37 protein-coding genes and 1 tRNA gene (1 of these 38 running past the window's edge) are annotated in these 57,671 nt (G+C 70.3%); 20 read left to right on the top strand and 18 right to left on the bottom strand.

What is annotated here, in order from left to right; translation table 11 throughout:
- The 5 genes from N4P33_RS02200 to N4P33_RS02220 form a co-directional block, all read left to right on the top strand.
- Positions 1 to 668: EboA domain-containing protein (locus N4P33_RS02200; RefSeq protein WP_260824420.1), on the top strand; the 668-nt coding region annotated here is incomplete at its 5' end.
- Entirely contained in the window at positions 668 to 1,516 is an 849-nt protein-coding gene (locus N4P33_RS02205) for a TatD family hydrolase (RefSeq protein WP_260824421.1), read from the top strand. The genes N4P33_RS02200 and N4P33_RS02205, both read left to right, overlap by 1 nt.
- Before the next feature lie 3 nt (positions 1,517 to 1,519).
- A complete protein-coding gene (gene eboE, locus N4P33_RS02210) occupies positions 1,520 to 2,689 on the top strand; it encodes a metabolite traffic protein EboE (protein ID WP_260824422.1) in 1,170 nt (389 codons plus the stop codon).
- The gene (locus N4P33_RS02215; protein ID WP_260824423.1) at positions 2,686 to 4,131 is read left to right on the top strand and encodes a nucleotide pyrophosphatase/phosphodiesterase family protein; all 1,446 of its coding nucleotides are present in this window, start codon (positions 2,686 to 2,688) and stop codon (positions 4,129 to 4,131) included. Before eboE ends, N4P33_RS02215 begins: the two co-directional genes overlap by 4 nt.
- Before the next feature lie 164 nt (positions 4,132 to 4,295).
- Positions 4,296 to 5,408, top strand: a complete 1,113-nt coding sequence (locus N4P33_RS02220; protein WP_399028241.1) for a sugar phosphate isomerase/epimerase family protein — start codon at positions 4,296 to 4,298, stop codon at positions 5,406 to 5,408.
- Between the two features lie 49 nt (positions 5,409 to 5,457).
- Here the strand turns inward: N4P33_RS02220 and N4P33_RS02225 are convergent, their stop codons facing one another.
- Positions 5,458 to 6,789 carry a DUF2254 domain-containing protein gene (locus tag N4P33_RS02225; RefSeq protein WP_260824425.1) on the bottom strand — a complete coding sequence of 444 codons (1,332 nt, stop codon included), beginning with the start codon at positions 6,787 to 6,789 and terminating at the stop codon, positions 5,458 to 5,460.
- A gap of 142 nt (positions 6,790 to 6,931) precedes the next feature.
- Here N4P33_RS02225 and N4P33_RS02230 point away from each other — a divergent pair.
- Positions 6,932 to 7,016: transfer RNA gene (locus N4P33_RS02230), tRNA-Leu, on the top strand.
- 181 nt (positions 7,017 to 7,197) lie between these two features.
- Positions 7,198 to 9,909 carry a SpoIIE family protein phosphatase gene (locus N4P33_RS02235; RefSeq protein ID WP_260824426.1) on the top strand — a complete coding sequence of 904 codons (2,712 nt, stop codon included), beginning with the start codon at positions 7,198 to 7,200 and terminating at the stop codon, positions 9,907 to 9,909.
- A gap of 15 nt (positions 9,910 to 9,924) precedes the next feature.
- Here the strand turns inward: N4P33_RS02235 and N4P33_RS02240 are convergent, their stop codons facing one another.
- Positions 9,925 to 10,806: an ABC transporter substrate-binding protein gene (locus tag N4P33_RS02240; RefSeq protein WP_260824427.1), complete on the bottom strand. Its 882-nt coding sequence runs from the start codon at positions 10,804 to 10,806 to the stop codon at positions 9,925 to 9,927.
- 193 nt (positions 10,807 to 10,999) lie between these two features.
- Between N4P33_RS02240 and N4P33_RS02245 the strand changes: the two genes are divergently transcribed.
- Both N4P33_RS02245 and fusA read left to right on the top strand, forming a co-directional pair.
- The gene (locus N4P33_RS02245; RefSeq protein WP_260824428.1) at positions 11,000 to 11,131 is read left to right on the top strand and encodes a hypothetical protein; all 132 of its coding nucleotides are present in this window, start codon (positions 11,000 to 11,002) and stop codon (positions 11,129 to 11,131) included.
- Positions 11,132 to 11,262: 131 nt separating this feature from the next.
- Complete coding sequence (gene fusA / locus N4P33_RS02250; RefSeq protein WP_260824429.1) at positions 11,263 to 13,323, top strand: elongation factor G; 2,061 nt, start codon at positions 11,263 to 11,265, stop codon at positions 13,321 to 13,323.
- A gap of 90 nt (positions 13,324 to 13,413) precedes the next feature.
- On the opposite strand, the gene N4P33_RS02255 is transcribed toward fusA, so the two are convergent.
- Positions 13,414 to 13,884 (bottom strand): hypothetical protein, encoded by a 471-nt coding sequence (locus tag N4P33_RS02255; protein ID WP_260824430.1) that lies wholly within the window; start codon positions 13,882 to 13,884, stop codon positions 13,414 to 13,416.
- A 342-nt stretch (positions 13,885 to 14,226) separates the two neighbouring features.
- Between N4P33_RS02255 and N4P33_RS02260 the strand changes: the two genes are divergently transcribed.
- On the top strand, positions 14,227 to 15,063 hold the full coding sequence (locus N4P33_RS02260) for an alpha/beta fold hydrolase (protein WP_260824431.1): 837 nt from the start codon (positions 14,227 to 14,229) through the stop codon (positions 15,061 to 15,063).
- A 140-nt stretch (positions 15,064 to 15,203) separates the two neighbouring features.
- Here the strand turns inward: N4P33_RS02260 and N4P33_RS02265 are convergent, their stop codons facing one another.
- From N4P33_RS02265 to N4P33_RS02290, 6 genes are all read right to left on the bottom strand, one after another.
- Positions 15,204 to 18,185 (bottom strand): DUF5682 family protein, encoded by a 2,982-nt coding sequence (locus tag N4P33_RS02265; protein ID WP_260824432.1) that lies wholly within the window; start codon positions 18,183 to 18,185, stop codon positions 15,204 to 15,206.
- A complete protein-coding gene (locus N4P33_RS02270) occupies positions 18,182 to 19,306 on the bottom strand; it encodes an AAA family ATPase (RefSeq protein ID WP_260824433.1) in 1,125 nt (374 codons plus the stop codon). The genes N4P33_RS02265 and N4P33_RS02270 overlap by 4 nt, the downstream gene beginning before the upstream one ends.
- Positions 19,307 to 19,370: 64 nt before the next feature.
- A complete protein-coding gene (locus N4P33_RS02275) occupies positions 19,371 to 20,795 on the bottom strand; it encodes a VWA domain-containing protein (RefSeq protein WP_260824434.1) in 1,425 nt (474 codons plus the stop codon).
- On the bottom strand, positions 20,792 to 22,210 hold the full coding sequence (locus N4P33_RS02280; RefSeq protein ID WP_260824435.1) for a hypothetical protein: 1,419 nt from the start codon (positions 22,208 to 22,210) through the stop codon (positions 20,792 to 20,794). Before N4P33_RS02280 ends, N4P33_RS02275 begins: the two co-directional genes overlap by 4 nt.
- Entirely contained in the window at positions 22,210 to 22,728 is a 519-nt protein-coding gene (locus tag N4P33_RS02285) for a hypothetical protein (RefSeq protein WP_260824436.1), read from the bottom strand. Before N4P33_RS02285 ends, N4P33_RS02280 begins: the two co-directional genes overlap by 1 nt.
- Before the next feature lie 107 nt (positions 22,729 to 22,835).
- Positions 22,836 to 23,246 (bottom strand): TetR/AcrR family transcriptional regulator C-terminal domain-containing protein, encoded by a 411-nt coding sequence (locus N4P33_RS02290; RefSeq protein ID WP_260824437.1) that lies wholly within the window; start codon positions 23,244 to 23,246, stop codon positions 22,836 to 22,838.
- Positions 23,247 to 23,336: 90 nt separating this feature from the next.
- Here N4P33_RS02290 and N4P33_RS02295 point away from each other — a divergent pair, with 90 nt between their 5' ends.
- Positions 23,337 to 25,001: an SAM-dependent methyltransferase gene (locus N4P33_RS02295; protein ID WP_260824438.1), complete on the top strand. Its 1,665-nt coding sequence runs from the start codon at positions 23,337 to 23,339 to the stop codon at positions 24,999 to 25,001.
- A gap of 18 nt (positions 25,002 to 25,019) precedes the next feature.
- Here the strand turns inward: N4P33_RS02295 and N4P33_RS02300 are convergent, their stop codons facing one another.
- The 5 genes from N4P33_RS02300 to N4P33_RS02320 are packed head-to-tail and all read right to left on the bottom strand — an operon-like array spanning position 25,020 to position 33,035.
- A complete protein-coding gene (locus N4P33_RS02300) occupies positions 25,020 to 27,155 on the bottom strand; it encodes a UvrD-helicase domain-containing protein (protein ID WP_260824439.1) in 2,136 nt (711 codons plus the stop codon).
- 40 nt (positions 27,156 to 27,195) lie between these two features.
- On the bottom strand, positions 27,196 to 28,407 hold the full coding sequence (locus N4P33_RS02305; RefSeq protein WP_260824440.1) for an McrC family protein: 1,212 nt from the start codon (positions 28,405 to 28,407) through the stop codon (positions 27,196 to 27,198).
- Positions 28,404 to 30,239, bottom strand: a complete 1,836-nt coding sequence (locus N4P33_RS02310) for a DUF4357 domain-containing protein (RefSeq protein ID WP_260824441.1) — start codon at positions 30,237 to 30,239, stop codon at positions 28,404 to 28,406. Before N4P33_RS02310 ends, N4P33_RS02305 begins: the two co-directional genes overlap by 4 nt.
- Before the next feature lie 46 nt (positions 30,240 to 30,285).
- Positions 30,286 to 30,696, bottom strand: coding sequence for a hypothetical protein (locus N4P33_RS02315; protein ID WP_260824442.1), 411 nt, complete (start codon positions 30,694 to 30,696; stop codon positions 30,286 to 30,288).
- The gene (locus N4P33_RS02320) at positions 30,693 to 33,035 is read right to left on the bottom strand and encodes an AAA family ATPase (RefSeq protein ID WP_260824443.1); all 2,343 of its coding nucleotides are present in this window, start codon (positions 33,033 to 33,035) and stop codon (positions 30,693 to 30,695) included. The genes N4P33_RS02315 and N4P33_RS02320 overlap by 4 nt, the downstream gene beginning before the upstream one ends.
- Positions 33,036 to 33,424: 389 nt before the next feature.
- Here N4P33_RS02320 and N4P33_RS02325 point away from each other — a divergent pair, with 389 nt between their 5' ends.
- The 7 genes from N4P33_RS02325 (at position 33,425) to N4P33_RS02355 (ending at position 48,192) form a co-directional block, all read left to right on the top strand.
- Complete coding sequence (locus tag N4P33_RS02325; RefSeq protein ID WP_260824466.1) at positions 33,425 to 35,497, top strand: PrsW family intramembrane metalloprotease; 2,073 nt, start codon at positions 33,425 to 33,427, stop codon at positions 35,495 to 35,497.
- Between the two features lie 5 nt (positions 35,498 to 35,502).
- Complete coding sequence (locus N4P33_RS02330; protein WP_260824444.1) at positions 35,503 to 36,105, top strand: hypothetical protein; 603 nt, start codon at positions 35,503 to 35,505, stop codon at positions 36,103 to 36,105.
- Positions 36,106 to 36,949: 844 nt separating this feature from the next.
- Positions 36,950 to 37,585, top strand: a complete 636-nt coding sequence (locus N4P33_RS02335; protein ID WP_260824445.1) for a HEAT repeat domain-containing protein — start codon at positions 36,950 to 36,952, stop codon at positions 37,583 to 37,585.
- A gap of 350 nt (positions 37,586 to 37,935) precedes the next feature.
- Positions 37,936 to 40,152, top strand: coding sequence for a hypothetical protein (locus N4P33_RS02340; protein WP_260824446.1), 2,217 nt, complete (start codon positions 37,936 to 37,938; stop codon positions 40,150 to 40,152).
- 71 nt (positions 40,153 to 40,223) lie between these two features.
- Positions 40,224 to 46,325: a hypothetical protein gene (locus tag N4P33_RS02345; protein WP_260824447.1), complete on the top strand. Its 6,102-nt coding sequence runs from the start codon at positions 40,224 to 40,226 to the stop codon at positions 46,323 to 46,325.
- A gap of 143 nt (positions 46,326 to 46,468) precedes the next feature.
- Positions 46,469 to 47,650 carry an XRE family transcriptional regulator gene (locus tag N4P33_RS02350; RefSeq protein WP_260824448.1) on the top strand — a complete coding sequence of 394 codons (1,182 nt, stop codon included), beginning with the start codon at positions 46,469 to 46,471 and terminating at the stop codon, positions 47,648 to 47,650.
- Positions 47,647 to 48,192: a hypothetical protein gene (locus tag N4P33_RS02355; RefSeq protein ID WP_260824449.1), complete on the top strand. Its 546-nt coding sequence runs from the start codon at positions 47,647 to 47,649 to the stop codon at positions 48,190 to 48,192. The genes N4P33_RS02350 and N4P33_RS02355 overlap by 4 nt, the downstream gene beginning before the upstream one ends.
- A 208-nt stretch (positions 48,193 to 48,400) precedes the next feature.
- Here N4P33_RS02355 and N4P33_RS02360 read toward each other — a convergent pair whose 3' ends face one another.
- Entirely contained in the window at positions 48,401 to 48,835 is a 435-nt protein-coding gene (locus N4P33_RS02360; protein ID WP_260824450.1) for an ATP-binding protein, read from the bottom strand.
- 167 nt (positions 48,836 to 49,002) lie between these two features.
- Between N4P33_RS02360 and N4P33_RS02365 the strand changes: the two genes are divergently transcribed.
- The gene (locus N4P33_RS02365) at positions 49,003 to 49,866 is read left to right on the top strand and encodes a helix-turn-helix transcriptional regulator (protein WP_260824451.1); all 864 of its coding nucleotides are present in this window, start codon (positions 49,003 to 49,005) and stop codon (positions 49,864 to 49,866) included.
- Complete coding sequence (locus N4P33_RS02370) at positions 49,863 to 50,048, top strand: DUF397 domain-containing protein (protein WP_260824452.1); 186 nt, start codon at positions 49,863 to 49,865, stop codon at positions 50,046 to 50,048. Before N4P33_RS02365 ends, N4P33_RS02370 begins: the two co-directional genes overlap by 4 nt.
- Positions 50,049 to 50,102: 54 nt before the next feature.
- Here N4P33_RS02370 and N4P33_RS02375 read toward each other — a convergent pair whose 3' ends face one another.
- The 3 genes in view from N4P33_RS02375 to N4P33_RS02385 are tightly spaced (at most 32 nt apart) and all read right to left on the bottom strand, a layout consistent with a single transcriptional unit that may run on beyond the window.
- Complete coding sequence (locus tag N4P33_RS02375; RefSeq protein WP_260824453.1) at positions 50,103 to 51,248, bottom strand: EcsC family protein; 1,146 nt, start codon at positions 51,246 to 51,248, stop codon at positions 50,103 to 50,105.
- Positions 51,249 to 51,280: 32 nt separating this feature from the next.
- Positions 51,281 to 55,225 (bottom strand): Eco57I restriction-modification methylase domain-containing protein, encoded by a 3,945-nt coding sequence (locus N4P33_RS02380; protein WP_260824454.1) that lies wholly within the window; start codon positions 55,223 to 55,225, stop codon positions 51,281 to 51,283.
- On the bottom strand, positions 55,225 to 57,671 hold the 3' portion of the coding sequence (locus N4P33_RS02385; protein WP_260824455.1) for a DEAD/DEAH box helicase. It continues 514 nt past the right edge of the window; only the last 2,447 of its 2,961 coding nucleotides appear in the window; its start codon lies off the right edge, out of view; it ends in the stop codon at positions 55,225 to 55,227. Before N4P33_RS02385 ends, N4P33_RS02380 begins: the two co-directional genes overlap by 1 nt.

Raw genomic sequence — 57,671 nt, forward strand, 5'->3', positions numbered from 1 at the left:
CGCAGCCCCACCCCGCCCACACCCCGCCCGCCGTACTGCGCCGCGATCTCGCCTCCCGGCTCGGCGGAGCCGCCCGGGCCTGGCTCGACCAGGCGCTCGACGAGGCCGCCGCACACCCCGGCAGCCACGGGCCCATCTCGGTGTGGGAGCTGCGTCTCGCGGAGGCCGGACGCCGCTGCGGCTCCGCGCACGCCGACGCCGCACGCGTCCTCATCCTGCGCGCGGCCCGCCCCGGCACCGACGCGCTGACCCGGGTCTACTCCCAGGGCACCGCCGACGAACGCCGCGCCGTCCTGCACGCCCTGCCGCATCTCGTCCCCGGCCCCGACGCCCTCCCGCTCGTCGAGGACGCCCTGCGCACCAACGACACCCGGCTCGTCGCCGCCGCCCTCGGCCCCTACGCCGCCCGGCATCTCGACGCGCACACCTGGCGGCACGCGGTCCTGAAGTGCCTGTTCACCGGCGTCCCCGTGCACCAGGTGGCGGACCTGGCCCGGCGCGCCCGCGGCGACGCCGAACTCGCCCGCATGCTCGGCGACTACGCCGAGGAGCGCACCGCCGCCGGCCGCCCCGTCCCGGACGATCTGCACCGCGTGCTGACCCTGACCGAGTCCGCGCCCGCCGCCCCGTCCCAGGAGGCGGACACCCCCCACGGCAAGGAGTCCTGATGCGCATCTTCGACCCCCACATCCACATGACGTCGCGCACCACCGACGACTACGAGGCCATGTACGCCGCGGGCGTCCGCGCCGTCGTCGAACCCTCCTTCTGGCTCGGCCAGCCCCGCACCTCTCCGGCCTCCTTCCTCGACTACTTCGACTCCCTCCTCGGCTGGGAACCCTTCCGCGCCGCCCAGTACGGCATCGCCCACCACTGCACCCTCGCCCTCAACCCCAAGGAGGCCAACGACCCCCGCTGCACCCCCGTCCTCGACCACCTGCCCCGGTATCTCGTCAAGGACAACGTCGTCGCCGTCGGCGAGATCGGCTACGACTCCATGACCCCCGCCGAGGACACCGCCCTCGCCGCCCAGCTCCAGCTCGCCGCCGACCACGGCCTGCCCGCCCTCGTGCACACCCCGCACCGCGACAAGCTCGCCGGACTGCGCCGCACCCTCGACGTCGTGCGCGAATCCGCGCTGCCCCTGGACCGGGTGCTCGTCGACCACCTCAACGAGACCACCGTCAAGGAGGCCAAGGACAGCGGCTGCTGGCTCGGCTTCTCCGTCTATCCGGACACCAAGATGGACGAGAAGCGGATGGTGGCCATCCTGCGCGCCTACGGACCCGAACAGGTCCTGGTGAACTCCGCCGCCGACTGGGGAAAGAGCGACCCCCTCAGGACCCGCAAGGTCGCCGACCTGATGCTCGCCGAGGGCTTCACCGAGGACGACGTGGACCGCGTCCTGTGGCGCAACCCGGTCGCGTTCTACGGGCTCAGCGGCCGGCTGAACCTCGACGTCACCGGCACCGGGGCCACCCACGAGGGCAACTCCATCCTGCGCGGCGGGGAGTGAGCCATGCGCTTCCGGCACCCCGACGGCTCCACCGTCCACCTCGCCTACTGCACCAACGTCCACCCCGCCGAGACCCTCGACGGCGTCCTCGCCCAGCTCCGCGACCACTGCGAGCCCGTCCGCCGCCGCCTCGGCCGCGACCGCCTCGGCATCGGCCTGTGGCTCGCCCGCGACGCCGCCCACGCCCTGGTCACCGACCCCTCCGCGCTGCGCGGCCTGCGCACGGAACTCGACCGGCGCGGCCTGGAGGTCGTCACCCTCAACGGCTTCCCCTACGAGGGCTTCGGCGCCGAGGAGGTCAAGTACCGCGTCTACAAACCTGACTGGGCCGACCCCGAGCGCCTCGAGCACACCACCTCCCTGGCCCGGGTCCTCGCGGGGCTGCTGCCCGACGACGTCACCGAGGGCAGCATCTCCACCCTGCCGCTGGCCTGGCGCACCGCCTACGACGACGCCCGCGCCGACAAGGCCCGCACGGCCCTGCTCACCCTCGCCGAACGCCTCGACGCCCTGGAGGAGCTCACCGGCCGCTCCATCCGCATCGCCCTGGAGCCCGAACCGGGCTGCGTCGTCGAGACGACCCACGACGCCATCGCGCCGCTGACCGCCATCGGCCACCCCCGCGTCGGCATCTGCGTCGACACCTGTCACCTCGCCACCTCCTTCGAAGACCCGCACACCGCACTGAACGCCCTCACCGAGGCCCGCGTCCCCGTCGTCAAGTCCCAGCTCTCCGCCGCCCTGCACGCGGAGCACCCCCACGACCCGGAGGTCCGCTCCGCCCTCGCCGCCTTCGCCGAGCCCCGCTTCCTGCACCAGACCCGCATCCGAACCGCCGCCGGCCTCCGCGGCACCGACGACCTCGACGAGGCCCTCACCGGCGACGCCCTGCCGGACGCGGCACCCTGGCGCGCCCACTTCCACGTCCCGCTGCACGCGGCCCCCGCCGCGCCCCTCACCTCCACGCTCCCCGTCCTGAAGGACACGCTCACCCGGCTCGTCGGCGGCCCGCACCCGCTCACCCGCCACCTGGAGGTCGAGACCTACACCTGGCAGGCACTCCCGCCCGAGCTGCGGCCCCGCGCCCGCGCCCAGCTCACGGACGGCATCGCCGCCGAGCTCACCCTCGCCCGCGACCTGCTGACCGACCTCGGCCTGAAGGAACTGCCATGAGCACCCCGGCGAACGCCACCGGCGCCCCCGACCGCACCAGCGGCCCCACCCCTCTTCTCGTCCTCGACGTCGTGGGCCTCACCCCCCGTCTCCTCGACCACATGCCCCACCTCAAGGCGCTCGGCCAGTCCGGCTCCCGGGCCCCGCTCGGCACCGTCCTGCCCGCCGTCACCTGCGCCGCCCAGTCCACCTTCCTCACCGGCACGATGCCCTCCGAGCACGGCATCGTCGGCAACGGCTGGTACTTCCGCGAACTCGGCGACGTACTGCTGTGGCGGCAGCACAACGGCCTCGTCGCCGGCGACAAACTCTGGGACGCCGCCCGCCGCGCCCACCCCGGCTACACCGTCGCCAACATCTGCTGGTGGTACGCGATGGGCGCCGACACCGACATCACCGTCACCCCCCGCCCCGTCTACTACGCCGACGGCCGCAAGGAACCCGACTGCTACACCCGTCCTCCCGCACTGCACGACGAACTCACCGAGAAACTCGGCACCTTCCCCCTCTTCCACTTCTGGGGCCCCGGCGCCGACCTGGTCTCCAGCCAGTGGATCATTGACGCAACCCGGTACATCAACCGCACCCGCACCCCCGACCTGACGCTCTGCTACCTCCCTCACCTCGACTACGACCTGCAGCGCTACGGCCCCGACGACCCCCGTTCCCTGCGGGCGGCCACCGACCTGGACACCGCCCTCGCTCCGCTCCTCGACGACGCCCGCGCCGAGGGCCGTACCGTCGTCGCGCTGTCCGAGTACGGCATCACCCGCGTCGACCGGCCCGTGGACATCAACCGCGCCCTGCGCCGCGCGGGCCTGCTGGAGGTCCACACGCAGGACGGCATGGAGTACCTCGACCCGATGGCCTCCCGCGCCTTCGCCGTCGCCGACCACCAGCTCGCCCACGTCTACGTGCGCCGCCCCGAGGACCTCGACGCCACCCGCGCCGCGCTCGAGGACCTGCCCGGTATCGAGCAACTCCTCGACGACGAGGGCAAGAAGACCCACCACCTCGACCATCCGCGCGCCGGCGAACTCGTCGCCGTCGCCGAACCCGACGCCTGGTTCACGTACTACTACTGGCTCGACGACGCCCGCGCGCCCGACTTCGCGCAGCTCGTCGAGATCCACCGCAAACCCGGCTACGACCCGGTCGAACTGTTCATGGATCCCCTCGACCCGTACGTCAAGGTCAAGGCGGCCACCGCGCTGGCGCGCAAGAAACTCGGCATGCGCTACCGCATGGCGGTCGTGCCCCTGGATCCCTCACCTATTCGCGGCAGCCATGGCCGCCTCCCCGCGAGCGACGACGACGGTCCGCTCCTCATCTGCTCCACCCCCCGCGCTGTCGGAGACCGCGTAGCGGCCACCGATGTCAAGTCACTGCTGCTCGAACTGGCCGGACTCGCCGACGTACCACCCGCGAGATCCGACTACTGAGAGTGAAACACACGGCACTGACAACGGCCCGCCTCCGATGCCACCGGCGGCGGCCACGACGAAGAAGGCAGGCACCCGTGACCCAGTTCTCCCACCCCTGGCAGGGCGACACCCCCGCATCCGAGGCCGCCGGCCCCGACGAGGCGCTCAGACGGCGCCTCGGCATCGGCCGTCGCCGCTTCCTGTCCACCTGCACCGCCGCCGCGACCGCGGCGATCGCCGCCCCCGTCCTGGGCGCCTCACCGGCCCTCGCCGCCCCGGCACAGAAGGACAGCCGAGGCCACGACCACGGCGGTGACGTCCTCGTCCCGGCGCACAAGCGCGGCATCATCCTCTACACCGTCCGCGACGCCACCGGCCGCGACCCGCTCGCCAGCGACCTGCCCTCCGGCTTCCGCGAGGTGTTCAGGGAGCTGTCCCGCTACGGCTACCGGCAGGTCGAGTTCGCCGGCTACGGCCAGCACGCCAACGCGCCCGGCGGCGCCAGCCTGGAGTCGGTGCAGGGCGCCCGGCTGCTGCGCTGCTGGCTCGAGGACTACGGCCTGCGCGCCCAGGGCAACCACGGCTTCATCCCGCCGTCCTGGCCGCTGACCAAGACGGACCTCGACACCTTCAAGAAGCACCTGGAGATCGCCAACATCCTCGGCATGGCCCACATGGGCACCGGCGGCGACCCCACCGGCAGCTCCTACCGGGCCGACTGGGACGTCGCCGCCGACAAGTGGAACACCCTCGGCGAGATCGCCCGGCGCGAGGGCATCAAGCTGTACACCCACAACCACGACGCCGCCTACGGCTTCCTGCTGGACGGCGGCCCGCTGGACGACCAGGGCCGGCCCACCCGCAGCTCCGGCATCCGCAAGCTGGAGTACTTCCTGAAGGTCACCGACCCGAAGGCCGTGTGGCTGGAGATGGACATCTTCTGGGCGCACGTGGCCCAGTACAAGTTCCACACCTACACCGCCCACGACGGCACGCAGCGGGAGAACGTGTTCGACCCGGCCGCGCTCGTCGCCCGCCACAACAAGCGCTACCCGCTGTTCCACGCCAAGGACGGCACCGTCAACACGTCCAACGGCATGGGCTACGACATGGTTCCGTTCGGCACCGGTGACATCGACTACCGGACCTTCTTCACCCGCATCGGGCACCGCACGTACCACAACCCGATGGTGGAGCAGGACAACGCACCCAGCTCCACCGACGCGGGCCAGTCGCTGCGCTTCGCGAAGATCGGCTACGACAACATGGCGGGCCTGCGCAAGCGGCGCCGCTGACCACATGAGGGAACGGGCGGTCCGTCCCCCTCTCGGGGAGGGACCGCCCTCAGCCGATCCCCTGCCGGTCCGGCCGCAGTGCGAAATCGCGGTCCGCCGCCGTCGGGGCAACCCGCTCCACCGCCTGCTTGAGCAGCTCACGGTGGCGCAGCAGCGGCTCCTGACGCTCCGGCGGGGCGAGCAGCAGCAGGTCGGCGAGGCCGGCCATCAGCCGCCGGGTGACCTGCGGCGCGCCCGCGCCGCAGACCCGTACCTCCGCGAAGCCCAGATCCACCAGCTCGCTCCAGCCCGGCACCGGCTGCACCAGCCGTACCGCACCGCCGCGGTCGCGGTGCACGACCGTGTCCAGCGGCCGCCGGGACAGCGCGGCCAGCAGCTGCACGACCCGGTCCAGCGCCTGCACCGCCGTCGTCGGGTCGTTGATCGCGGCGGACAGGGCCCGCAGCGCGATGTCCGACAACTGCCGCAGCCCGAACGCCAGATCCTGGTGGAAGGTGCGCTCCACCCCCACCGCCACGGTGTAGCGCAGCGCCCGGCGCGGCGGCGCCTGCCCGCCGTGCACCGCCAGCACGGGCGTGCCGGGCACCACGAAGTCCCCGATCCGCGGAATCAGCCGCAGCACCACGCCGTGCGCCCGCGCCACCCGCACCAGCCGAGCGATGTGCACGTCCCGCAGCACACCCGCCCGCCCCTCGTGTGCCACCCACGCCGTCACCGGCCCGAGCACGGGCGGCTCCTCATCGCTCCTCGGCACCGGCGTGAGCGCGGCGACCCGGAAGGACTCCGCCGCGATCCGGGCGATGACATGGCTGACCCGCATCATCCGCAGCGTCGTGTTCACGTACATCACGAACAGCAGCAGACTCAGCGCGACCATGGCCAGAGTGAGGACCGACTGCACCAGCGGGACGGAGGTGACCGTACGCGGGTCGGTGGAGCTGTCGTAGGTGGTCAGCACGAGCAGCGTCAGCACGAACGTCGCGAGGAACACGGCGAACGTCGCCTTGGTGATCCGGCTGCGCACGAAGATCCGCACCACGCGCGGCGTGAACTGCCCGCTCGCCATCTGCACGGCGACCAGCGAGATGCTGAACACCACACCGATGAACGTCATCATCGCCGAGCTCACGGCGCTCACCACGGCCTTCGCGTCCTCCGCGAAGCGCTGGAGTTCACTCAGGGTCTCGAGGTCGCCGTCGTCCCGCAGCGCCTGGACGAGTGCCGCGTCGAGTTCCTGGGCCCCCAGCCACACCACGGCGACCAGCACCATGGCGGCGGTGGGCGCGAACCAGAACGTGTCCCGCAGATGCTCCCTGAACGGCGACAACGCCCGCGGCCGCCGGCTCGGCAACGGGCCCTGGGTAATCGTCCAGTCACTCATGGTGCGACCCTAGGGGCATCCGGCGCTCCGGTCCCGGACCACCGCCGGAGGGAAGGAAACGCAGGTGAAAGGCACTGCGAAACCTTGGTATGGTTGTCCATGTCGCCGCGGGGCAGGGCCCTGGCGCGGCGGCAGACACCTGGTCCGGGTGGCGGAATGGCAGACGCGCTAGCTTGAGGTGCTAGTGCCCTTTATCGGGCGTGGGGGTTCAAGTCCCCCCTCGGACACTCTTCACCGGTCGAGTCATGTACTCGGCCGGTTTTCGTTGTTCCGGGGCTGCCTGGTTCCCAGACCGCTTGATTCCAGGGCCGTTCGTCGCCGCACCGGCCAGCCCGCCCCGGACCCGCCCAGCCCCGCCATGGCCCGCCCAGAACCGCGCCCACCGGACCGGTCACCGATACTGAGAAAATGGGCAAACTCGGGCGAAGTGCTCATCCCTCGACCGGTCGGCGTGTGCTGTCGCTGCGAAAACCGCGCAGCGTCGCCGGTCAGTTCTTCCTGCTGCAACTGGTCGTCGTCCTTCTCCTCATCGCCACGGGCGTGCTGGTGCTCGTGTTCCAGGACCGCAGCCGCGCGATCGACGAAGCCGGTGAGCGGTCCCTGGTGGCGGCCGAGTCCTTCGCGAACGCCCCGGGCACCGCGGAGGCGATGAAGAGCGACGACCCGACGGCCGTACTCCAGCCACAGGCCGAGGCGGTGCGCAAGAAGACCGGCGTCGACTACGTCGTGGCGCTGAGCCCCTACGGCTTCCGCTGGACCCACCCGGACCCGGACCAGATCGGCAAGCACGTCTCCACCTCCTACGGCCAGGCGCTCGAAGGCGAGCCCCAGCAGACCACGTTCGACAGCAGTCTCGGCAAGGCGGTCGACTCGACGGTGGCCGTCTTCGACGAACAGGGGACCGCCGTCGGCCTCGTCACCGTCGGCGTCACCGTCGACAAGGTGACCAATGTGGTGCAGCACCAGCTGCCGGTGATCTTCGCCGCCGGCGGCGTCGCGCTGCTCTTGGCGGCGGGCGGATCGGCGCTGGTCAGCGGGCGCCTGCGCCGCCAGACCCGGGGCCTGGGGCCGGTGGAGATGACCCGCATGTACGAGCACCACGACGCGGTGCTGCACGCGGTCCGCGAAGGCGTGATCATCCTGGACGGTGACGGACGGCTCCTGCTGGTCAACGACGAGGCGCGCCGGCTGCTGACCCTGCCGCCGGACCCCGAGGGCAGGCCCGTCACCGACCTCGGACTGAGCCCGGCCCTGGCCGGACTGCTCGGATCGGGCCAGGCGGCCACGGACCAGGTCTTCCTCGCCGGGGACATCCTGCTCGCGGTCAACGTCCGGCCGGTGGGCGCCAAGGGCGGCAGCGTGGCCACCCTGCGCGACACCACGGAGCTGCGCGCCCTCGCGGGCCGGGCGGACGTGGCGGGCGGCCGTCTGCAGCTGCTCTACGAGGCCAGTACGCGGATCGGCACCACCCTCGACATCAAGCGCACCGCCGAGGAGCTGACCGAGGTGGCGGTCCCGCGCTTCGCCGACTTCGCCACCGTCGAGCTGGTGGAGTCCGTGCTGCGCGGCGGTGAACCGACGGAGGCGAGCACGGCCATGCGCCGCGTCGCCGCCGGCGGCATCCGGGACGACGCCCCGCTCCACGCCGTCGGGACCCTGGTGCGCTATGTGCCCGGCAACCCCGTGGTCACCGGTATGACCACCGGCCGGCCGGTCCTGGTGGAGCGCCTCGCCGAGGACAGGGGATGGCAGGCCCAGGACCCGGAGCGGACCCGGAAGGTCGTCGAGTACGGCATCCACTCCATGATCTCCGTGCCGCTCAGGGCCCGGGGCCAGCTGCTGGGGGTCGTGGAGTTCTGGCGTTCGCAGCAGGACCCCTTCGAGCAGGACGATCTGTCACCCGCCGAGGAACTCGCCGCCCGGGCGGCCGTGTGCATCGACAACGCGCGCCGCTACACCCGCGAGCACAGCACGGCCGTCACTCTCCAGCGCAGCCTGCTGCCCAGCACCCTGCCCGAGCTGTCCGCCCTCGAGGTCGGGCACCGGTACCTGCCCGCTCAGGCGGGGGTGGGCGGCGACTGGTACGACGTCATCCCGCTGCCGGGGGCGCGGGTGGCCCTGGTGGTCGGCGACGTCGTCGGGCACGGTCTGCACGCCGCCGCGACGATGGGCCGCCTGAGGACCGCGGTGCACAACTTCGCCGCCCTGGACCTGCCTCCCGACGAGCTTCTCGCGCACCTGGACGACCTGATCACCCGGATCGACCAGGACGCGGCGGCCGAGGGCAACACCGAGTCCGTCACCGGTGCCACCTGCCTGTACGCGATCTACGATCCGGTCTCCGGGCGGTGTGTCCTCGCCCGCGCCGGTCATCCCGGGCCGGCGCTGGTCTCACCCGACGGTTCCGTGGCCTTCCCCGACATCCCCGTTGCCCCGCCGCTCGGCGTGGGAGGGGGCCTGCCGGTCGAGACGGCCGAACTCCGCCTGGCCGCCGACAGCCGGCTGGTCCTCTACACCGACGGCCTGGTCGAGGCCCGGGGCCGTGACATCGACGTCGGGCTCGGCATGCTGAAGCAGGCGCTGACCGATACGCACGGCGCCACCCTGGACGACACCTGCCAGGCGGTGCTCGACGCGATGCTGTGCACCGGGCAAAGCGACGACATCGCCCTGCTCGTCGCACGCACCCGGCTGCTCGACCCGGACCAGGTCGCGGAGTGGGAGGTGCCCGACGACCCCGCCGCCGTCCCCCGGGTCCGCGCCGAGGCCACCCTCAGGCTGGAGTCCTGGGGGCTCGGCGAGGCCGCCTTCACCACCGAGCTGATCCTCAGCGAACTGGTGACGAACGCCATCCGGTACGGAAAGAGCCCCATCACGCTGCGGCTGGTGCGCGACCGCGACAGCCTGATCTGCGAGGTCGGAGACGGCACCAGCACCTCCCCGCACCTGCGCCGCGCGACCGTCACCGACGAGGGGGGCCGCGGTCTGTTCCTCGTTGCGCAGCTGTCCCGCCGCTGGGGGACCCGGTACACCGACCGAGGGAAGATCATCTGGGCCGAGCAGGCGCTCGACGCCGGAGCCGCCGGGGACCTGAGCGGTCTGCTGATGGCGGACCTGTGATGCGGCGCGGAGCCTTCAGGAGCCGTCGTCGACCGTGAGGTACGGGATCTTGGCCGGGTCCCGGCCGAAGGCGGCCCCGAGATACACGGCAGACAGCTTGGCGAGCGTCCCGTCGTCGATCAGCTGCCTGATGATCCGGTCCAGCTCGTCCTGCTCGGCCGACCCTTTCGGGTACAGGGCGCCGTATCCCTGATCGGTCCGGTACTGGCCCACGAGGCTCACTCGGCTCTCCTGCTTCTGGGGATACGCCAGCAGAATCGTCGTGTCGTGGATGACCGCGTCGATCCGCCGCTCCTCCAGCGCCGTGATCAGCTCCGGGTCGTTGGCGAAGGCGGTGACGGGCCTGGTCGGCCTGATGCGGTCCTCGACGAACTCCTCGCCCGTGGTGCCCTCGGCCACGCCGATGCGGACGTCACGGATGTTGTCCTGGTTGATGTTCTCGCCGTCCCTGATCAGCAGCCCGAGGGTCGAGGAGAGATACGGCGGGGAGAAATCGGCGACCTTGCTCCGTTCCGGGGTGATCGTGATCTGTGCCAGGGCCAGGTCGAAGTCCTTCGCCCGGCCGGACACGACCTCCGGGAAGGGGGCGTTCTGCACCTTCACCCGGTCGAGCCCCGACCGGTAGGCGATGTTGGCGGCCATGCAGTACTCGTAGCCGCTCTTGACGGAGTCCGGCGTGTCGCCGTTCCACCAGCCGGGCGCGGGCAGGGTCGTCCTGACCGTGAGCGCGCCCGCCGTCTCGGGTGTCAGGCGGAACTCCCCGTACTGTCCCGAGACCGGGCAGTCGCCGTACCGGACGTCCGGCGCCTCCGACCCGCCCTGGTCGCACGCCGACGCCGCCACGATCAGCGCCCCGCTGACAGTCAGAGAGACGATCGCTGCCGCGGCGCGCATCATGGCACCTCCGGTAGGGGCATAGTGCTTGAGTCACCATAAATCACCCTGGACCATACGGGCGCCGGAGTCACCTGGGAGGGCCCCGAGTGCGGGGTCGCGCGTACGGACGCAGCGGTCCGTAATTCCGTGGCCCCGGCGGCTCGCCTCTCCCTACACTCACCACACCACCGTGACCAGTGAGGGGAGCCAGGCCATGCGCGCTCGCGCGACCGTCGCCGCTCCCCGGTCCCGTTCCCGGTCCTTCCGGTCCGAGGTGATCCTGGTGTCCCCGTCCGTCCGGTGCCCGCTGCGCGGCCGGTACCGGATGCCCGAGACGCACGGCTGACCTTCACTCGCCCACACACCGACACCCGGCCGCTGTCAGGCCGCCGGGACCGTGTGCGCCTGCCCGCGTCCGGGGAATCGCGCTGCCCTGTTCCCGATCACCGATGGATCACCGAAAGGCCACCACGGGCCATGCGCACCCACACCACCACCGACGCCCTCGCCACCGTCCGCAACCTCGGCATCCTCGCCCACGTGGACGCCGGCAAGACCACCGTCACCGAGCGGATCCTGTACGCGACCGGCAGCACCCACAAGCGAGGCGAGGTCCACGACGGCACCACCGTCACCGACTTCGACACGCAGGAGCGCGACCGCGGCATCACGATCTTCGCCGCGGCCGTCAGCTGTGCCTGGGACGGTCACCGCGTCAACCTCATCGACACCCCCGGACACGTCGACTTCGCCGACGAGGTGGAGCGCTCGCTGCGCGTGCTCGACGGCGCGGTCGCGGTCTTCGACGCGGTCGCCGGTGTGGAGCCGCAGAGCGAGTCGGTGTGGCGGCAGGCGGACCGGCACGGTGTGCCGCGGATCGCGTTCGTCAACAAGATGGACCGCGCCGGGGCCGACCTGGACGCGGCCGTCGCCTCGATCCGGGAACGGCTGCATCCGGCGCCGCTGCCGGTCCAGCTGCCGATCGGCGCCGAGGACGGCTTCACCGGCGTCGTCGACCTGCTGCACCTGCGGGCCCTGACCTGGGACGACGACGGCACCGCCGCACCCCCGGCCCCCGTGCCAGAGGAGCTGCGCGAGGAGGCGGCGCGGCGGCGCAGGCTGCTGGAGGAGGCCGTCGCCGAACTGCATCCGGGCGCGCTGGAGGAGTTCTGCGACACGGGCTCCCTCGGCGCCGCCACCCTCGTCGCCGCCCTGCGGGACCTCACCCGCAGCGGTGACGCCGTGGTGGTGCTGTGCGGCTCCGCCTACCGCAACCGCGGCATCGAACCGCTGCTGGACGCCGTCCTCGCCTATCTGCCGTCGCCCCTCGACGTACCGCCCGTGCGCGGCACCGACGACGACGGCGACGAGCAGGCACGGTCCGCCGATCCGGCGGCACCGCTCGCCGCGCTCGCGTTCAAGGTGAACGCCACCCCCACCGGGCGGCTCACCTATCTGCGCCTGTACTCGGGCACCATCGAGAAGGGAGACACCGTGTGGGACGCCACCGCGCGCCGCACCGAGCGCATCGGCCGCGTGCTGCGCGTCCAGGCCGACCGGCACGCGCAGGTGGACCGGGCCGTCGCCGGGGACATCGTCGCCGTGGTCGGCCTGAAGTCCGCCCGCGCCGGTTCGACGCTGTGCGCACCGGACGCCCCGCTGCTCCTGGAACCCCCGGGGGTCGCCGAGCCGGTCGTCTCGGTGGCGGTGGAGGCGTTGCGGAGCACCGACACCGGCCGGCTCGCGTCGGCGCTGGCGCGGCTCGCCGAGGAGGACCCCTCGCTGGTCGTGCGCACCGACCGGGAGACCGGCCAGACGGTGCTGTCCGGCATGGGTGAACTGCACCTCGAGGTCGCGGTGGAGAAGATCCGCCGTGATCACGGGCTGGGCGTCAATGTGGGCCGTCCCCGGGTCAGTTACCGGGAGACCGTCGGCCGGGGCGTGTCCGGCTTCGTGTACCGGCACGTCAAACAGGACGGCGGGGCGGGCCAGTTCGCCCATGTCGTCCTGGACGTCGAGCCGCTCGACGAGCCCGGCAGCGGGTTCGCCTTCGGCTCCACCGTGGTCGGCGGGCGCGTCCCGCAGGAGTACGTCCGGGCGGTCGAGGCCGGCTGCCGGGACGCGCTGGCCGAGGGCCCGTTGGGCGGTCACCCGGTGACCGGTGTGCGGGTCACGCTCACCGACGGGGCGACCCATGTGAAGGACTCCTCGGACACCGCCTTCCGCACCGCCGGCCGGTTCGGACTGCGCGAGGCCCTGCGGACCTGCGCGATGGTCCTCCTCGAACCGGTCGTCGAGGTCACGGTCACCGTGCCCGAGGACGCGGTCGGCGGGGTGCTCGGCGATCTCGCCGCGCGCCGCGGCCGGGTGACCGGCTCGGCCGCCCGGGCGGGCGCGACGGTCGTCACCGCGACCGTGCCGCTGGCCGAACTGTTCGGCTACGCGACCCGCCTGCGCAGCCGTACCCAGGGCCGCGGCACCTTCACCACCCGCCCCACGGGCTACGCCCCGGCACCGGCCGCGGCACCCGCCCGGTAGCGGCGACGAACGGCGGCCCCTCCCGCATCCATGCAAGGCGGGAGGGGCCACGCCGGGCCACAGAGGGGCCGGCGGGTCAGCGCGGTGCGGTCACCACCACGACGTGCACTTCGTCTGCCCGGCGTTCTTCAGGTAGCCGCAGGCGCGGAAGCGGTAGTTCTTGTCATTGCTCGTCGTCTTCGCGGCGCTGGTCTTCGAGGTTCCCGGACCGCGGTCGACAGCGAACGGCCCGCACTGGAGCCACTTCGATCCGCCGTTCGTCGTCCAGTCCATCCAAACCAGGTCACCGTTGACGGTGGTACCGCTGATCTTGGCCCAGCCCCGCTGCAGTCCGCGGATGTTCCCGTGCTGAAGTGTGACGGTCCGGCCCGCCCCCATGTCGATGGACCGGACGACCGTTCCCGACGCGTCGTCGGATATGTCGATGAATCCGTTTGCGCCGTTCTGGCACTGGGCTGCCGTTGCGTGAGCGGAGCCGGCCGGTACGGCGACCGCCAGTCCGAGCCCGAGTGAGAGCGCTGCGACGGTAGACGCGAGACTGCTCCGCAGGCATTTCTCCATTGATGTTCCCCCTTCGTGGTCCTGCCTTGGCCCTCACATCGTGCGCGGTCGGCCGGCCTCCGGCACGCGTTCGCCCTTCGCATTCGATGAGGTTCGAATGCTTTATGGCCGCTCGCGTGTGCGTGCACCGGACCTCGGGGAGGCGACACCACCGTGGACCGCGCCGTGTTCGTGCCCGCAGTAGGTGACCTGCTCGCCGACCTGCACGCCGCGTAGCCCTTGCGGGCGGCGGAGGGCACGCGAGCGTTAGGTTTGGGGGCGCCGTCACGGTGAGGAGGGCGTGGGGACATCTGCCGACCGTATTCATTGCCTGCCCGGCGGGGGTGCTGGAACGCTCCCCGCATGCCCACCTTCACCGCACCCGACGGCACGACCCTCGCCTACCACGTGGCGGGAGACGGACCGCCGCTCGTCTGCCTCCCTGGTGGCCCGATGCAGGACTCGGCCTACCTGAGCGACCTCGGGGGACTGAGCGCTCACCGGACCCTGATCCGTCTGGACCTCAGGGGCACCGGCCGGTCGCAGGTTCCCGAGGACCCGGCGACGTACCGGTGCGACCGGCAAGTGGCGGACGTGGAGGCGCTGAGGAGGGAACTGGGTCTGGACCGTCTCCCGGTCCTGGCCCATTCCGCCGGTGCGAACCTGGCCGCCCTGTACACCACCCGCCACCCGGAACGCGTCTCCGCTCTGACCCTGATCACGCCCAGCGTGTTCGCCGTCGGTATCGAGGTGACGGCCGAGGACCGGCTGGAGACGGCACGCCTGCGCCGGGACGAACCCTGGTTCCCCTCCGCGTACGCCGCCCTGACGGCGATCACCCAGGGCCAAGGGGATGCGCGGGACTGGGAGGCGGTGGCGCCGTTCTGGTACGGGCGTTGGAACGACACGGCCCGCGCTCACCGGTCCGCGGAGGCGCGGCAACGCAACAACGAGGCGGCGGCCGTGTTCGCGAGCGAGGGCTGCTTCACGCCGGCGGAGACTCGGGCGGCGTTCGCCGCCTTCTCCGCACCGGTCCTCGTCCTCGCCGGTGAGTACGACGTGTCGGGACCGTCGCGTGCGATGAGGGAGTACGCGGGTCTCTTCCCGAACGCGAGGTCGGTGGTGCAGGCGGGTGCCGGGCACTTTCCGTGGCTGGACGATGCGGAGCGGTTTGCGGCTGCGGTGACAGCGTTGGGCTGACGTGCCGGGTGTACCGGGGGTGACAGGCTTCTTGGCCTTCTGCGGTCTCTCGGCCTTCTGCGGTTGCTTGGCCCTCTGCGGTTGTTCGGCCCTCTGCGGCGCGGCCGGTTCCCCAGTGGTGCGGGAACCGGCCGTTGCCGTCATGTGCCGGTGAGGAGGGTGTCCAGGGCTCTCGCCGTGCTGGGGTGGCGGGTGGTGAGGGGGGTGGTGGACGAGGCGGAGGCGGTGGCGGCCGGTGCCGTCCAGTCGCCGTCGCAGCCCAGGAGTTCCGCCACCGCGTCGCATGTGGCGGGGTGCGCGTGCAGCAGCGCCGCGCCCGGCGCGGGCGGGGTGTCCGGCTCCGCCCAGCCCTCGGTGCAGCCGAGGAGCTCGGCCACCGCGTCGCACGTCGCCGGGTGGGCGGTGAGGAGTGCGGTGGGCCTGGGGCTCGGCTTCGCCGTGTCACGGGGTGTGCGTCGTGGCTGGTGCTGGGCTCGCCATGGCGGCACCCAGGTGTCCAGCGCCTCGAGGCGGGCCGGGAAGATGCGGCCGGCCTCGCGGATCAGGAGCGGAGCGAGGTCCGCGGCGCTGGAGCGCAGGGTGGTGATGAGGAGGGGGAGCCAGGGGAGGAGAACCGGGTCGGGCAGGCGGGCGAAGGCCTTCGAGACGGCCTCGACGACCACGTCCGCCAGCCCCGGCACCGGCTCCAGCGCGTGGACGAAGCCGCTGAGGTAGCGCGGGTAGGCGGGGACGACGAGCGGGTTGTCGAGGAGCTCGTCGCACCGCGCCCGCAGTTCGGCGCGGGACAGGGTGCCGAGCTGTACCTGTGCCGCCCACAGCAGGGCCGTCTTCGGCGGGTCGTCGGGGTGGGACTGGGCGACCGCGAGTTCCAGTTGCGCCCGGTCGCAGCCCAGGGACAGCGCGAGGCTCTCCATGCTGAACAGGAAGCCCAGCATCGCCGCGACCTGCCCGACCGTCGCCTCCTCGTTCCGGAAGGCGGTGGGCAACAGGGTGCAGTAGTGGGCGTAACCGGTCCTGGTGAAGGACTCGATCCACGGGGGCAGCTCCGGCTCGGTCGTCCGGTAGTACGCCAGCAGCGCCCGCACCCGGCGCAGCACCTCCGGCGCGCCGTCCACGCTGCGTTCGGCGGCGAGTACCTTCAGCGCGTGCGTGCCGAGTTCGTCGGCCAGGCGCCTGCTGCCCAGATAGAGGGTCGCGTCCTCGACCGCGGCCAGCACGGTCGCCGTCGTGGCCCGCGGGGCGTACGCCTCGCGGCGCAGCCGCTGTTCCAGGACCTGCTCGAGACTGACGCCCTCGTAGCCGAGTTCGATCAGGGCACGCTGGTGGGTGCCCAGCGCCAGGTCCCACGACTCCTGGATCGACCGCTCGCCGAGCCGCCGTTCGCCCATGATGGGCCGGGCGGCACCGTGCGGCATGAGGCGCCGCAGCATCCACAGCACGTCGGAGCACGCCTGGAGTTCGGGCCGGGAGGCCATGTCCAGCAGGGCTCGCTGCACGCCCCGCTGCTGGAGTTTCAGCTCCAGCGGGGCGAGCCGGTCGTACACGTCACGGGCGAGCGGCGGCAGAGCCTCGTAACCCACCTGACCGATCCGGTCGCCGCCCATCATGATCTCGACGAGGCGGCGCACGTCCCGCCGACCGGGCACCCTGTCCTTCTCGATGCAGGTGACCGCCGCGTCCTGGAAGTCGTACGGCGTCGGCTTGGCCCGGTCCCGCATGCCGGCGAGCAGGATCGACGTCTCGAAGACGGCGATGGCGTCGGCGGTGGAGGCGAGGTAGCCGTTGCGCCGGGCCGCGCGCACGATGTCCACCGACCAGCCGAGCAGTTCGGCCTCGTCGAGACCGTCGAGGACCGGTGGTCTGCGCAGGAAGCTGGTCAGCCGGTCATCGGTGGTGGTGGCCGGAGCCCCTGCGGGGACCGATGCCTGCCGGCCCCGGGACCCCTTCGCCTTCGTCGCGGCTTTCTTCTTCCCTCCCGCCTGGCCCGCCAGCCGGTACGGCTGCACCCGCGTGCGCTTCAGGCTCTTCGCCCACTCGGTCGCGGCGATCGACACCGAACCGGCGGCCAGCCCGAACTGCGCCTCGATCGCCGCGTGGCTGGACGGGATCAGCCCGTACTGCCAGGTGGTGCCGGTGCGCGGAGAGATCGTGAACGTGTCGGCCCCGTGCACGCCGAACTCCTCGACACGGCTGGCCGCGTGGAACGCCCCGCACACGTACAGGCAGTCCTCCGGGTCGGTGCCGGTCGCCGTCAGATGCTCGCGCATCCGGGTCCACATGTACCGCTCGCGGTCCTCGTCCACGCGCACCCGGGCGGGATCGCCGGGGGCGAGCCGGCGGAACAGGCTGCCGACGAGGAACATCACCTGGCGGTACGTGTCGTGGTCGCTGCCGCTCTCGCCGAGCGGCACCTCGACGTACTGGTGCCACCACTCCGACCAGTGCCGCACCTTGCCGTGGCGCAGCAGATGCTCCTCCAGCTCGGCGAAGCGCGGGCGCAGATCGCCGATCTCCACGCCGACCGCCTCGCCGTGCAGCGCGGCCTCCGCCTCCACTTCCGCCGGGGCCGCCTCGGAAGCGGGTTCCGGGTGGGGCTCATGGCGCGGGTCCCACTGGAAGACGTGGTCCGAGGACCGGTCGACCAGCACCAGTTCCACGCCCGGCGTGTCCAGCGCGTACGCGATGGCCTGGTACTCGGCGGACGCCTCCGTGATCGGCGCGACGACCGACAGCGGCGCCCACTCTGCGGGGAAGCCGTCGACGTCACCGGCGAACGCCTGCACCGCCACCGGCAGCCGGCAGTTGCGCAGCTCGGTCAGCAGCGGCGCCATGTCCTCGCACAGCTCCAGATAGACGACCTTGGGCTGCTTCTCGCGCAGCCGGCGGGCCATGGCGAGTGCGGAGGCGGGGGAGTGGTGACAGACGGGGAAGATCTCCAGCGGCTCGTTCACCGCGCGGTCGACGTCGTCGACCATGCCGAGCAGGATGCTCTCCAGCGCGTCCGGCCCGCCCGCGAACCTGGCGGCGGCCTCCTGGAGTTGTCCCCGCAGCGCGCCGAATGTGCTGCTCTCGGCGGGTGCTTTCTGCACGGGTGACCCTTCGGGCTTCTGGAGTGCGCTCATGACAGGGTGGCGATCGCGTCGCGGCCGCCCTCCAGGAACTCCGGCCAGGAACCGCCCTCTTCCTTGCTGCGCGGCTCGACGACCCCGTGCAGGTACTTGTTGAGGATGGCCAGGTCCTCGGGTTCGCGCCGGGCGAGGGAACCCACGAGGGAGGAGGCCAGGGTGCGGGCGGTGAGGGCGCGCTCGCCGAAGAAGTTGCTGTGCAGCACCGCGTCCTCGAGCACGCCGATCTGCTCGGCCGTCGACAGCGCCGACTCCAGCTTCTCGTCGTCGCTGCTCGCCGCCGCGGCCGAGGCACGCAGATCGGCGAAGCTCTGCAGCAGCACGTCCAGCAGGGTCGGCGGCACGTCCAGGTCGATGGCGTGCCGGCGCAGCAGCTCCTCCATGCGGAAGCGGACGATCTCCGCCTCGCTCTTCCTGTTCGTCACCACCGGTATGCGCACGAAGTTGAAACGGCGCTTCAGCGCGGAGGACAGATCGTTGACGCCCCGGTCGCGGCTGTTGGCCGTGGCGATGATGGAGAAGCCGGGCTTGGCGAAGACGATGTTGTCGTCCCCGCCGCCGCTCTCCAGCTCGGGTACGGAAATGTACTTCTCCGACAGAATGGAGATCAGCGCGTCCTGCACGTCACTCGTGGAGCGGGTCAGCTCCTCGAAGCGGCCGATGGCGCCGGTCTCCATCGCGGTCATGATCGGCGACGGGATCATCGACTCCCGGGACTGGCCCTTGGCGATGACCATGGACACGTTCCACGAGTACTTGATGTGGTCCTCGGTGGTGCCGGCGGTGCCCTGCACCACCAGCGTGGAGTTGCGGCAGATCGCGGCGGACAGCAGCTCGGCCAGCCAGCTCTTGCCGGTGCCGGGGTCGCCGATGAGCAGCAGACCGCGGTCGGAGGCGAGGGTGACGATGGAGCGCTCGACGAAACTGCGGTCGCCGAACCACTTCTGCGAGATCTCACGATCCAGGCCGTCGGAGCGCTCGGAGCCGAGGATGAACAGGCGGACCATCTTCGGCGACAGACGCCACGAGAACGGCTTGGGGTTGTCGTCGATCGACTCCAGCCAGTCGAGCTCCTCGGCGTACTTGATCTCGGCGGGAGCGCGCAGCAGGTCGGACATGAAGAGTTGGCCTTTCGGTGAAGGGGATCACGAACAGGGGCAATGCCTGGCGCGTGTTCGGTGATCAGGTCAGAAACGTCTTGAGCTCGTGCACGAGCTTCTTGATGTGGCCGGATATCACCGGCGTACCGAGGTCCTTGAACTTCTCCCGGAACCACGGATTGACGCTGCCGCGTCCGGAGCTGGTCACCGAGCCCACCGGGATGAACTTCGCCCCCGAGCGATGAATGGCGGCCATGCTCTCGAACAGCTCGTGGGTCCGCCATTCGTAGAAGTCGGAGATCCACACCACGACCGTGTTACGCGGCTCGGCGATCTTCGGCTGGGCGAGCGCCATGGCGACAGTGCCGTCGGTGCCGCCGCCGAGCTTGGTGCGCAGCAGCGTCTCGAACGGGTCGTGCGCCCAGGGCGTGAGGTCCAACGCCTGTGTGTCGTACGCGATGAGGTGGACGTCCACCTTCGGGAGCCCGGCGAATATGGACGCCAGGATGGTGCAGTTGACCATCGAGTCGACCATGGAGCCCGACTGGTCCACGACCACGATCAGCCGCTGCGGGGTCGTCTTGCGGCTGGTGTGCCGGTAGTAGAGGCGGTCGACGTAGAGCCGCTCCTCCTCCGGGTCCCAGTTGGTGAGGTTCTTCCAGATCGTGCGGTCGAGGTCGAGGTTGCGGAAGACCCGTTTGGGCGGCACGGACCGGTCGAGCTCACCGACCGACGCCTTCTCCACCTGGGTGCGCAGCACTTCGGTGACCTCGTCGACGTAACGGCGGATCAGCGCCTTGGCGTTGGCCAGGGCGACGCCGGAGAGGTTGTTCTTGTCGCGCAGCAGCTGCTCGATCAGGGACATGCTCGGGGTCAGCCGGGACGCCAGCTGCGGGTCGGCCAGCACCTCGCGCAGATGCATCCGCTTGACCAGCCCGGCCTCGATGGAACCGAGCTCCGGGCCGATCTCGGGGATGAGCCGGCTGAGGTCGGGGGTGGGCGCGCCGACGCCGGTACCGGTCGGACTGACACCGCCCCCGGCCCCCACCTGTGGGGTACCGCCACGCCCATTGCGCAGCTCACCGGGCCGGCAGCCCAGCGCCCGCTCCAGCCAGCCCGCATCAGACTGCCAGCGGGCCAGCTGCTCGGCAGTCACGGTGCCGGGGCTGGAGGCGAAGACATTGAGCAGCACCTTCGACGCGAGCGCCGCACGCCGCACCTCTGCGGCTCGGTCACGCGCGCCGTCCTCCTCCGGCTCGGGCACCATCAGCCGGTCGAACTCGGCGGCCAGTTCCGGATGCCGCTGGACGACGGAGTCGACGGACGCCCCCGAGTCGAGCAGCGCGGCCGGCAGACCGATGTCCTCGACGACGGCGAGACTCGCCGACTCCAGGCTCGCCTGCTCCTCGGGGTCGAAGAGCCGCGCCAGCAGCCGCCAGTAGAGCACCTGCCGCCGGTTGTCGTACGGGTCGGCCTCCGGGACCTCCCCCTGGATGGGCTCGCTCATTTCCGCAGCAGCCTTCCCGCACGCTCCCGCAGCACGGTGACGGCATCGGTGGCCGCCTTCTCGGCCCGGACGCCGGCCTTGTCGCTCGTACCACCGGCCCACGCCCCGGCGTGCACGGCCACGGCCTTCTTCCGCACCGTCCGCTCCACAGCCAGCGGCTGGACCAGAAACTCCCCGGCGTCCCACCGCAACAGCCCGATGCACGCACCGGAGGAGGCGACGGCCTCGGACGTGAGCGGCCCGGCCGCCGGAACCCGGTCGCTGTCGACGGCAAGACGCTGCCCGGCGACCTGGAAGGCCACGAAGCCGTCGTCCTCGCCCTTCTCCACCGCGTAACCCTCCAGCAGCACGGGCACGGCGATCCGGGTGGGGTGCCGGTCCAGAGGCGTCGTGGGACAGGCGGAAGCGGTGGGGAGCGCGACCCGGGCGGTGGTGAAGACCTCGGCGGGCTCGCCCATCCGGGCCCGGGCGTCGTCCCATATCAAGTCGCCCTCGGCGGTGAGGGCCATGGAATCCACTTCCATGGCACGCTCCTCGCTGACGGCGGTCAGCAGCGACAGGTGCGGCCGGAGCAGCTGCCACAGCCCCGCGCCTACGACGGTGTCCGGCTTCGGCGCGGACGCCGAGGCCCGCACCAGCCGCGGCGCACCACCGTCCGCGGGCTCGAACACCGCGTGCACCTGCGCCTGTACGGCCGTGGCGTGCTCCTGCACATCGACGCCGAGCGGCAGCAGACGACCGCTCACCTCGGCGACCGCAGGAGCGGACACAGCGCCGGGCAGCGTCAGCAGCACCGCCCGCGACCACAGATCGGCCCAGCGGCGCACCGGAATCCGCTCCAGGGTGGCGCCAGGGCAGGAGGCGGCGAGTTCGGCGGCGAACCCGTCGAGCAGGGTCGCGAGGCGACGGAGCGCCGGATCGGGCAGCATCGCGGACACGACGGGCGCAGCCCCGGCCACGAGTTCGTGATCGATGGCCTGCCAGCCGGCTCGTGCCAGATCGCACAGCCAGCTACGAGCGGCGGCGTGCAGGTTGACGGCATGCTCCCCGCCGTCGCCCGGCGTGGGGCCATCGGGCTGCTCGGGCCCGGGCTGGCCGGCCCCGGGCCGTTCGACGGCAGCCTCGATCTGCTCGCTGAGCGCATCGTGCACGGAGCCCAGCAGGGCGGTACGGGCGGCGGCGAGCGCGACGAAGTGATCCTCGCCGGCGGCACCGGCCGCAGCCTTCTCGGCAGCCTCGGCGACCCGGGAAGCCAGCGGGGTCCCGGCGACGGCCTCGGCGAGCGCCGCCAGCCCGTCGGCCTGGCCGGGCTGCGGCCGCAGCAGACCGCCGACGAGGACGTCGTCGAAACCGTCCACGGCCGCGAGAGCCTCATCCAGTCCAACAATGGCGTCGGCCAGCAGATCGGCACGCATCAGGCCACCGCCCTCGTCGTCGGGAACCACTGCATCTCGGGCAACGGAGCCGTGGTCGGGCCGAGTTCGAGATAGGCCAGATGCCGCAGGAACCTGCTGAATACCTGGGCCGCGGCCGAACTGTCGCTCTGAGCGGGACGTGTGGCGGTCATCGCGCCGGTGAGGGACTGTGCGTCGGACTCCTCGGCCGCGTCCTCTATCTTGAGATACCGGGCAACACGCTCGGCCCCGTACTGCAGCACGGCCTCACCGATCAGCGCGCGAATGTGATTGCAGAACCATCCCCGAGCCCCGCCGCAGGGACGGTTGTTGTTGGTGCTGCACGCGAACGCGTACGACCCCGCCTCGACCGACGACACATACACCCGCCCGATGTCCGACCCGCTGGACACCACGCCCTGCAGCCGCCCGTCGGCCAGCTCCACGAACGGCACCTTGGCCAGCTTCCGCGGCCGCGCGGACGGCACCACTCGCGCCGTACTCGACCTCTCCCAGACCGACAACGCACCATCTCCCATGCATGCGAAGGGGGCGTTCACGCCACCTCGGCGGAACGAGATCAAATCTAGAGGCACCCACTGACAGTGCGCTTGACCTGCGAGAATGTGCGATCCACGCGCCAGGCCTAGCCTTCGATTCGCCGCGCCAACCCGTCGAGCAGGGCGTGGAGCCCGGCCTCGAAGGTCTGCTCGGGGGAAGCGGCGTACTCGGCCGCCGCCGTGGTCTCGAGGCGGGCGCGCAGGCGCGGACAACGCAGGCCGATCTCCCGAGCCTTGGCCATCGCCTGCTCCAACTGCTCCTTCGCGTCGGCCCCGTCCTTGCTGACCTTCCGAGTCAGCGCGGCGGCCGCGTTGCCGAGGACGTAGGTGAAGACGGCGGCGGCGACCCGGACCTGGCCCGCGTGAAGGTCGCCTCCTTTCTCAAGGCGGTCGAGGACGCGTTTCCGGGATGGGTGCGGGTGCAGACGTACGTGCGGAACACCGTGGTCTTCGGCGGGTCCGCTGCAGCCCTGGTGGCCGTCTCCGGCGCCTGACATCACGGCGCCGCAGCGCGCAAATGCCTCGTTAACGCCGTCAACGGTCTTAGTTCATTGCCGCGGCAACCGGCGCTGTGTACGGTGGCCGGTATGTCACAGACCCCGGCCAATCCGACGAACCCGTTGGTAACCGGTTCCGAGATCGCCCGGCTCGCGGGCGTCACCCGTGCTGCCGTCTCGAACTGGAGAAGGCGGTACGACGACTTCCCCGCACCGGCGGGGGGCGGGGCCAACAGCCCGCTGTTCGACCTGGCCGAGGTCCAGGCCTGGCTGGACAGACAGCGCAAGGGCCAGGACGTGGCCGAGGAGGTGCAGCTGTGGCAGGTGCTGCGCGGTGCGTACGGTGACGACATTCTCGGTGGACTCGCCGACATCGCGGACGCCCTCCGTTCGAGAGACGCCCGGAGCGCCGCACCGGAGCCGCTGCCCGACAAGGCGGTGAAGCTCGCCCGACACATGGCTGAGACCGGATCCCCCGGCGATGTCGTGAACGCCTTGGCGGAGCGTTTCACCGACTCCGTTCGCCGCGCGGGATCAGATTCGGTGACCTCGCCCCGAGTGGTGCGGGCCGTGTGCCATTTCGCCGGCGATCTGGCGGACCACGCCGTCGTGCTCGATCCCGCCTGCGGCATCGGTTCGCTCCTGCTCGCCGTCGGACCCGCGGACCATGGCCGGCGTTTCGGGCAGGAAGTCGACCCGCGCAGTGCTCGCTTCGCGCAGGCACGGGCCGATCTCACCGGGCGTACCGGGGTCCGGATCGAACAGGGCGACTCGCTGCGCGCCGACCACTGGCCAGATCTCAAGGCCGATCTCGTCGTATGTGATCCCCCCACCAGCGACACCGACTGGGGGCGCGAGGACCTGCTCCTCGACCCGCGCTGGGAGCTCGGCACACCTTCGCGCGCCGAGGGGGAACTCGCCTGGCTGCAGCACGCCTACGCCCACACGGCGCCCGGCGGCCGCGTGATCATGGTGATGCCCGCGTCGGTGGCGTACCGCAAGGCAGGCCGCCGTATCCGGGCCGAGCTCGTGCGCCGGGGCATTCTCACCCAGGTCACCGCACTGGCCCCGGGCACGGCCGCCGCACACCCCCTTCCGGTGCACCTGTGGCACCTGCGACGACCACGGACGCCGGACGAGGCAGCCACTACCGTGCGCATGGTCGACCTCACGGCCAACGACCCGGACGGCCCCCTGGAGCCGCGTCCCGAGCAGATCACCGAGGTCGCACAGATCGATCTGCTGGACGATCTGGTGGACCTCACCCCGGGCCGCCACGTCGAGGAGTCCCACCGCGACTACGTCACCGAATACGACACTCTGCACGCGGAGTTGGCCGAGCAGCTGCAGAGACTGAACGAGCTGCTGCCGGTCCTGGTGGCCGGGCAGGGACCGGGCACCCTCGACGGTCCCAGCGTCAGCGTCGCCGACCTGACACGGGCCGGACTCGTCGAATACGCGGACCCTGAACCGGTCTCGGTCAGCGACCAGCTCGATACGGACTTCCTCCAGGGTTTCCTGCACAGCGCCGCCAACAGCCGCCGGTCGACCAGCGCCAGCGGCACCTTCCGGTTCGACAGCAAGGGCGCCCGCATCCCCCAGATGGACCTCGCCGCACAACGCAGGTACGGGTCAGCGTTCCGCGCGCTCAGGGAGTTCGAGGAGAGGTCGCGGCGGGTCGCGGAGCTCAGCCGGCAGATCGCCGAGCTGGCGCGGGACGGCCTGAGCAACGGCGCGCTACGGCCTGCCGACTGACAGCACAGCGCCGGGCGGCTACTCCGGGCGGGGCAGGAACGGACTGGCCGCCCCGCTCCACGACACCGCGAGCGCCTCCCTGGACCGGGTGCAGGCCACGAACAGCAGACACCGCTCCCGCAGCAGATCCGACTCGTGCTGAAGGAGGTCCACCGAGGCCGGCGTGACCTCCCGGGCGAACGGCACCGCGCCGGTGGTCACACCCAGCACCGCGACACACCGGAACTCCAGGCCCTTCATGGCATGCATGGTGGCCAGCCGGACCCCGTCCGCATCAGGTCCCGGATTGTCCCTCACCCGGACGACAGGAACCCCCGCCGCGCTCAGCTTGTCGTACGCCCTGTCGAGCAGGACGTTGAACCGGGCGCAGACACCGATCTCGGCCGGGCGGATGCCCTGCCCGATCCACTCCCGCACGCGGGTCACGAGCGCCGCGATCTCCTCCTGCTCCGAGCCGTACCCGGCGACATGCGGCCTGCGGCCGTGCAGCAGCGAGCGGTAGCCGGCCAGCGTGTCGTTGCCGTCGCCGCCCAGGTCCTCCACCGTCACCGGGCTCAGCAGTCCGGTGGACCAGGTCAGGATCTCCTCGGTGCTGCGGTAGTTGAGCCGCAGCCGGTGCGTGCGCCCCGTCACCGGGATGCCGAGCGATCCGAGGGAGACCTTCGAGTCGTAGATCCGCTGGTGCGGGTCGCCCGTGATGAACAGATCGTCGCTGCCGGGAGCGACCGCGGAGCGCAGCACGCGCCACTGCGCGGGATGCAGGTCCTGCGCCTCGTCCACCACCACATGGTCATGCGTCGGCGACGAAGCCGACAGCAGCTCGGCGGCCCGGGCACACACCTTCAGATGGGTGGTCACCTTCTTCTCGCGCAGCATCGACTCGAACAGCTCGATGGCGGGCCACAGTTGCTCCCGCCTGCTCGGCAACAGCGCACTGCCCCGGCCGCGCCGGGACGCGGCACGATAGGCGTCCAGGGTGCGCAGGTCCTGGGCGAGCACGACGTGCCGGTACTCCTGGGCGAGGAACTGCTCGGTCCACGGCAGCCCCAGCCTCTTCACCACCCGCTGCCACAGCTGACGTTCGTCCCGGTCGACGATGGGGGAGGGAGCCCTGCCGTCGAGACGGGTGACGACACCATGTGCGTAGGCGTTGACCGTGGTCACGTCCACGCGCGCCAGCAGCTCCGCGTCGCCGTCCAGCAGCAGCGACAGGTTCTCGCGCAGGGAGGCGGCCAGGGCGTTGGTGTACGTGGTGAGCAGCACCCTGGTGTCCGGGGAGCGGCTGAGCAGATGCTTGACGCGGTGCAGCGCCACGACCGTCTTGCCGGTGCCTGGACCCCCGCTGACCTGGACCGGCCCGCCGTAGGACACGCGGTAGGCGACGCGCCGCTGTGACGGGTGCAGGAACACCCGCCAGGCGGCGAACGGCTTCTCCAGGATGTCGGTGAGTTCCTCCGGCCCGGTGACCAGGGTGATCCGGCTGGAGGTGTTGGCAATGGCCGCGGCCAGGCTCTCGTCCGGATCGGGTCCGGCGGCGACAGGCCGGCGGACGGCGACCACGTCGCGGTACACGTCCTCGGGACTGAACCCCTCGGCCAGATACTGCAGCACTTCGAACTGGTCCTCCGGCAACAGCGTGCCGAACGCCTCCAGTTGCGGCTTGTCGATGATCGTGCGCACCGCCCGCAGCACCTGGTCGTCGATGCCGAGCTCACGCAGAACGGTGTCCGAGTAGCGGGCGAACAACAGGGAACCGGCCGCGGCCGCGGCCTTCTCCAGCTGCGGGGTCAGCTGCTCGATGGCCACCACATTGCGGACCTCCAGCGCCCGCGTCGCGGAGTTCGTGGTGTAGAGCCGCTTGGCGGCCCAGCTGTAGGCGTCGTCGTGCCGTACGACGTTGACGAGCAGGAACACATCGCTGCCGTCGTCCGGGGCGAGGACGACACCGCGCCAGAAGTCGTTGATGCGGATGGTCCGCATCCGGGGATCACGGGCGTTCTCCACGGACTCCAGATGCAGCCCCTTGTCCGAGTGCAGCTCGGCGACGGTGAGCTGCTGGAACTTCTGCATCGCCTTGCGCACGCCGGCCTTGACGGGCTTCTCCAGGACGTCGTAGCTCTCCCAGAAACTATTGGCGAACGCAAGCTGTGGCACGGTGTGCCCTCCCCACCCCGGACGGTCACTGCGAGGCCGATCATACGCACGGGCCGCTCACCAGACGGGCGGCCACCTCTGCCACGTCGGCGAGCAGCCCGGCCGGCTCCTGGCCGAGGTCCAGGGCGTGCTGGTGGATCACGATGCCCGCATGCCGTACCCGGTGTGCGGCATGCTCGGCGTTCCCCTTCGCGTACACCAGATGTCCGTGGCGCAGCCCGAGGGCGGTGCAGTAGGCGAGCATCTGGTACAGGTCGGCCTCCGGAAACCCGCCGGGCTTCTCCGCCTTGTACTTCGCGTCGGCCACGGCACACGGACGGCGGTCCGGCCCGTAGAGGACGAAGTCCGGTCGCATGCGGATCATCCGGGCCTCGTCGAGCGTGTGCGGATCCTGGAGCCGGGCGTGGTGTCCGGAGCCGTGGAGCGCCTCACGCAGCGCGGCCGTGACGAAGTCCTCGAAGAGTTTGTTCATGTCGAACAGGAAGCCGTCGACGCGCAGTCCACCGGGGTCGTGTTCCGGCGAGGCGTTCTCCAGAACGGCCCGGGCCAGATGCAGGGCCTGGTGATAGCGCGCGTTGAGGCGGCTCGGCCGCCATTCGGGCAGCGGACGGCCCCGCACGAGTCGTCCGGCGTCCGCCAGCCGCGACCGCTGGTGCAGCAGCCTGCGGCGCACCTCGCGCGGTACGCCGGGGAGCCGCAGCAGCCGCTCCACGGCCGCCCGCAGGATGCGGTTCTCCGCGATGTCGGTGGTGAATTCGTCGTAGGTCACCTCGACCGGCAGGGTCGCCCCGAACCGGCGGCGTATCTGATCGGCCTCCCGGATCCGCCCCCGGACGACGAGCGAGGTCTCCTCGGTCACCCGGTAGCCCTGCAGCAGCCCTTGGCGCAGAGCACGGTCGACCTGCCGTTCCACGGCATGGGCGAGGGCGGGCAGCAGATCCCGGTGCTCGGCCACGTCGACCTCGCCGTCGCGCCAGGCACCGGACGGGTCCTGGCTGTACCCGAGGAGGAAGAACAGGCGGCCGATGGGCACCTTGGGCACGATGCGGACCGTCAGTGCGTCCTCATGGCCGGGCGCGGTGAGCGTGACGGCGCCGACCTTGCTGCCGGCCCGAAGGGACCAGCGGCCGGGGGAGTACGGGTCCGGTGCGGCCTCGGCGATCCGCAGGACGGCCAGCGCCCGCCCCAGGGCGTCCGGCAGCGGCAGACTCACCGCCGGTGCGTGCTCGACGAGTTCGACGACGAGCGTCACCCCAGCGACTCCCGGAGCGCCGCGAGCCCGTACCGCTTCTCGATGTCCACACCCTCGCCGTAGTGATGCTCCTCCAGCAACGGCAGGATCTTCGTCCGCCAGGTCCGCTCGAGACCGCCGTCGCGGTAGACGCCCGGCTTCATGAGGTACGACGGTCCGATACGGAAGTCGGCATCGTCGATACGGGAGTTGAGCGCGTCCAGCAGGTCCGCCGGCTCGGCGTCCTTGCCCTCCCTGGCCAGCCACCGGCGCAGCAGCCCACTCGTCGGCTCGGTGCGCGGCGACAGCTCGACGAAGGCGAACCGCCTGCGCATGGCCGTGTCGACGAGGGCGATGGACCGGTCGGCCGTGTTCATCGTCCCGATCACGAACAGGTTCGGCGGCAGCGCGAAGTCGTCGCCCGAGTACGTCAGCCGCACCGACTTGTTGCGGTACTCCAGCAGGAAGTACAGCTCACCGAAGACCTTCGCGAGGTTGGCCCGGTTGATCTCGTCGATGATCAGGAAGTGCGGGATGTGCCGGCTGCCCTCCCGGGACGCGAGGTCGGCGAGCTCACGCAGGGGACCTGCGGTGAGCCGGAAGTCGACCTTGCGGGTGTCCGGGTCCTCCTGGGGCCGGAACCCCTCGAAGAAGTCCTCGTAGGCGTACGACGGATGGAACTGCACGAGCTTCACCTGCTCGGGTCCGCCGCCCAGGAACTCGGCCAGCTTGAGAGCGAGGTAGGTCTTGCCGGTGCCGGGCGGGCCGTAGAGCACCAACTGCCGCTCGTCCCACAGCAGTTCGCGCACCTCGTCCAGCCAGGCCACGTCGTGCACGAGCAGTTCGGCGGCCAGTTCGTCCGTCGGGCGGGGCAGCTCCAGCTCGCGCCGTGCCGTCAGAGCGGGGATCTCCCCGCTGGGGTCACGGTCGGTGGCCTCGGCCTCGTCGATCAGATCCTGGTCGCTGAGACCGAGACCGTCGATGAGGTCCTTGACCACCGTGAGATCCACGACGTCGTGCTGGGCGGACAGACGCTGCTGAAGCTCCTCCGGCAGCTCGTCGTAGGCGTGCCCCTGCTCCTGCCAGTCCACCGGGCGGCGCAGATTGGACCGTCCGTCCTCGGAGTCGACCTGCTCGGCGGGGCCGGCGATCTCGCCGACGTACAGGCGCCCGCCGGAGATCGTGCACATGGTGTCGCCAGGGCGCATCCGCGCGAGGAAGGCGTGCAGGTCCTCGACCAGCTGCATCTTCTGGTTGTACGTCGCCGTCGAGGCGTAGTCCTCGTCGACGGCCGTGCGTAGCCGGTCCTTGCTGATGCCCTGCTCGATGCCCTTCCGCAGATGCCGGGCGGACAGCGAGACCAACCCTTCGGTGAGCCACAGCCGCTGGACGAGATCGAGACCGGAGACATTCGAACCGCGTACCAGCCAGGCCCGGCTGCGGCCCCACCACACCTGGTCGAGATAGTCGGCGAGCGGATGCCCGTCGGGCGACTTCCACTCCGTCCATCCGTTGGCGCTGCGGCCGACCAGGATCTCGGCGGCGGCCGACGGGGAGTTGCACTCGATGTCCCGTGTCGTCTCCAGCCAGCCCGGCCAGCGCTCGGACTCGACGAGGGCGCCCTCGCCGAGCAGCTGCTGCCGCAACCGGTACGACGACGGCATGCGCTGCGGGAACGAGGACACGACGTCCGCCCTGCCGGGGGATCCGGCCAGCACGACGAACTTCTGGCTGCCGTTGGTGCCCTTCTCCTCCAGCAGCCGCCCCCGTGCCTCCGGCCCGCCGGCCGGCAGCCGCAGCCGGAACTCCGGATAGCGCGTCGCGCCCGAGGGGCCGTCGTACGCCTCGCTCACACCCACTCCTCGTTTCGCGGAGAGCCTGCACCCTCGCTCGAGAACCCTAGGCCCTGCCGTCACCTTCCCTCCCCCGGAGGGGGGACCGAACGGCGCCCAGAGCGGTCACCAGCGCGGCGACCTCCCGAAGCCGGGCCTCGATGTCGGCCGGTGCGGGCGGCAGCTCGTAGGTGCGGTAGTGGCAGGCCGCGCTGAGCGCCGCCCATGTCGTGCGGCACCGGCGGGCGGTGTCTCCTCCCGCGTACCACTCCAGGCACAGCATGCGGTGCTTGCCGATCCGCGTCATCCGAGGGGTGATCCGCTGCCAGCAGGCGTCGAGGGACTGCTCCAGTGCCATGCGCAGCAGGATGGCGGCGGCCCGGGCACGCAGGCCCGGCGCCAGGGCCGGCACCGTCCCCGCCGGGGGCCGCAGCAGTCGTTCGGCGGCGGCGACGAGACTCTGCGCACGTGCCGTCATCGTCCACCTCCGGCGACCTGCGCACCGCCCGCGGAGAGTTCGGCCCGCACGATGGCGGTGGCCAGGTGCTTGGTCCGGGTGATCAGCGCCTTGCGGTCGTCGACCGTGGGCAGCGGGCCGTGGGTACCGGAGTTGAACGCCTCGATCAGCGGCCAGCCACCGGGCCGGATCCGCTCGACGGCGGCACGCGCGTCCCGCTTGCCGTCCCCGAGCAGGGCCAGGGCCACGTACTCCTTGGTGCGTTCCAGCGACGCGATGCGCTCCTCCACCTCGGCCAGGGCCAGTCCCTGCTCGTCACGGAGCCTGCGACGCGCCGTCGCCAGGCAGGCGACCTCCACGACCCCGCGGCACATGGCCGGCAGCACATGATCGGCCACCTCCTGCGGCACGTGCGGGTCGAGGGAGATGGCCCGGGCCTCCGCCAGCGCCTGGTCGACGGGATCGGTCACTGCCTCGACACCCACCACGGAGTCCGTCTGGCGGGTGACCCGCAGGACCGTGGCAGGGATACCGAGGTGCGTGATGGCCTGCTGCAGCCGCGTGTCATGCGTGAAGACGATCACCTGGCGGTCCCTGGCACAGGCGTCGAGCACCCGGGCCAGTCCCTCGACCTTCGCCGGGTCCATGGACTGCACAGGATCGTCGATCACGAGGAATCCGAACGGGCTGCCGTCGTGCGTGGCACGCGGCAGGAACAACGACAGTGCCAGTGAATGCAGTTCGCCTTGGCTCATCACGCTGTAGGCGGGCGCCGTCATGTCGTCGACGGTCACATCCAGCTCGACCCGGCCCCGACCGGGCGTGCCGGCCAGCGTCACGGACCCCAGCGTGACACTGCTGTGCTCGCACAGCCGCTGCCACACCTCCTGCGACTGCTCGGCGAAGGGCCGCAGCCGCTCGTCCCGCAGCTCGTTGATGATTGACCGCAGCCACGCGCGTGCCTTGGTCGCCTGCGGCTTACGGGCACGCGCGTCCGCGGCGGCCTCCGCCACGCCCAGCCAGCCGGTGAGCCGGACGGCCATCGGCTGCCACGCGCCGTCGTGCTCGGCGAGCTGCCGTGCCGACTCCTCCCGCACCTGCCGGCACGCCTCGTCCAGGGCGCGAGCCGTCCTCTCCACCCGCTCGGCGAGCTCGCGCACGTCGGTGATGCCGCGGCACAGCGCCCAGTCCCGCCACAGGGCCGCCAGCGGAGACTGCTCGCCCTGGAGCCACACCGGAACGGGCTGGATCACATCGTGCAGGGCCCGCCGTGCCGCGGTCACTGCCTGCCGCGCGGACTCCGCCTCGGCCGCCTCGCCCTGCAGCCGTTCCACCTCCGCGCGGGCCCGCTCCGCCCAGGCCCGGTCGAGCTGCCCGGTACTGCCGCACACGGGGCAGTCGGCGGACTGCGCGCGCCGCCGGTGATCGAGCGCCGCCTCCAGCAGCTGCGCCAGACGGCGGGCGTTCTCGGCGTCGCCGTACCTGGCCTCCTCCTCACGCGCCGCGGCTTCACGCAGCCGCGTGAGCGCGACTGACACGTCCTTGAGGTCGGGCCCGGTGAGGCTCGCCTGCTGCCGCAGCCGTACGAGTTCCGCCTCGGCGGCCGGTGAACGCCGGGACAGCAGCGCCCGCACCCCGTCGAGGTCGGCCCGGGTACCGGAGAGGGCCTGGGTGGCCTCCCGGGCCCGGGGATCGTCGAGCGCGGCCAGCGCCTCGAGCAGTTGCTCCGTGCACTCCTTCTCGAGCTTGACCGCCTTCTCGCACGCGCTCGCGGTGTCCTTGACCCGGGTGTCGAGTTCGGCGAGCAGCTCCAGTCCGAGCAGCTTGAAGAACGCGTCGTGCAGATCGCCGAGCGTTCCGTTGATCACCGAACCGAGTTCGCTGTACGGCAGGAAGGGGCGGGCCAGATCGAGTGCGTCGGCGTCGAGAACCCCCTCCAGCTGCCGCTCGGATCCGTCCGCCGCCTCGATGCGGGTGCGGGCCTCGTCGACCTTGCCCCCGTACCAGGTGCGCCGCACGGTGACCGGGTCCCCGCCGTCGCCGAGGGAGAGCTCGACGGATACCTCGGGCTTGACGTCGGGGCTGTGCAGGTTGCGCCAGCCCTGCTTCCAGTCACCGGCCCGGCGTCCCTCCCAGCGGGAGTTACGCCCGGTGAGAGCGGTCTCCGCGGCCTCGGCGAAGCTCGACTTGCCCGACCCGTTGGGTCCGGTGACGACCACCAGGCCCGGTCCCGGCGGGAGTCGGAGCGTGGTACGCGGCCCGATGCCGCGCCAGCCGGCCGCGGTGATGGACCGCAGCTGCACGGGACCGGCCCGCCCTTTGCCGTTCCTGACCTGCTCCTCCGGGAGCAGCTCACGCAACAGGGCCTGGGTTTCGGCCGCGAGCCCCGAACGCTCCAGGCGCGGAGAAGCTCCCGTACGGAGGGCGGGGTGTGGCCGGGGTCGGTAGCGGAACGGGGCTGCGGCACGTCGGTCATGGAGTGCTCCAGGGACGGGGTCGGCGTGGTGTGCACCGACACGAGTTGAGCGAATGCGTGTCTCTAATCAGCATGATGCGCAACGTTAGCACTGTCAACAGATTCACGAAAGACGGCCCACTCGTATCTGTGTACGGATGTATCTGTGCGTCGGCAGCGGTGCGACGCGGGGTGGCTGAAATCGCTTCTGTGGCAGCGGCGACCCATTCCCCTAGGCTGCACATTTGCGAGGGCAACTCGCAGTGCGACGGGGGTATTTGGGTGTCGTTCATGATGGTTGCCGCAGCCGTCTACGGCGTGGGGCAGTTATGCGTGGTGTCGTGGCCCACGCGGTCCGTACGTCTGTCCACGGTTCTCCTGGCCATGGCCGCCGGGATGTTCGCGTGCGGAACGGCCGCCGGGCTGCTTGAACTGACCTACACGAGAGTCTTCGCGGCGCAGACTGGTCGATCTATGGCGCAGGTCGTCAGCACCACCAGTCACACCGTGGCGCCGTGGGTGGAGGAACTGGTCAAGGCGACTCCGCTCGTGCTGGCCGGTGTGTACGCGAAGGTTCGGCGGCAGTGGGGCGTCACCGACTTCGTGCTGGTGGGCTCGGCCCTGGGCGCCGGATTCGGACTCTTGGAGGCGCTGCTGCGGTACTCACTGGACGCTGACCGGGCCATCGCCCGACCGGACGGCGGCTGGACCATCCCGGACAGCCTCTCGGCACCGTACATACCGGGTCCCGGCCAGGTGTTCACCGCCTGGCTTCCCGCGCCCTCCGATTCACTCGAACTCGGCCATTCCAGCCCGACCGCGACAGCCACCTTCTCCCACCTCGTGTGGACGGCCCTCGCCGGCCTGGGTGTCGGTCTGCTGTGGCGTCTGCCCCGCTGGGCGAAACCGGTCGCTGTTGTGCCGGTGACTCTCGCGGTAGCCCACCACACCCTGAACAACTACGTCGCCGAGAACGGCCGCCGTGAACCGCAGCGAGAGTGGCTGGAGGACATCGACAACGGCCTGTGGCTCATCTCTCTGGCGACGCTCGCGCTCGCCATGCTGATCGACCTGCGCCATGTCAGGCGCGGCAAGCGGAACATGCCGGACGTCCTGCTGGGGTCCGAGCGTAGCGACGGTGACAGCATCGCCGCGGTCACCCGCTACGCCGCCTGGCGCCTTCCGTGGAGCCTGCTGATCGCGCTCCGCTTCGTGCGTTTGCGCAGATCGCTCTACTACTCCTACGCGGCTCACCCGACCGCCTCCGGCATCGAGCCACTTCGGAATTCCGTCGCCGAGATCGCGCGGCGCATCAACGCCACCGACCACGAACGACCCTGGCGCACAGTCGATAGACGAGCGCACGTGAGGGCCGCGCGGGCAGCGGCGCGTAGTCCACGCCGATGGCTGATCCTTGTACCTTGCCTGCTCGCACTCCCTTCCGTTCTGTTCCTCGGAGCCGGTTCCTTCAAGTCCACTGTGGGACTTCAGGACTTCTTCGCCAGTGTGGCAGGGGCGAAGCTGCTCATGGGATGCGCGGTCGCCGCCCTGGCATGGATCGCCTGGCAGCTGGTGCTCCTGGCGCGGACATGGCGCCGGACGGCCGCCCAACCGCTGGGCGAACAACTCGCCCAGCACCGCCTTCGTTTCGGAACAGCCGTGGGCTCCGCGACAACAGGCCTGTTGTTGCTATGGCGGGGCCTGGGCGACGCAGGACCCGACGGGCGAGCCATTCCAGCGGCCCACCTCCTGGAGGCACTCGACCGGTTTCTCGTGTATCTGGGCTTCGCACTGGTCTTGCTGTCGTTGCTGGCGCTCTTCCCGCCAGCGGCAGGCCTCGCGTTCGCCGGCGGGGGCGCCGCCGCCGGCGTGACCGCCGCCCAGGCCGCGCTCGCGGCACGGCTCGGTCTCGCGGGTATCGCGCTCCTGGCGGTGAGTGCCGGCGGCTCCTCGATGGATCCACCAGGCGAGCAGGAGGCGTCGCCCGGTCCGCAGAAACCCGGCTCGACGGATCCCGTGCAGTCGCAGAAGGTGGGAGCCGCACGGGAGGAGAAGGTCGCCGAGCTGACCGGCGGGACAGTGCCCTCGGGTGCCCCGGGCAAGCCCGGGCTGAAGGTGACCAAACCCGGTGCGGGGACGACGGACGTGGACGTGATCGGAGCGGACGGTTCGTTCATCGCCGTGGGCGGGCCGGCCAAGGCGAGGAATCTCGCCAAGTTCGGTGAGAAGCTCCACATTCTCAAGTACGCGGCCGAGCAGCGGGGCGTACGGGCTCAGGTATATCTGGAAGAGGGCACACCGGATTCGGCACTCGCGCTGGCCAGGAAGGTTCTGGGTGATGCGAACGTGCACACGTTCACGAGGTGACAGGGATGAGTGACGGATTCTTCTACTGGTACAGCGAGCCGCATGACAAGCGCGGTGTCGAGCGCCTCCTCCATGCCCTCGAGGCGTACGGCGTCCACCTCGCCCACCCCACGTCGCATGCCATCACCACCATCACCGACGGCCCCGACTCCTGGGGTGAGCAACTCCCCGTGGAACGTGGCGAACTGGTCGAGCTCCTCACGCTGACGGACCGGCCCGAGGTCAACTTCCAGTTGTGGCTGAACGAGGAGACCGACATGTTCACCAGATTCCGTCGTCTGGGCGCGGGACGGGTCGTAATCGAGTTCGGCCTGGACGGGATGTCGCCTGCGGAGCAGGAGAGGGCGATCCGCGCGGCCTCACATGCCGTCAGTGCCGACCGGGACAGGACATGGGGGCTGGTCATCGACCGTCGCGGGCTGACGGAAGAGACAGACTGGGACAGGGTGATGCAGGGCGGGCAGGTGTTGCTGCCGCGCTTGCCCGACCTTCTGGGGGTCAGGCCGGAGGTGGCGACGGCGCACTCTCAGCTGAGCGCGACTCGGGGCGAGATGGAGCCGCCATTGGTGGTTTTCCGGGGCGACGGCAGCGAGACGGTGGACAGGTAGGTGGTTGTCTCCACGCCTGCCTGCTGGTCGGTGAAGCCCCGGCCAACCTCTGACCTACGCTGTCGGGATGTTCGGCAGGCGCAGAGCTCGTAAGGAGCAGGGGCGGCAGGAGGCCCTGGCGGCACGGATCAGGTCCTGCGACGCCGGAACCCGGGTCGCCGCGGCGGCGGAGATCGCGCAGGTCCGGGATCAGGCCTGGGCCGTACGGGAGCCGGCGCACGCACTGGACCGGGAGCCGGTACCGGATGTGTTCCCCGACATCGTCGGGTCCTTCTGTGACGCGCTGTGCCGGGATCGGTTCCTGCGTGAACGTGTCGAGCACATGCTCGCCGCCGGCCTGACAGCGAGCCGGCGGCCTTGGTGCGGGCCTGGACGGCGTTCCTCGCGGAGTGCGGCGGGGGCACAGCTCTGGAGACGGCCGACGACGATCTGGTGGAGGACGTCCGAAACTCACTTCGGCACCTGCGCGGGCAGGGCTTTCGATATGACCGACTGGAGCGTATGCGTCCCGAGTCCTTCCCGTACTCCCTGACGCTCAGTACGACGCTGGCGCTGGTGCATGGAGTCGTACGGCGCAACGTCGCACTGTCCGCCGCAGAGGAAGCGCGCGTGCGCGAGGACATACGGGCGGCCTTGGAATCGGCCCTGTCGCATCCCGCCGGCAGTGATGAGCGCGCGGAGGTACTCGTCCCCCTGGCCCTGCGGCCCGGGGAGGAGTCCTTCACGGACCGAGCCCTGGCCGGGCTGCGCATCGATGAGGCCCTCGCGCAGTGCAGGGCACACGGCGATTCGCGAGACCGTCGAGCGTCTGTGCGTACCCGGCCAGGAGCCGTACACGCTCGGCATGGCACTGTCCTGCTACTCCGCACTCCATGCCGATCGACCGCTCGAGAACCCGCCTGTGGAGCTGTTCCTCACGTTCCTGCGCCACGACGACGCGCTGGTGCGAGCCGCTGCCGCCTCCGGACTGAACACCGTGGGAGCGGGCGTGCCTGAGGAGGGCCGCGTCGTGAACGCCTTGACCGCGGTGCTGGAAGACGATCCCGACCCCGAAGTGGTGTTCTGTGCCGCGTCCGCGCTGTCTCACATCCGTTGCGCCGACGCCGCCAACTCCCGCCTGGCCGCGCGGGCCTTGGCACGCCACGCCGCATCGAGCGCCCCGCGTGTGCGCGCCGCGAGCGTGGAGGGAGCCCTGCTCCGAGACGAGCCCGATGCTCACCGCCGGCTGACCGCCGAACTGCACAGACCGGACGTGGAAGGGGTGTTCGTCTCCGTCGCGGGCGGCTACGCGAGCCACCGCGAGGCCGATCTTCCCGACGCCCAGCGCACCGAGCTGATCGAACTGCTCGAGCGTCTGCGCGAGGAAGGGTGGGCGCACCGGCCACGCGAAGACGACGACTCCTCGGACGCCGACTTCCGGGCGGGCGAGCTGGAGCGGGCGCAGGAGGCGTTGCGTACCTTCGCGTCACGGCGTTCGTGACGCTCACAGCGACAGGGTTCCATGGCACGTGAATGCGTTGACGCCGCTAACAGGCTGCCTTATCGTGCTGTGTGAGCGTGATTCTGCTGTCGGTGCGTAAGCATGTTCGACCAAACCGCCGCCGCCCCTGCAAAGTGACGAAAGTGCCACCGGAACACGCCATACGGGCATAGTCTTCGGGAATTACCGCACCCTGGGCTGGGGAGGCCCAGAGTGGGGGAGGTGTCATGGGTGGGGACCTGTTTGTGTCAGCAATTGCCGGCGGCCACGACGAGCCAGAGCCACGAGAGCGTCGTGACGCGGCGGACGTGCCTGATCCGTATGGTGAACGGGCCCTGCTGACCCCTGTCATGACGAGGGGGTACGACTTTGTACCCGAGGACGAGCGGGATCGGCTTCTACGCTATCTCGCGGCGGTCGTCGCAGCCCGCCCCGCGCCGGTCCACACCACTGTCGCTTTCAACGCCGTGTACTTCGGCTACGACCTCGGGGGCGACGGCTATGGCAGCAGTCCACTGCGGCTCGACGACTTCCCTGAGATCACCTTCGGCGAGTGCGTTCCTGCGCTCCCCGTCGGTGCCATGGTGTGCATCGCCACCGGATCGGACCCTCTCTACGCCGAGATCGTCTACCGGGAAGGCGCCCATCCGGAACTGGGCGCCCTGGGCGACGTACCGGCCTGGGTGTCGGGGGCTCCCGTGGGTGCGGTAGGACCGGGCCGGCCGGGGGACGGCACCGCTCGCCGGAGGGAACTCCTGGTCCCCGACCTGCACGCCTTCGGGCCCGCCCTGAGCCTGTCACCGGCGCAGCTCCACCGCTTACGCACGCGCCGGCGCTGGATCAACGAGGACGGTCATGTCGTCGTCGATGTCTGCTACCCGTCCCGGGAGGCGTCCCGGAGCGATGACCTGACCGCCTACGCCGACCATCTGCTGACGACGGCGCGGGAGCAACTGCTCAGTCCGTTCGTGCCGGTCTCGCTGGCCGAACTGGTCGGCAGTACAAGGGACGACGACCTGCGGGCCGGTCTTCTCGGCCTTCTCGACACCGTCCGCGGTGTCCTCCTCGCCGGCGACGAGCTGCGCATGTGGGGGCACTACGCCATGACCCGTGCCTCTCTCTCGGAATGCTGGCGCGACACCGGGCCCCTGGGCGGTGACGATCTCCGTTGCCTCGCGGCGGCCGTGGAGCGTGCGGCGAACCCGGCCAAGCGGCGCTATGGCCTCACCTCCCCCGTCACTGCGTACACGGCGGTCGGGCCGCGGCTGCGCGCGTTTCCCGGGGCGGCCGAACGACTCAGGGGAGTGGGCTATGCGGCTGCGGTGTGCCGGGCCAATGTGACCCTCGCCGATGTCGTCCAACGAGACAGTGAGCAGGGACTGTTCGGCAACGGCTCCCGTGTCACACTCGACGACGCCTTCGAAGGCGGCGGCGTGTGGCGGACCCACCATCCCGGCGAGACGGAACCCGCCGGGAACCCCTTGATCCCGGCGGGCCGCGGCTGGGCGTCGACGACCGGCGAGACATCCGATGCGGACGCGATGCCGGAGGCCGAGCCGGCATCGGAACAGATGCTGGAGCCGGTCGATCTTCCTCTGGCCGATGACGCCTTGCTCGGCCCCGCTGAGCTGCTGCGGCCGGACGCGGAGAGCATCGCCTGGCGGGCACCCTTGCGGCTGGCCCATCTCAGGCACGGCCGGCTCCCGCTGCACCCGGACGCGGCAGCCGCCCTGCACCGGTCACATGGCCGCCGATGCTCGGTACACCTCGAACTGTCGCACCACGGTGCGGTGCTGGCAGCGTCCGAGGCGGTTCAGGCCGTCACCGCCGAACTCGATGACACCGCAGGTCACTTGGCCGGTGTCGCCTGGCCTGAATCCTTCTTCCCGGGGCTGATGCTCGAGGTCTCCTGGCCGCGAGGCGGCCTGGTGATCCGCGTGGCCACGACCCGGCTCCAGGAGCCGGTGCGGGACGGTGATCGTCTGATCGGCCACTGCTTCGACCCTCGTGTCCTGACCAGAGAAGGCGCGCCCGGCAGCGACCGTCACGGCGACACGGCGGCCGGGCTGGGACCACGGCAGTTGGTGATGCGGACGGTACGCCGATGCGGTCTGCTCACCCTGGACGGCCATGCCCTCATGGACCGGTCCGTCCTGTCGCGTGCCGTGTACGGACACCGGCCGGCGGCGGCACAGACAGCCGCACTGGAGACAGCGGTCGTGGAACTGCTCGCGGAAGGGCTCCTGGAACCGGCGCTGGGCAGCCTCGACATCTGGGGCCGGCCACACTTCCCGGCCCGCACGGGGGAGCGGGCCATTCCACTGATCGGCTATCGCCCTGCCTGGCCGCGGGTGATAAGCCCGTGGGGCGGGACAGACCCGGGCGGCGGGGCACTTCGCGGTATCCAGTTCGTCCCCGGCCATCTGCGCCGCCTGCGGCCCGGCTGCTCCCCCAGCCACGCTCAGCGCGTGGCCTTCCGGGAGTACTGCCGCAGGCTCGGCAAGGCGGACGGCTGGGAACTGCCCGAGGGCTACACGTTCGTCACCGAGCACACGCGCGGCCGCTGAGCCGGACACGGCTCCCGAGCTGAGCTGATCCCGCACCACCGCACACCTGTCACAGAACGGAGTACGCGTACATGGAGGACCGCTACAGCGTCGTTGCGGAACCGCCTCTGTCCCCGCCCGGTGTCTCGGTCGAGCATCTCGAGCGCCTGGCCGCCGCCCTCAACAGCGTGGAAGACCCGGCCACCGCTCTGCACGACCTCACCGTCGACATGGTCGAACTCGCCTTCAACTCCCTGCCGCACAAGACCCGGCAGGAGCTGCTGCGCAGACTGGGCATCCGCATAGCAGCCCCTCGCCGCGCGGGCAGCGCCCTGTGCCGGGACGTACTGTGCCGACTGCGTCGCGAGGCAGCGCAGCAGCCGCGTACGCGCGGGGTCAGGGACCTCACCTCCACCGTGATGAACCAGGTGGTCAGGTTTGTCTTCGCGCCGGACGGCGAGACGGTGCCCGACCCGGTGTCCCGGTGGGGAGCGACACTTGTCCGGGCCACGGTGTTCGCCTGGTGCAACGCTTCCGTCGCCGACGCTCACATCATCGCCTGGGCGGCGGACCAGGACTGGTTCGCGGGGACGGCCGAGGACAAGGGGAGCGAACAACTCGCCGCTGTCGGGGACGCGGCGCGGTCCGTGAAGGCGGCGTACCCGGGATTCAGGCCTGGTGCGGCGGAGGCCACGCCGTCGACGAAGGACGAGAATCCGCGTGGGCGCACCGCCGCGGACGAGCAGATCGCCAGCGTTTCCGCGCATGCCGGAACCGAGGAGGTCACGGAACCGGAGGCGGCCTGTCGTGAGCTGGAGGGGGCTCTGGACCGCGCCCGGCATGCCGCGGAGAGCGTGACCGGCGCGATCACGGACGGCCGGGCTCCGCAGGACGCGGATGTGGCTGTCCTGAGCGCGCTGAGCGGATACTTCGACAGCGCGGAGGCGGCGTTCCGTGCGGCGGGTATCGAGGGGGTACGACGCCGCTTGGCGGACATGACGCGAGCCGCACACGCGTACCGTACGACGCACGCACGCGACCTGAAGGCACGCGAAGCGGTCGAGACCATGCTGCATGTCACGTGCCGGCCGGACAGTCCTGTGGCGCCCGCTGCCGAGGCCGTACGGGGTGTGGCCCGAAGACTGCTGGACACCGCGGTGTGGGACCGCCCGCAGCGTGAGGAGAGTGACGCGCTTGCCGCGCTGGCCCGGCTCATCCGGCTGGGACGGCAGGCGGACGCCGCGGCGGAGATCCTCGCTCTGCAGCAGGAGGTCACCACGGTGCTGCCCGAGTGCGCCGTCGCTGCGGTGATGCCGCACGAACTGACGTTGCCGCAGGCGGAGGGCACGGCCGATGAGAACGGCGAGGCAACGAACGTGGTGGCGACCGGCCCGTCCGATCCCGCCGCCGCGCCCATGACGGACGCCGTTGCCCCTTCGCCGGTTCAGACCGAGCAGGGCACGGGGCCGGAGACCACCGGGCCTGCCGCCGAAGACCGGGAGTTCCAGCCCGTCCCGGACCCGGGCAGCAGCGCGCCCGCCCTGACGACGGCCCGTCCCGCCGTCGGTGACCCGGCACAGCCCACTGCGACGGAGGCGGAAACCGAGACAGAGCTGGTCCCGGAGCCCGCGCACACGGTCGAGCCCTCCACGCCGGGCGAGGAGACTGCACCTTCCCTGACATCGGCCCAAGCCACGCCGCCCGTCCCCAAGACCGTTCCCGCCGTCTCCGCCGCGGACGACGAGGGGCAGGGTGAGGATCCCGTCGCGTCCGCGGCCGAGCAGGCCTTGGCGCAGCTCATCGCGGAGCGCCGCTTCGGACTGGCCCATCACGTGGCGAAGGCCGCCCATCGCCCCGCGCCGCAGGTCGCGGCGCTCCGCCTGGCCGGTGCCGCAGCGCTGCTCACCTCCGGTGACAGCCAGGGCGCCCGGCTCACCATGGACCTGCTCCAGCAGTACGGCGGATACGCGGGCCGGGAGGCGGAGGACTGTGCACTGCTTCTGCTGCCCGCCCTGCTGCGCACAGCGTTGATCACCGGCGACCACACGGCGGGCGCCCAGCTCAAGGCTCTGGTGCCCCGGCTGCCGGACCGCCTCGCTGAGGCCGCCGCCTCGGTGGCCGACCGCGCTCTCAGCGGCGCCCTGCTGATCGCCTCCCCACTGAACGTCTTCGCCGACGTGTCCAGGACGGAGGCCCGGCTGCGCGAGCTGCGGGACCATTCCCGTGCCCTGCTGGCGCCGCCGAGGCTGCGCTTCGCACGGGCGACGGAGATCGCGAAGCACTGGCTGGCTCCGGACAAGGGAATGCTCGGATCGCTGCTCACGACCGTGGCCGACGACCACCGCGACGCGGTGCCGCAGGTGCGGGAGAAGGCCGAACGCCTGTCGAAGCTGAGCGAGATCAACAACGAGATCGACCGCATGGACCGCAAGTACCGCTCGGCCAGCGGCAAACCGCTCCAGGGCTCCGGACGGCAGGATCTGGTGCATCTCGTGGAACGCGTGGTCAGCCTGGTCAAGGAGTGGTGCCTGGCCGTCGACAGCATCCGGCGCGGCGACCGGTCCGACGGCAGCAGGGCGGTCAAGGAGATCTCCTCCTTGCGTCACTCTCTGCTGGCGGGCAGGGAGGCCGTGCTCGCGGAGCTGGAGCAGATGGGCCGTCGCTCGGGCGCTGTCTCCGCCGCGACGGCATGGGCGGCCCGTGACGCTGTGGAGGAACTGTTCGCTCTGCTGGCCGGTGACACCGCCGCCGCCCGCACCGGCGGCTCGGTCGACCCCGAACTGCTCCTGGACGCGGAGCTGCTGAAGGTGTGCGACACCCGCGCCGAGCAGCCGCCGCTCGGCCGGCTGCTCGCAGCGGTCGACCGCGACTGGCAGGACGCCCTCGCCGAGCGGCTCGACCATGACGCGTTCGCCGCGGCCCGCACCATCGCGGACCTGGCCGGACGCGGGCTGCTGCCCGCCGTGCAGCCGGGGACGTTCACCCCGCCCGCGCCGGCCGAGATCGATGAGCGGGAGACCCGCAGGCGCACGGAGCTGCGCCGTGTGCACGACGAACTCGTCGCCGAGCTGCACCGTGCCCAGGCCGACGGAGCCGTGACCGACGACCAGGACCTGCGCCTCCAGGCGCTGCTGGCCGGCGCCCGCGACCAGCTCGACGGCCCTGGCAGCCACGACCTGATGGACGTACGGCGGGCGCTCGACACCGTACGCGGTGACCTGCCCGCCTACCGGCAGCAGGCCGCCGACCGGATCCGGGCCCGGCTCGACGCCCTCGACCTTCCGGAAGAGGAACGGGCCCAGGTCCTGCGGCACCTGGACACCGGCGGCCTGCCCACCGCAGCCGACCTGGTGTACTTCCTGGAGATCGGAGAACAGGTCCCGGAGATCGACGGTGGCGAGTCGCACCTGACCGATTTCTTCCCGACGGTGCCCGACGGTCTGCCGAAGGGCATCGACCGCGACCTGGTCGAGCTGGTCCGGGCCGCCGGCAAGCACCCCACGCTGCCCGTCCTGGACTACAGCTCGCTGTCCACCGACGAGGCGGCGCTGGCGGCCGACGCGCTCGACGAGTGGCGGATCCTGGCCGCGGCCGAGCCGAACGACCGGCTCGAGGTCTCCGCCAAGCGGCAGCTCCTGCCCGCCCTCAAGCTCCTCGGCTACGACGCCAAGAGCGCCAGGCCACTCGATGAGCGGACGCATCGCGGTCGCCGTCGCGAGCACCGTCTGTTCGAGCTGACCGATGTGGAGATCAACGGCAGGGCGAAGGCGCCCGCGTTCGGTTCGCAGATCAGGGAGCAGGGCGGCACGCTGCGGGTGCTGATGGTCTGGGGCCGGCCGCCCGCCGAGTTCGTCATGAGCCTGGCGGAGCCCGACACCAGCGGATCGAGTCTCCTGGTCGCCTACTTCGGCACGCTCAGCCGCGAGCACCGCGCCGAGCTCGCCGCCGGAGCCGGCCGGCTGCAGCCGCTGCTGGTCGTCGACGACGCCGCCCTCGCCTATCTCGCCGCACGAGGAAACCGCCAGGCCAGCACCGCCACCCAGACGCTGCTGCCGTTCTCCGGCGTCAATCCCTACATCCGGGAGAAGCGCGGCCGGATCGGCGGCGAGATGTTCTACGGCCGTGACGCCGAACGCAAGAGCATCATCGACCCGCGCGGCACCCAGGTCATCTTCGGCGGCCGCGGCCTGGGCAAGTCGGCACTGCTGGCCGATGCCGGGGAGCGGTTCATGGAGCAGCGTCCGGGCTACCACCAGGCGGTGTACGTGAACCTCGACCAGGAGAACATCGGCAAGGGCAGCGCACTGGGCCCGGAGATGCTGTGGAGCGTCCTGGACCGGGAGCTGGCCGCGGTGCAGGTGACGCCGGACCGGCCGCAGGGGCGAAAGTCGGGCAAGGATGTGTCCGACCGGGTCCGCACGGCCATTCGCACGTGGCTCGACGGGGACTCCCGTCGTCGCCTGCTGATCCTGCTCGACGAGTGCGACCAGTTCTTCGAGGCGGATGCCCCCCGCTTCGACCAGACGAAGAAACTCAAGGGCCTCGGCTCGGACACCAAGGACCACGCCAAGGTCGTGTTCGCCGGTCTGCACTCCGTGCAGCGGTTCTCCAAGCTGGCGAGCAACGGCCCGTTCGGCCACCTCGCGCAGACCCCGAAGGTGATCGGTCCGCTCGCTCCCCAGTTCGCCGCCGAACTGCTCGTCGAGCCGATGCGGGCACTCGGCTTCGAGTTCGGCGATCTGGACCTCGTCAACCGGGTGCTCGGCTACTGCTCCTACCAGCCCTTCCTGCTGCAGATGTTCGGGCACCGGCTGGTCGAGGTGATGCACCGCAAGCGGGCGCGGCGCGGAGCGGAAGGACCCCCGTACACGGTGGAGCTCGCCGACATCGAGATCGTGGAGTCGGACTCCGGCCTCAGGGAGAGCATCTCGGCGGCCTTCAAGGACACGCTGAGCCTCGACCACCGCTACGACGTGATCGCCAATGTGCTGGCGCACCACGCCCGCCATCACGGACTGGAGGTGCGGCTGAGCGACACCGAACTGCGCGAGGAGTGCGAGACGTTCTGGCGCAAGGGCTTCGAGCAGCTCGACACCGAGGGCTTCCGCGCCTATCTGTCCGAGATGGTGGGACTCGGCATCCTCGCCCCCAACCACGACGGCCAGGGCTGGCACCTGCGCGGTCCCAACGCGCTGCGCATGATCGGCACCTCGCACGAGGTGGAAGCCCGCCTGCTCCGTGCGGAGCGGGACTACAAGCTGCAGGAGAGCATCGTGCAGGAGGGCCGCCCCGAACTGCCCGACGGCCGGCCCGCCCCGCTCAGCATCACGCAGCTGGACGATCTGCTCGGCGAGCGGGCCAACCAGACGAGGGTCGTCCTCGGCACCGATGCCACCGGCGTCAAGGATGTCGCCGACACCCTGCGTACCATCGCCGGGCGCATCGCCGACTGGCAACTGCCGGCTGTCGGCAAGCCCAGTGTCTACAAGCAGGAACTCGTCGGCGGACGCCCACGGGAACGGCGGGTCGTCATCAGCGATTTCGTCAACTACCGCGATCCGGTACGGCCCGAGACCTGCCGTGAGGCCGTCGACCTCGCCGAGAACCTGCTGCCCCACACCCCGGGGGTGACCCGCGCGGTCGTCCTCGTCACCGATCCGGCCCAGCTCGCCCTGTGGCGATCGCTGCTGATGGGTACGGAACAGACCTCGGCCGCCCCCGTGGTGCTGCGCCGCCACGATCAGCGCAGCCTGCGCGGCTGGGCGCAGCGTGTGGAGATGTTCCACACGGAGGACCGCCTGGACCGCCTCCATGAGCTGACCGGCGGCTGGCCGCTGCTGGTCGGACGGGCGCACCGTCTGCACACCGAACTGGAGGACCCTGACGAGGTGCTGCGCCGCCTGGCGGGCCTGCGCACGGACCGGGCCGAGGCCGCCGCGTTCGTCGAGGCGACCGGTGTGTACGCGGATCCGCTGCTCGCCACCGCGTACCGGGCGCTCGCGGCGGAGTTCGAGGAGGGACCGTTCGACATCGAGGCGGCCGTCACCGCCGTCGTGCTGCGGGCGGGAGTCGACGACGAGGACGAGGCCCGATGGCTCGTCGCCTGCCTCGACGCCCTCCAGGTCTTCGACCGCGAGGACACTCACGTGCGTCTGGAGACGGTTCTCCGTGAGTGCGTGGGGCTGCACGGGTGAGAGCAGCGACGACACGTGAACCGCGAGCGGCGACAGCCACAGCCCTGACGGTGGCGGCACAGCGGTCGCGGTTCACGGCCGCTCGGTACGACGCCAGCCGATACCGTGTTGCGATTTTCGCAACTAGCTCGTACGGTAAATTCATGAGCGAGTCCGTGATCGATCGTGTACGCAGTGTCATGGCAGCGGCGTCGGTCAACCAGGCGGCGTTCGCCGAAGCGATCGGGCTGACGTCCGACAAACTCTCCAAGTCCCTGGCCGGCGTCCGCAGGTTCACGTCGTACGACCTGGCCCGGATCGCGGAGTTCGGCCACACCACGGTGGACTGGCTGCTGACCGGGCGGGAACCGCAGCGCCCCTCCTTCGCGGCGCGCACGAGCGTACCGACAGTCGATGAGCGGGGCCGCGACAGGCTGAGCGAACTGATCGAGCGCTTCACCACGGCGTACGAAGTGATCGATCTCCTCGGTCTGTCGCCCGAGCTGCCGGAGCTGCCGACTGTACGGGCAGACCTCAAGCGCTACGTCGACCAGGGCGTGGCCCTGGCTGACGACGCCCTGGCCAGGCTCAGGGGCGAGGGGGCGCCGGCCATCGGCGAACTGGGCACTGCCGATCTGCTCCAGCTCGCAGAGCGCGCCTTCGGCGTGGACGTCGCGAAAGTCGGCCTGCCCGACGGACTCGACGGCGCCGCCTGGCAGGCCGACGGATTCCGGCTGGTGATGCTCGCCCTGACCGACGTACCCACTCGTCAGCGCTTCACGCTCGCCCACGAACTCGGCCACATCTTGGCGCGAGATGCCCAGGATCTGCTGACAGAGACGCATCTGTCCCCTGGACATCAGAAGGACCTGACCGAGGTACGCGCCAACGTGTTCGCCGCCAACCTCCTGATGCCGAGGGACGAGATCGTCGCAGCGGTGCAGAACAGCGAACTCACCGACGAACGACTCACCCAGCTGGTCGTGCGATTCGAGGTATCGCCCAGCGCTCTCGCGGCCCGGCTCGGCCAACTCCGTGCCATCACCTCGGAGTCCGCGAACAGACTCCGTGGAATGACCACGCAGGACTGCCACTGGCTGGCGGGCCAGAGTGACCTGTACGAAGCGCGTAAGACGTGGTCACAGACCAAGCGTCTCCCCTACCGGCCGGCCCTGCTCCTCTACGAGGCGTATCTGGCCGGCGACACCACCCTGCGTCCGCTGGCCGCGTACACCGGCCTGGACGTCGACACAGTTCGCGGCAGGCTCGAACCCGAACCGGTCCCGCCGGGCGTGGAGTCCTCCAGCACGGGTGCCGACGAAGGGGACCTGGTCTTCCAGCCATGACGCGCCATTGCTGGTTTCCCGACAACACGGTGCTGTGCAACTTCGCGGTCGTCGACCGCCTGAGTCTGCTGGAGAAGGTTCTCGACGGTCGCGGCCGTTGGACACAGGCGGTCGCGGCAGAAGCGGCGCAGTCGAAGCAGTACTGGCCGAGACTGAGCCAGGTGATCGACGGCGGATGGCTCGGCGACCCGATCGAGATCGACGACCCGGCCGAAACAGCCCTGGTCGACCGCGTCCGCCGCGTCGTCTTCGCGGGCTCACCGTCCCGGCCCCGGCAGCACCTGGGTGAGGCAGAGACGCTGCTCCTCATCGAACATCGGAGTGAGTTCGCCGGTTCGGTGTGGATCACGGACGACGGCGAAGCCGGCCACTACGCGCGCCGCAAGGGCATCTGCGTCAAGAACACCGTCGATCTCATGCGAGAGGCCGTGGTGGAGGGCCTTGTCGCGGCCGATGACGGGCACGGCATGCTGCTGAGGATGCGACAGTCCGGCCGACACCTTCGAGGCATTCCCCCGAGACCGGCAGACCTGTTGCAGTAGGGCGGGCGGTGTTGCGGCGCGATCCCGGGCTGATCGAGGCATACTGGCCGGCCACTCCCTCGAACTCGCTTGCATCATTGTCATCCCAGCGGTCAAGTGGCGATGAGGACGTGCCACTGCCGGACGACCCCGTCAGCAGCACGAACCGGTCGGCCAGGCGCGACGCCGAAACGGCACGCGGGGTAGCACGGGCACGTTCGTGGCCACGTCAAGCGCCCGCACCGTCGCACTCGGCCCACACCGTCTTGCCGGTGGGCGGGTACGGCTCGGTGCCCCAGCGGTCGGCGAGGGCGGCGACGAGGAGGAGGCCGCGGCCCGACTCGGAGTCCGCCTCCGGTGGGTTCGATGTGGGCAGGTGATCGCCGCGGGCGTCGCTGACGGCGATGCGGAGGGTGCCGGTCGTGGTGGTGAGGGTGAGGCCGAGGCGGAAGCTGCGGCCCGGCACCCGTCCGTGGAGCGCCGCGTTGGCGGCGAGCTCGGCGGTGATCACTTCGGCGCGTTCGGTGACGTCGGGTGACACGTCCCAGGTGCGGAGCTGCTCGACGGCCAGGAGGCGGGCGAGACGGGCGCCGCGGCGGGTGGAGGACAGCAGCTGCGAGAACGTGCGGACGGACGCGGGAAGTTGGGGCGTGGTTGCGTGCATGGGGCCACGGTGGCGGTTGCGCGGGGGCGCGATCCAGGAGCACGGCCCGTACGGTGCGTCAGCGTACGGGCACAATCGGTGGACGGTACGGGGATCTTGCCGTCACTCTGGGTGCTGTCGAGTGCGGGGATGCAGGACGGTACGTACGCACCTGGAGGTGGCCGCGGATGACGAACGGGGCGGGCGTGAATGATGAGCCGGCGGTGTGTGAGGGGGAGCGGGAGCCGGACCCGTCGGACAGTCTGCGGACGTTCGGCGCGGTCGTCCAGGCGCTCCGCGAGAACGCCGGCCTGAGCCGGGCGGAGTTCGCCGAGCGGGTGCGGTTCTCCAAGCACACTGTGGAGTCGGTGGAGTTGGGGCGGCGCATGCCGGACGAGGCGTTCGTGGAGCGGGCGGAGGAGGCGACGGGGAACACGGGGGCGTTGCGGAAGTCGGCGCGGTTTCTTACGCGGGGGGAGGCGGGGTTGGCGGCTTGGTTTCGTAGGTGGGCTCGGCTGGAGCGCGTTGCGGTCAGCCTGTGCACGTATGAGTGCCGGTTGGTGCCGGGGTTGTTGCAGTCGGAGGGGTACGTACGGGCCCTGTGCGAGAACGAGATCCCACCTCTGTCGGATGACGCCCTGGAGACCACGGTGCAGGTACGCATGGAGCGTCAGCAACTGCTCCGCGAACGGCCCAACACGACGTTCGACTTCGTCATCGAAGAAGCTGTGTTCATGCGCCGCTTGGGAGGGACGGATGTCACCGCAGAGCAGCTCGACCTCATCCTTGAGCTCAGCTCGCTGCGCAACGTCACCGTCCAGGTCATGCCTGCGAACAGCGAGCAGCATGCGTGCCTTTCGGGGCCTGTACGACTGCTGGAGATGCCGGACGGCCGATGGCGAGCGTACTCCGAGGGCCAGGAGAACGGCCGCTTGATCGCTGATCCGAAAGAGGTCAGCCGCATCCACATGCGCTATGCAAGACTGCGCTCGCAGGCACTTTCCCCGAAGGACTCCATGAGCCTGCTGGTGCGGATCAGAGGAGCGCTATGAACACGTCCGAACTCGATTGGTTCAAGTCCAGCTACAGCAGCGCCCAGGGAGACGACTGTGTTGAGGTCGCTGTCACCGAAGGGGCGGTGCACGTACGCGATTCCAAGGACGTCACGCGCCCCGACTTCGCGGTCGGCCGGGACGGCTGGGCGCGGTTCGTGGGGTTCGCGGCGGGGGCCTGAGCTGCGTAGTCCCGGCGGTCGCGTGCTGCGCGTCGGCCGCCGGGACGCAGGGGGTCAGCGGAGGTTGGGTCCGCCTGCCTCGACGATCTCATCGAGCACGCTGATCCCGTCCTCGGCGTCGTCCGCAAGGTCGGAGTCGTCGTCGACGACGAACGATTCGAGCGTCGCTTCGTCGGCGAGATGCGGGTACTTGTCCAGGAGGAACCGCCGCCGGTACGCCATGTCGGCTGCGTCGACGATCCCCTCTAGCGTGCTCCAGTTGAGGGTGCTGCCGACGACGATCCCGAATGCGGGTACGGCCTTGCCGAGGCCCTTCTTGGTGAGCCGGAAGCCGAACGCCTTCGCGAACTGCTCGGCGACCTTGGTGACGACCGACTCGCTGAGTACGTCCCACGTCTTGCCGCGGAAGAGCGCCTGAGTGAGGCGCGAGAGGTCGGCCATCGCGGCGTTCTTGGCAGTGGCCGAACTCGCCGTCCCGACGTTGACGACGGACATCGCGAAGAGCTTCTCGGCAGGCTCTTCGGGGTCGTAGCCGTAGAACAGCGAGACATGGCCGACGGCGCGCGACGCGAGGGCGAGGACTGCAGCGGCGTCGGCGGTGAAGGCGCCCGCGATGGCACCTCCCGAAGGTGCCGCTGCGGCACCGGCGGAGGCGGCGATGGCGAGCTGGCCGCCGGAGATCGCGAGACCCGCACCGGCTCCCGAGAGCGCTGCTGCGGCCGGGTAGTACCAGCTTGCTCCCCGTCCACGCACAGAGTCGATCTGCTCAAGGTCGAGGCGACGCAGGTCGGAGAGCGACTCGACGTCATGCCCGCGCTTCTGGTGGAGCGCCACCACCCGCTTGGGGGAGAGGCCCGCTCGTGAGACGCGTCCCACCGTCCGCCGTATGGACTGCGCGGCAGCACCGCTCCAGTCCGGCAGGGCTTCGGCGGCTTCGCGAGCCTTGGCACCGGCCTTCCGGGTGCCCTTGGCGACGAACTCCTGTCCCCGCGAGACCGCCGCCTGGGCCCGTGGGCGGTTCTCCAGTTGCTTCGCGGCACGCTTACCGAGTTTCGCGACGCCGTTGGCCACGTGCTCGCCGGCGTTACTCATCGCCCGTGACAGGGGGCGGCCCTTGAACTGCTGGATGCCGCGCCATGCTTCGAGCTCGTAGTCCGAGGGCAGCCGATCGGGCTGCTGCGGGTCACGCGGGTCGCTCATGGTCCGTAGGACTCCTGTCTCTGGGCGAGCCGTCAGGCCGGGTGGCGGGGGCCGTGGCCCGGGGGCGGGGTCAGGGTAGAGGTGTAGTTCTCGCCGTCCACGAGCGGGTTCTCCAGAGTGAGCCCGGCGGCAGCCATGCGGTCGTACTCGGTGAGGATCAGCTCCTTTGTGCGGTACGTGCCGTATCTGTCTTCGTCCTTGTTCTTGACGATGCGGAACGTGTCCAAGATATAGGCGGCGTCTTCGCGGGTCACACCGTAGAGGTGAAAGAAGAACGCATCAAGCTCGGCTCGGATAACCTCGCGTCGTTGGTCGTCCCAACAGAAGGGATTTGAGGAATCGCCGAGATCGTATGCGAATGGCCTCAGTTCTTCGTTTATGTAGCACAGTTCGAGCGTTCTCGTCAGCGCGAACTGGGCGATGTCATCAACTGGGGCGATGATCGGGATCTGCCTCATGATCGTGACATTGAAGTGCTGGCCGGGTGTCTTTTGTTTGGCCATGAAGTCGTAGGCAAAGCTATTGATCACTGCCAATGCCCAGGCGTGAGCTTTGGCGCCACCTGGAACCGAGAAGCCGTTCAACGGCTGTATTGGAACGGTGCGTGGGACCACGGCTGCGATCGCAGTCCTTGAGTCAACCGCGCGCACATAGTCGCGTACCACGGTAACCCACTCGGACGAATTCCCCTTACGTGCGAGGAATTCCTCGACGATCGCCAAGTCGCAATGATATTGGTGGACAGTCGGCTTGAGCTTATCGCCGGGGGATACATCGTTGATCGAGCTCCGTTCGTAGTCGGCGAAACGGGCGTCGAATTGGTGGATCATTTTCCCCTCGAAGAGGCCCATCGTGTTGGCCCCTGCGGTATTTTGATAATACTTTGAGAACCCCTCGGAGGTGAAGCCGACCCAAGGAGTTACGAGAAGCCCAGGTCTGCTATTCCGAGTGAGCAGCATCAGCAGATCAAAATCGCGGCGGGATACACAAATTGGGAGCTGTTTGGTGATCGGGTTGAGTACGCTGAGTCCGTCGAGAGGGAGTTGGTAGATGCGGTTTGAGTCCTTTAGATCCTCTTCTGAGCGTAGATAAACTCCGAGGGTCAGGGACGTGGAGGCTTTCTCGACTTGCTCCCTCTGCAGTGTGAGCAGCGTGAACTTTGTCGAGCGGTGAACTGCAGGAAAGATGCCTTCACTGTTCTCGCAGTCGAGTAGGCCCCGTAGGATCCCTGACTCTCGAAGGTGCTCCCAGAAATCTTTCATTGGAACGTCTGTAAGAACGCTCGTTGTTACGATTACACCCGCCCAGCCGCCAAGGCGATTCAAATCAATGACCAGGGATGAGAAGAGCGCCTGGGTCTTAAGGCGTCCACGGGCAGTCAGTGGGTAGCGGCCACAATTAGACAAGAAATGCGTGAGTTCGGCGCGCCTTCTGAGTTCTCCGTAGTACTCGCTCCTCCACTCGGCGCCCGCATCCAATGCCTCGATGATCGCATTTTTCCGGGCGTTTGTTGTCTTGTGGGACAAGAGGTGTGGTGCGCGTTTAGTGAAGAACTCCTCGTCGTCAAAAGCGATACGCTCCCAGGGAGGGTTCCCCATTACGCAGTCGAATCCTCCTGTCCAGCCCGTCGCAGGGTTTGCCTGGGACACCTCTGGGTCCGCCTCGGGAACGAAGAATACGTCGGGGAACTCCAGGTGCCAGTGGAAAAAAGCGTACTGATCTCTGAGGCGTTCGATCTCGTCGTGTGTTGATTGCGGTAGTGTGCCGTCCGAAGGATCCTGAAGGATTTCGAAGACTTCCTGGGTTACTGCGAGTGGAGCCCCCGGATTCTTAGGCCACATGAACGCCGCGCACCAGGCGTCTGCAACGCGGAGCGCGTGAATGTACTCGGCGGATTTCGACCAGTCATGGAAGGCGGCCTCTTGGCGGCGGACCTCGGCTAGAGTGTCCGCATTGGCTGAAGTGATGCTACGCAAGCGGGACGCGAACGCGGTGTTGGCTACCTTGGATTCTGTGCCCAGCTCGAACAACCCGCGTTGGCCAGCGTGTTCGAGCCGGTTCTGCTTTTCAAGGGCCTTAGCATATTTCTTGTCATCACCCTCGATCGGCTTGAAAGCTTCGTCGGGGATTCCCGCCTTCAGTAGGGCAGGGGTCGCACCGATCAGGGCGTTGCCGTGCTTGATGTGCGCGTCCAGGAAGCTCAGCGGCTTGCCCGGCTCCAGTGCCTCCAGCCACAGGGACACCTTGGCCAGGTCCACGGCCATGGGGTTGAGGTCGACACCGTAGATGCACCGGGCGACGACCTCGTGCAACGCGTGACGCACGGCGTCCAGGGTGGGCTCGGGGTTGCGCTCTCGGACTGCGGCGACCCGCTTCGCGATGCGGCGGGCCGCCGCCACGAGGAAGTGTCCGGAGCCGCACGCGGGGTCGCAGACCGTCAGGGACAGCAGTTCGTTCACGATGGAGTTTGCCGGATCGGCTTCCCCTGACCGGGAGGCCGCTTCCTCGCCGCGTTTTACGGCGTCATCGATCACCGGGTCAAGGCTGGAGTTCAGCAGGCACTCGATGAGCGAGGACGGCGTGTAGTAGCTGCCCGTCGTCTTGCGGGTGTTGCCCGCCACCTCGACGAGCGCGAAGGTACGGTCGGCGGCGCTGTACTTCGGCTCCAGCTCCAGCAGGGACTCGTAAACCGACCCCAGCTCCTCCGCGTCGAGATGGCGGTAGTCAACCGTCCGCCAACGGCCCGAGCTGCCGTCCCGGACCAACGACAGGTGGCGTACGGCCGTCAGCAGCGCCTCGTTGGAGAGTTTCAAGCCGCGCAGCGGAGCGTCCGCTTCCGCGTCGTTGAACAGGCCGCCGAGGCCGGGCAGGCCCAGCTCAGGGCGGCCGTTCTCGTCACCGAGAGCCGTCAGGACGATGCGCAGTGCCTCGTACTGGTCACCGTGGGCCGTGCCGCGCCGCCTTCTGGCGTGTGCACGCAGCCGGGCCGACGAGAAGTACTTCTCGTAGCGTTCGCGCGCCTGCGGATCCGCGTTCGGCGAGAGCAGCGCGTCACGGTCCTCCGCAACGAAGACGAAGAGGAGCCGATAGACGAGACGGAGCAGGGCCGCTTGGAGAGCCTTCGGGTGGATGTTCTCTCGTAGGGCCGCGTTCTCCGGATGCCGCAGAAAGCCGGTGCCCAGCGCGGTGATCGCCTCCTGCACGCCCTTCCGTAGCTGGTCCAGCGCTCGCGTCCCCGACGCGATGGCCTCCGTGCGCCACTTCTCCAGCCAGCAAGCGGACGGCGCCGCCCCCTCCGCCACCTCGAACCGCGACACATGCAGCAGCCGGTACAGCAGCACGAACTCGCTGAACAGCTCGCCGTCGAAGATCGCCTCAAGGTCGAACTCGACGTACGACGCCGTCGCCAGCGCGCTGGAGTCGCGGAGCAGCCGCACCTGGCGGCCGTTGGTGAGGACGCCCCACAGGTGTGCCTCCGTGCGGTTCAGGCACTCCTGGAGCATCGACTGGGGCGGCACCGTGCCCGCCCCGCCCGGGCGCTTGTCCAGCTCGCCGTTCCACGGCGTCTGGTGGATCAGGGCGTGCTGCCACTTGTGCGAGACCGGGAACTTCTTCTCCGCGTCCGAGTCCGCCGCGATCCCCGCCGGGCCGACCGGCGTCAGCCGGCCGAAGCCGAGCTCGCGCCACAGCGGCGCCAGCCAGTCCGTGCCGGCGCGGCCGGTCGGGTCGGCCGACGGGACGCCCGTCTCCACCGAACCCGGCAGGTGCTTGCGCAGGTCGCGCCAGAGCGGCTTCAAGTACTCCCAGCTGCGCTCCGCCTCGTCCCGTACCGAACGCGACGACGGCAGGCCGTAGTCCGCCGGCTTGGAACCCGGTACGTCCTTGCCCTCCGAGATGCGCAGCAGCATGTCGGCCGGGAGCAGGCCGCCGACGGTGTGGACGGCGGTGAACACCTGGTTGCGGGTCGTGGCGGACATCAGGCGGACACTCCAGCGGAAGCAGAGGGAACAACAGCGGAATCAGAGGGGGAGGCGGGCAAGTAGACGTACACGCCCAGCACATCGGCCGGCTTCTGGGCCTTCACCGACAGACCCCGGACGATCTCGCCGGAGGCGGTCCGCACCCGGCGGTGCGACGCGTCCAGTTCCTCGGCCAGGTCGTCGCCGTACGACTCCAAATGCGGCGTCACGTCGTCCAGTTGGCTCAGGATGCGCGTCATCGTGCGCTCACCGAACGCCGCCGCCGTGTTCTCCGTCGCCTGCGCGTCCAGCAGCGCCACCGCACGCTCCGGCGGCAGCCACACCGCGTTTCTCGGCGCCCCCTCGAACGCCAGCAGCCGCGCGTCCTCCGCCACCAGCTGCTTCTCGCCGTTCCGGGACGGCAGCGTCAGGTGGAAGCGGTAGCGGACCAGCAGGAGCGTCGTGCGCGTCGTCACCGCGTCCGTCGTCACCACGCCGCATCGGCGCGCCGGGCGCGGCCCGTCCGCCTGGGTGTCCAGTGCCGCGTTCAGTACATGGGACGCCAGTGCGCCCACCACCGGGTCCGTACGGACCAGCGCCGCCTCGCCCCGCGCCACCGCCGATGTCGTACGGAACGGGATCGGGCGGTCCCCCTCGACCGCGTCCGCGCCCACCACCGGCGCCAGCGCGTCCCGCAGGCCCGCCGGGGTGCCGCCGATCTGTGCCGTGAAGCCCTCACCGGAGTCGCGCAGCACCGCTCCCAGGGCGTTCAGGGACTCCCGTACGAACGTGTCGATCTCGCCCGCGCCGCCCAGCGCCTCCCGTACCGCCGCGACCTCGCGGGCCACCTCCTCCGGGTGGATCGAGCGCTGCGCGAAGCGCGACCGCGACGCCTTCTCCCGGTCCGCCGCCGAGTTCCAGTCCTTCTCCAGGTCCGCGAAGCTCTGCTGGAAGGCGTCCGATGCGAAGAGTGCTTCCTGCTCGCCCTGCCGGCCGCGCAGCAGCAGCCACTCCACGATCGCGTCCGTCACGCCCGTCGACATCTCGTCCGGCACCGACACCGAGATGCCCAGGTCCTTCTTGATCTGGCGGTGCTTCTTGATCAGCACCTCCAGCACCTTGCCGTCGATGCCGTTGTCCTCGCCGTACAGCGTGATGACGCGGACCTCATCGCGCTTCTGGCCGTAGCGGTCGACGCGGCCCTCGCGCTGGTCGTGGCGGGTGGGGTTCCAGGCCAGGTCGTAGTGGACGACGGCGTCGAAGTGGTGCTGGAGGTTCACGCCCTCCGACAGGCAGTCGGTGGCGATCAGCACCCGGCGCGCGGCGGCGTCCTCGCCGGCCTCCGCCGCCAGCTCCTCGATGCGCTCCACGCGCTGCTGCGGGGACAAGGTGCCCGTCACCGCCTTGACCACCGTCTTCGCGCCCAGCGGGCCGCGCTTCTTCGACTCCGGGTCGTTGCCCAGCTGCTCGGCCAGGTACTCGGCGGTCGGGATGTAGCGGCAGAAGACGATCGGGTTGTGGCCGTCCGCCAGCAGGGCTTTGAGGTGCTTGATGAGCGCCTTCAGCTTCAGGTCCTGCGCCGGGCCCTCCAACGCCGCCGCCCGCGCCGCCAGTTCGGCCAGGCGTGAGCCCGCGTTCTCGTCCGTCTCCGCGCCCGGGGCCACGTCCATGCCCTCCAACGCGTCACTGTCCGCCGAGTCGCTGGTCAGCGGGGCGCCCAGCCGGTCCGCCTCCTCCGCCGACGCGGCGACCGCAGCCGCCGACCTCGTGCGCAGCGTCTGCGCCGCCGCCCTCGGTGACGACACCATCGAGCGCAGCAGGGCGATCGCCGACCACCACGCGATACGGGCCTCGCGCCTGCCCTGGCCGCCCGCCTCCTCCACGCGCTCGCTCGCGTACGCGATCGCGTCGTCCAGCAAGGCCCGGTACTCCAGGGACAGCTTGTACGTCTCGTCCTTGAAGTAGCGGTCGGACGGGAACGCCGTACGCTCGGCGAGAGAGTCGTCCGCCAGACCGTCCTCCTTCGTGAGGTACTGCCGTACGTCCGCCCTCTTGCGCGCCACGAAATGCTGGGCGAGGAGCTTGCGGCCCGCCTCCGAGTCCAGGTCCACGTGCGCCAGGTCCGGCTTGACCAGGCCCAGCAGATTGCGGAACGCGGACTCCTTGCCGCTGTGCGGGGTCGCCGTCACCAGCAGCAGATGCCGGGTGGCGTCCTCGGCCACGCGGCGCAGCAGCTCGTAGCGCAGCTGGTTCTGCGTGCCCGCCTTCGTGTCGTCGGCGACCACGCAGGTGTGCGCCTCGTCGACGATCACCAGGTCGGGGCAGTGCCGTACGAAGTCGTCGCGGTGGCGGGTGGACTTGATGAAGTCCGTCGAGACGATCACGTGCGGGTACTTGTCGAACAGCGACTGGCCCAGATCCAGGCCGCGCTCCAGCCGCGAGACCGTGGACGACAGGACCAGCT

Origin of the sequence: Streptomyces sp. 15-116A, from assembly GCF_025290915.1 — a bacterium.
In the GTDB taxonomy this organism is placed as follows: domain Bacteria; phylum Actinomycetota; class Actinomycetes; order Streptomycetales; family Streptomycetaceae; genus Streptomyces.

What these genes read in the sequence shown, in the direction of transcription:
- N4P33_RS02340 (WP_260824446.1), top strand. Translation starts at nt 37,936, where the DNA reads ATGACGAGGGGGTACGACTTTGTACCCGAGGACGAGCGGGATCGGCTT.
- N4P33_RS02215 (WP_260824423.1), top strand. Translation starts at nt 2,686, where the DNA reads ATGAGCACCCCGGCGAACGCCACCGGCGCCCCCGACCGCACCAGCGGC.
- N4P33_RS02205 (WP_260824421.1), top strand. Translation starts at nt 668, where the DNA reads ATGCGCATCTTCGACCCCCACATCCACATGACGTCGCGCACCACCGAC.
- N4P33_RS02270 (WP_260824433.1), bottom strand. Translation starts at nt 19,306, where the DNA reads ATGTCCGACCTGCTGCGCGCTCCCGCCGAGATCAAGTACGCCGAGGAG.
- N4P33_RS02260 (WP_260824431.1), top strand. Translation starts at nt 14,227, where the DNA reads ATGCCCACCTTCACCGCACCCGACGGCACGACCCTCGCCTACCACGTG.
- N4P33_RS02240 (WP_260824427.1), bottom strand. Translation starts at nt 10,806, where the DNA reads ATGATGCGCGCCGCGGCAGCGATCGTCTCTCTGACTGTCAGCGGGGCG.
- N4P33_RS02345 (WP_260824447.1), top strand. Translation starts at nt 40,224, where the DNA reads ATGGAGGACCGCTACAGCGTCGTTGCGGAACCGCCTCTGTCCCCGCCC.
- N4P33_RS02370 (WP_260824452.1), top strand. Translation starts at nt 49,863, where the DNA reads ATGAACACGTCCGAACTCGATTGGTTCAAGTCCAGCTACAGCAGCGCC.
- N4P33_RS02225 (WP_260824425.1), bottom strand. Translation starts at nt 6,789, where the DNA reads ATGAGTGACTGGACGATTACCCAGGGCCCGTTGCCGAGCCGGCGGCCG.
- N4P33_RS02325 (WP_260824466.1), top strand. Translation starts at nt 33,425, where the DNA reads ATGGTTGCCGCAGCCGTCTACGGCGTGGGGCAGTTATGCGTGGTGTCG.
- N4P33_RS02375 (WP_260824453.1), bottom strand. Translation starts at nt 51,248, where the DNA reads ATGAGCGACCCGCGTGACCCGCAGCAGCCCGATCGGCTGCCCTCGGAC.
- N4P33_RS02235 (WP_260824426.1), top strand. Translation starts at nt 7,198, where the DNA reads ATGGGCAAACTCGGGCGAAGTGCTCATCCCTCGACCGGTCGGCGTGTG.
- N4P33_RS02245 (WP_260824428.1), top strand. Translation starts at nt 11,000, where the DNA reads ATGCGCGCTCGCGCGACCGTCGCCGCTCCCCGGTCCCGTTCCCGGTCC.
- N4P33_RS02290 (WP_260824437.1), bottom strand. Translation starts at nt 23,246, where the DNA reads ATGTCAGGCGCCGGAGACGGCCACCAGGGCTGCAGCGGACCCGCCGAA.
- N4P33_RS02355 (WP_260824449.1), top strand. Translation starts at nt 47,647, where the DNA reads ATGACGCGCCATTGCTGGTTTCCCGACAACACGGTGCTGTGCAACTTC.
- N4P33_RS02330 (WP_260824444.1), top strand. Translation starts at nt 35,503, where the DNA reads ATGAGTGACGGATTCTTCTACTGGTACAGCGAGCCGCATGACAAGCGC.
- N4P33_RS02275 (WP_260824434.1), bottom strand. Translation starts at nt 20,795, where the DNA reads ATGAGCGAGCCCATCCAGGGGGAGGTCCCGGAGGCCGACCCGTACGAC.
- N4P33_RS02360 (WP_260824450.1), bottom strand. Translation starts at nt 48,835, where the DNA reads ATGCACGCAACCACGCCCCAACTTCCCGCGTCCGTCCGCACGTTCTCG.
- N4P33_RS02365 (WP_260824451.1), top strand. Translation starts at nt 49,003, where the DNA reads ATGACGAACGGGGCGGGCGTGAATGATGAGCCGGCGGTGTGTGAGGGG.
- eboE (WP_260824422.1), top strand. Translation starts at nt 1,520, where the DNA reads ATGCGCTTCCGGCACCCCGACGGCTCCACCGTCCACCTCGCCTACTGC.
- N4P33_RS02350 (WP_260824448.1), top strand. Translation starts at nt 46,469, where the DNA reads ATGAGCGAGTCCGTGATCGATCGTGTACGCAGTGTCATGGCAGCGGCG.
- N4P33_RS02285 (WP_260824436.1), bottom strand. Translation starts at nt 22,728, where the DNA reads ATGGGAGATGGTGCGTTGTCGGTCTGGGAGAGGTCGAGTACGGCGCGA.
- N4P33_RS02315 (WP_260824442.1), bottom strand. Translation starts at nt 30,696, where the DNA reads ATGACGGCACGTGCGCAGAGTCTCGTCGCCGCCGCCGAACGACTGCTG.
- N4P33_RS02280 (WP_260824435.1), bottom strand. Translation starts at nt 22,210, where the DNA reads ATGCGTGCCGATCTGCTGGCCGACGCCATTGTTGGACTGGATGAGGCT.
- N4P33_RS02335 (WP_260824445.1), top strand. Translation starts at nt 36,950, where the DNA reads ATGGCACTGTCCTGCTACTCCGCACTCCATGCCGATCGACCGCTCGAG.
- N4P33_RS02380 (WP_260824454.1), bottom strand. Translation starts at nt 55,225, where the DNA reads ATGTCCGCCACGACCCGCAACCAGGTGTTCACCGCCGTCCACACCGTC.
- N4P33_RS02265 (WP_260824432.1), bottom strand. Translation starts at nt 18,185, where the DNA reads ATGAGCGCACTCCAGAAGCCCGAAGGGTCACCCGTGCAGAAAGCACCC.
- N4P33_RS02255 (WP_260824430.1), bottom strand. Translation starts at nt 13,884, where the DNA reads ATGGAGAAATGCCTGCGGAGCAGTCTCGCGTCTACCGTCGCAGCGCTC.
- fusA (WP_260824429.1), top strand. Translation starts at nt 11,263, where the DNA reads ATGCGCACCCACACCACCACCGACGCCCTCGCCACCGTCCGCAACCTC.
- N4P33_RS02295 (WP_260824438.1), top strand. Translation starts at nt 23,337, where the DNA reads ATGTCACAGACCCCGGCCAATCCGACGAACCCGTTGGTAACCGGTTCC.